Annotated in this window: 51 protein-coding genes and 1 tRNA gene (2 of these 52 only partly in view); 23 read left to right on the top strand and 29 right to left on the bottom strand. The window is 57.7% G+C overall.

The genetic code is table 11. The features are described from left to right. The 3 genes from O3306_RS12555 to O3306_RS12545 all read left to right on the top strand — a co-directional run. Positions 1-191, top strand: partial view of a TrlF family AAA-like ATPase gene (locus tag O3306_RS12555; RefSeq protein WP_272007795.1) — the 3' end only. Its footprint begins 2,455 nt before the window's first position; only the last 191 of its 2,646 coding nucleotides appear in the window; the start codon falls outside the window, past its left edge; its stop codon occupies positions 189-191. Between the two features lie 148 nt (positions 192-339). Beyond that, the gene (locus tag O3306_RS12550) at positions 340-966 is read left to right on the top strand and encodes a hypothetical protein (protein WP_272007791.1); all 627 of its coding nucleotides are present in this window, start codon (positions 340-342) and stop codon (positions 964-966) included. Between the two features lie 142 nt (positions 967-1,108). Beyond that, entirely contained in the window at positions 1,109-1,795 is a 687-nt protein-coding gene (locus tag O3306_RS12545; RefSeq protein WP_272007788.1) for a hypothetical protein, read from the top strand. 153 nt (positions 1,796-1,948) lie between these two features. On the opposite strand, the gene O3306_RS12540 is transcribed toward O3306_RS12545, so the two are convergent. Both O3306_RS12540 and O3306_RS12535 read right to left on the bottom strand, forming a co-directional pair. Next, positions 1,949-2,899 carry a BRCT domain-containing protein gene (locus O3306_RS12540; RefSeq protein WP_272007785.1) on the bottom strand — a complete coding sequence of 317 codons (951 nt, stop codon included), beginning with the start codon at positions 2,897-2,899 and terminating at the stop codon, positions 1,949-1,951. Positions 2,900-3,122: 223 nt separating this feature from the next. Beyond that, the gene (locus O3306_RS12535; RefSeq protein WP_272007783.1) at positions 3,123-3,638 is read right to left on the bottom strand and encodes a hypothetical protein; all 516 of its coding nucleotides are present in this window, start codon (positions 3,636-3,638) and stop codon (positions 3,123-3,125) included. Between the two features lie 228 nt (positions 3,639-3,866). On the opposite strand from O3306_RS12535, the gene O3306_RS12530 reads away from it, so the two are divergent. The 4 genes from O3306_RS12530 (at position 3,867) to O3306_RS12515 (ending at position 7,716) form a co-directional block, all read left to right on the top strand. Continuing rightward, complete coding sequence (locus O3306_RS12530; RefSeq protein ID WP_272007780.1) at positions 3,867-4,802, top strand: hypothetical protein; 936 nt, start codon at positions 3,867-3,869, stop codon at positions 4,800-4,802. Between the two features lie 315 nt (positions 4,803-5,117). Further along, positions 5,118-6,065, top strand: a complete 948-nt coding sequence (locus O3306_RS12525) for a hypothetical protein (RefSeq protein ID WP_272007778.1) — start codon at positions 5,118-5,120, stop codon at positions 6,063-6,065. Positions 6,066-6,453: 388 nt separating this feature from the next. Next, the gene (locus tag O3306_RS12520) at positions 6,454-6,849 is read left to right on the top strand and encodes a hypothetical protein (RefSeq protein ID WP_272007776.1); all 396 of its coding nucleotides are present in this window, start codon (positions 6,454-6,456) and stop codon (positions 6,847-6,849) included. 273 nt (positions 6,850-7,122) lie between these two features. Beyond that, on the top strand, positions 7,123-7,716 hold the full coding sequence (locus tag O3306_RS12515; protein ID WP_272007775.1) for an efflux RND transporter periplasmic adaptor subunit: 594 nt from the start codon (positions 7,123-7,125) through the stop codon (positions 7,714-7,716). A 227-nt stretch (positions 7,717-7,943) separates the two neighbouring features. Here the strand turns inward: O3306_RS12515 and O3306_RS12510 are convergent, their stop codons facing one another. Beyond that, positions 7,944-8,678 carry a pseudouridine synthase gene (locus O3306_RS12510; RefSeq protein WP_272007772.1) on the bottom strand — a complete coding sequence of 245 codons (735 nt, stop codon included), beginning with the start codon at positions 8,676-8,678 and terminating at the stop codon, positions 7,944-7,946. A 903-nt stretch (positions 8,679-9,581) separates the two neighbouring features. On the opposite strand from O3306_RS12510, the gene O3306_RS12505 reads away from it, so the two are divergent. From O3306_RS12505 to O3306_RS12490, 4 genes are all read left to right on the top strand, one after another. Beyond that, positions 9,582-10,706 (top strand): DUF3800 domain-containing protein, encoded by a 1,125-nt coding sequence (locus tag O3306_RS12505; RefSeq protein WP_272007770.1) that lies wholly within the window; start codon positions 9,582-9,584, stop codon positions 10,704-10,706. 299 nt (positions 10,707-11,005) lie between these two features. Continuing rightward, positions 11,006-12,025, top strand: coding sequence for an IS110 family transposase (locus tag O3306_RS12500; RefSeq protein WP_272007767.1), 1,020 nt, complete (start codon positions 11,006-11,008; stop codon positions 12,023-12,025). Positions 12,026-12,616: 591 nt separating this feature from the next. Continuing rightward, entirely contained in the window at positions 12,617-13,057 is a 441-nt protein-coding gene (locus O3306_RS12495) for a DUF6932 family protein (RefSeq protein WP_272007765.1), read from the top strand. Then, entirely contained in the window at positions 13,054-14,472 is a 1,419-nt protein-coding gene (locus O3306_RS12490; protein ID WP_272007763.1) for an XRE family transcriptional regulator, read from the top strand. The genes O3306_RS12495 and O3306_RS12490 overlap by 4 nt, the downstream gene beginning before the upstream one ends. Positions 14,473-14,687: 215 nt before the next feature. Here O3306_RS12490 and O3306_RS12485 read toward each other — a convergent pair whose 3' ends face one another. The 3 genes from O3306_RS12485 to O3306_RS12475 all read right to left on the bottom strand — a co-directional run bounded on the left by O3306_RS12485 (position 14,688) and on the right by O3306_RS12475 (position 16,435). Continuing rightward, positions 14,688-14,954 (bottom strand): hypothetical protein, encoded by a 267-nt coding sequence (locus O3306_RS12485; protein ID WP_272007761.1) that lies wholly within the window; start codon positions 14,952-14,954, stop codon positions 14,688-14,690. 474 nt (positions 14,955-15,428) lie between these two features. Further along, a tRNA-Thr gene (locus tag O3306_RS12480) sits at positions 15,429-15,504 on the bottom strand. A 55-nt stretch (positions 15,505-15,559) separates the two neighbouring features. Further along, a complete protein-coding gene (locus O3306_RS12475; protein WP_272007759.1) occupies positions 15,560-16,435 on the bottom strand; it encodes a hypothetical protein in 876 nt (291 codons plus the stop codon). A gap of 260 nt (positions 16,436-16,695) precedes the next feature. On the opposite strand from O3306_RS12475, the gene uvrB reads away from it, so the two are divergent. Both uvrB and O3306_RS12465 read left to right on the top strand, forming a co-directional pair. After that, positions 16,696-18,906, top strand: coding sequence for an excinuclease ABC subunit UvrB (gene uvrB / locus O3306_RS12470; RefSeq protein WP_272007756.1), 2,211 nt, complete (start codon positions 16,696-16,698; stop codon positions 18,904-18,906). 79 nt (positions 18,907-18,985) lie between these two features. After that, a complete protein-coding gene (locus O3306_RS12465) occupies positions 18,986-20,038 on the top strand; it encodes a helix-turn-helix domain-containing protein (protein ID WP_272007754.1) in 1,053 nt (350 codons plus the stop codon). A gap of 579 nt (positions 20,039-20,617) precedes the next feature. Here O3306_RS12465 and O3306_RS12460 read toward each other — a convergent pair. The 8 genes from O3306_RS12460 to O3306_RS12425 form a co-directional block, all read right to left on the bottom strand. Further along, a complete protein-coding gene (locus O3306_RS12460; protein ID WP_272007752.1) occupies positions 20,618-23,131 on the bottom strand; it encodes a cation:proton antiporter in 2,514 nt (837 codons plus the stop codon). Positions 23,132-23,227: 96 nt separating this feature from the next. Further along, positions 23,228-24,097: a universal stress protein gene (locus O3306_RS12455; RefSeq protein WP_272007750.1), complete on the bottom strand. Its 870-nt coding sequence runs from the start codon at positions 24,095-24,097 to the stop codon at positions 23,228-23,230. A gap of 154 nt (positions 24,098-24,251) precedes the next feature. Further along, entirely contained in the window at positions 24,252-25,091 is an 840-nt protein-coding gene (locus tag O3306_RS12450; RefSeq protein WP_272007747.1) for a VPLPA-CTERM sorting domain-containing protein, read from the bottom strand. 385 nt (positions 25,092-25,476) lie between these two features. After that, positions 25,477-26,796, bottom strand: a complete 1,320-nt coding sequence (locus O3306_RS12445; protein WP_272007744.1) for an aspartate aminotransferase family protein — start codon at positions 26,794-26,796, stop codon at positions 25,477-25,479. Between the two features lie 6 nt (positions 26,797-26,802). Beyond that, positions 26,803-27,915 (bottom strand): phosphotransferase, encoded by a 1,113-nt coding sequence (locus O3306_RS12440; RefSeq protein WP_272007742.1) that lies wholly within the window; start codon positions 27,913-27,915, stop codon positions 26,803-26,805. Between the two features lie 8 nt (positions 27,916-27,923). Next, positions 27,924-29,213, bottom strand: a complete 1,290-nt coding sequence (locus tag O3306_RS12435; protein ID WP_272007739.1) for an ArgE/DapE family deacylase — start codon at positions 29,211-29,213, stop codon at positions 27,924-27,926. Between the two features lie 24 nt (positions 29,214-29,237). Further along, positions 29,238-30,800 carry an acetolactate synthase large subunit gene (locus O3306_RS12430; protein WP_272007737.1) on the bottom strand — a complete coding sequence of 521 codons (1,563 nt, stop codon included), beginning with the start codon at positions 30,798-30,800 and terminating at the stop codon, positions 29,238-29,240. Next, positions 30,797-31,825, bottom strand: a complete 1,029-nt coding sequence (locus tag O3306_RS12425) for a histone deacetylase family protein (protein WP_272007736.1) — start codon at positions 31,823-31,825, stop codon at positions 30,797-30,799. Before O3306_RS12425 ends, O3306_RS12430 begins: the two co-directional genes overlap by 4 nt. A gap of 100 nt (positions 31,826-31,925) precedes the next feature. Here O3306_RS12425 and O3306_RS12420 point away from each other — a divergent pair, with 100 nt between their 5' ends. From O3306_RS12420 to O3306_RS12400, 5 genes are all read left to right on the top strand, one after another. Beyond that, positions 31,926-32,633 (top strand): GntR family transcriptional regulator, encoded by a 708-nt coding sequence (locus O3306_RS12420; protein ID WP_272007733.1) that lies wholly within the window; start codon positions 31,926-31,928, stop codon positions 32,631-32,633. Between the two features lie 105 nt (positions 32,634-32,738). Continuing rightward, complete coding sequence (locus tag O3306_RS12415) at positions 32,739-34,301, top strand: ABC transporter substrate-binding protein (protein ID WP_272007730.1); 1,563 nt, start codon at positions 32,739-32,741, stop codon at positions 34,299-34,301. 75 nt (positions 34,302-34,376) lie between these two features. Further along, positions 34,377-35,348, top strand: a complete 972-nt coding sequence (locus O3306_RS12410) for an ABC transporter permease (protein ID WP_272007727.1) — start codon at positions 34,377-34,379, stop codon at positions 35,346-35,348. Further along, positions 35,345-36,184: an ABC transporter permease gene (locus O3306_RS12405; RefSeq protein ID WP_272007724.1), complete on the top strand. Its 840-nt coding sequence runs from the start codon at positions 35,345-35,347 to the stop codon at positions 36,182-36,184. Before O3306_RS12410 ends, O3306_RS12405 begins: the two co-directional genes overlap by 4 nt. Further along, complete coding sequence (locus tag O3306_RS12400; protein ID WP_272007721.1) at positions 36,181-37,806, top strand: ABC transporter ATP-binding protein; 1,626 nt, start codon at positions 36,181-36,183, stop codon at positions 37,804-37,806. The genes O3306_RS12405 and O3306_RS12400 overlap by 4 nt, the downstream gene beginning before the upstream one ends. A 27-nt stretch (positions 37,807-37,833) precedes the next feature. On the opposite strand, the gene O3306_RS12395 is transcribed toward O3306_RS12400, so the two are convergent. Next, complete coding sequence (locus O3306_RS12395) at positions 37,834-38,727, bottom strand: LysR family transcriptional regulator (protein WP_272007718.1); 894 nt, start codon at positions 38,725-38,727, stop codon at positions 37,834-37,836. Between the two features lie 80 nt (positions 38,728-38,807). Between O3306_RS12395 and O3306_RS12390 the strand changes: the two genes are divergently transcribed. Both O3306_RS12390 and O3306_RS12385 read left to right on the top strand, forming a co-directional pair. Then, positions 38,808-39,983, top strand: a complete 1,176-nt coding sequence (locus O3306_RS12390; protein WP_272007716.1) for a CaiB/BaiF CoA transferase family protein — start codon at positions 38,808-38,810, stop codon at positions 39,981-39,983. Further along, complete coding sequence (locus O3306_RS12385; RefSeq protein ID WP_272007713.1) at positions 39,980-41,116, top strand: acyl-CoA dehydrogenase family protein; 1,137 nt, start codon at positions 39,980-39,982, stop codon at positions 41,114-41,116. Before O3306_RS12390 ends, O3306_RS12385 begins: the two co-directional genes overlap by 4 nt. Positions 41,117-41,140: 24 nt before the next feature. Here O3306_RS12385 and O3306_RS12380 read toward each other — a convergent pair whose 3' ends face one another. After that, positions 41,141-42,004, bottom strand: coding sequence for a hypothetical protein (locus tag O3306_RS12380; protein ID WP_272007710.1), 864 nt, complete (start codon positions 42,002-42,004; stop codon positions 41,141-41,143). A 65-nt stretch (positions 42,005-42,069) separates the two neighbouring features. Then, complete coding sequence (locus O3306_RS12375) at positions 42,070-42,774, bottom strand: hypothetical protein (protein WP_272007707.1); 705 nt, start codon at positions 42,772-42,774, stop codon at positions 42,070-42,072. A gap of 70 nt (positions 42,775-42,844) precedes the next feature. Between O3306_RS12375 and O3306_RS12370 the strand changes: the two genes are divergently transcribed. Beyond that, positions 42,845-43,822, top strand: coding sequence for a hypothetical protein (locus O3306_RS12370; RefSeq protein ID WP_272007705.1), 978 nt, complete (start codon positions 42,845-42,847; stop codon positions 43,820-43,822). 10 nt (positions 43,823-43,832) lie between these two features. Here the strand turns inward: O3306_RS12370 and O3306_RS12365 are convergent, their stop codons facing one another. The 3 genes from O3306_RS12365 to O3306_RS12355 form a co-directional block, all read right to left on the bottom strand. Beyond that, positions 43,833-44,450 carry a hypothetical protein gene (locus O3306_RS12365; RefSeq protein ID WP_272007702.1) on the bottom strand — a complete coding sequence of 206 codons (618 nt, stop codon included), beginning with the start codon at positions 44,448-44,450 and terminating at the stop codon, positions 43,833-43,835. 220 nt (positions 44,451-44,670) lie between these two features. Then, positions 44,671-46,461, bottom strand: a complete 1,791-nt coding sequence (gene ade / locus O3306_RS12360) for an adenine deaminase (RefSeq protein ID WP_272007699.1) — start codon at positions 46,459-46,461, stop codon at positions 44,671-44,673. A gap of 200 nt (positions 46,462-46,661) precedes the next feature. Further along, positions 46,662-47,177: a cell wall hydrolase gene (locus O3306_RS12355; RefSeq protein WP_442969998.1), complete on the bottom strand. Its 516-nt coding sequence runs from the start codon at positions 47,175-47,177 to the stop codon at positions 46,662-46,664. Between the two features lie 235 nt (positions 47,178-47,412). Here O3306_RS12355 and yczE point away from each other — a divergent pair, with 235 nt between their 5' ends. After that, on the top strand, positions 47,413-48,006 hold the full coding sequence (gene yczE, locus O3306_RS12350) for a membrane protein YczE (RefSeq protein ID WP_272007696.1): 594 nt from the start codon (positions 47,413-47,415) through the stop codon (positions 48,004-48,006). Positions 48,007-48,156: 150 nt separating this feature from the next. On the opposite strand, the gene O3306_RS12345 is transcribed toward yczE, so the two are convergent. From O3306_RS12345 to O3306_RS12330, 4 genes are all read right to left on the bottom strand, one after another. After that, positions 48,157-49,374, bottom strand: coding sequence for a Vgb family protein (locus O3306_RS12345; RefSeq protein ID WP_272007693.1), 1,218 nt, complete (start codon positions 49,372-49,374; stop codon positions 48,157-48,159). 271 nt (positions 49,375-49,645) lie between these two features. Further along, positions 49,646-50,395 carry an SDR family NAD(P)-dependent oxidoreductase gene (locus O3306_RS12340; protein WP_272007690.1) on the bottom strand — a complete coding sequence of 250 codons (750 nt, stop codon included), beginning with the start codon at positions 50,393-50,395 and terminating at the stop codon, positions 49,646-49,648. A 24-nt stretch (positions 50,396-50,419) separates the two neighbouring features. Continuing rightward, positions 50,420-51,160, bottom strand: coding sequence for an SDR family oxidoreductase (locus tag O3306_RS12335; RefSeq protein ID WP_272007687.1), 741 nt, complete (start codon positions 51,158-51,160; stop codon positions 50,420-50,422). Between the two features lie 316 nt (positions 51,161-51,476). Continuing rightward, entirely contained in the window at positions 51,477-51,824 is a 348-nt protein-coding gene (locus O3306_RS12330) for a RidA family protein (RefSeq protein WP_272007685.1), read from the bottom strand. Between the two features lie 438 nt (positions 51,825-52,262). Here O3306_RS12330 and O3306_RS12325 point away from each other — a divergent pair, with 438 nt between their 5' ends. Beyond that, positions 52,263-53,036, top strand: a complete 774-nt coding sequence (locus O3306_RS12325) for a FadR/GntR family transcriptional regulator (protein ID WP_272007682.1) — start codon at positions 52,263-52,265, stop codon at positions 53,034-53,036. A 70-nt stretch (positions 53,037-53,106) separates the two neighbouring features. Here O3306_RS12325 and O3306_RS12320 read toward each other — a convergent pair whose 3' ends face one another. From O3306_RS12320 to O3306_RS12300, 5 genes are all read right to left on the bottom strand, one after another. Continuing rightward, entirely contained in the window at positions 53,107-53,856 is a 750-nt protein-coding gene (locus tag O3306_RS12320; protein ID WP_272007680.1) for an amino acid ABC transporter ATP-binding protein, read from the bottom strand. Positions 53,857-53,865: 9 nt separating this feature from the next. Then, positions 53,866-54,942 (bottom strand): amino acid ABC transporter permease, encoded by a 1,077-nt coding sequence (locus O3306_RS12315; protein WP_272007678.1) that lies wholly within the window; start codon positions 54,940-54,942, stop codon positions 53,866-53,868. Positions 54,943-54,953: 11 nt separating this feature from the next. After that, entirely contained in the window at positions 54,954-56,123 is a 1,170-nt protein-coding gene (locus O3306_RS12310; RefSeq protein ID WP_272007675.1) for an amino acid ABC transporter permease, read from the bottom strand. 70 nt (positions 56,124-56,193) lie between these two features. Then, positions 56,194-57,228, bottom strand: coding sequence for an amino acid ABC transporter substrate-binding protein (locus O3306_RS12305; protein WP_272007672.1), 1,035 nt, complete (start codon positions 57,226-57,228; stop codon positions 56,194-56,196). Between the two features lie 71 nt (positions 57,229-57,299). Further along, positions 57,300-57,671: the 3' portion of an NAD(P)/FAD-dependent oxidoreductase gene (locus tag O3306_RS12300; protein ID WP_272007670.1), read on the bottom strand. It continues 846 nt past the right edge of the window; the window shows 372 of its 1,218 coding nt (coding positions 847-1,218); its start codon lies off the right edge, out of view — the gene reads right to left on this strand; it ends in the stop codon at positions 57,300-57,302.

Raw genomic sequence — 57,671 nt, 5'->3', positions numbered from 1 at the left:
ACTTCCCGGTGCTGGGGGATGCGGAGGCCATCACCACGTGCAGCGCCAGTGATGAGGAAATCGTTATATCGGTCGGCAATATTGACGACAAGGCCTGTCAGGCGAGCGTTATCTCCATTATGGAAGGCGGCCCTGAAGCCTTCGAACGGCGCAAAGCAATTTATCAGATCTGGAAAGCACGTGCCGTTTGATAAGAACTTTCTCAAACTGGAAGTGCCCTTGTTTGGGTTTCTGACGTGCCGCAGAACGCCAGAAATAGGACGAGCGTTCGAGTTAACAACTTAATTTCACTTTGGAAGAAAGACGATGTAAATCTGGGCGAGTCTTTTACCATGCCTGATGTCCACGACAGAAGACTTGCGTTATCGAATCTTATCCGAAACATCCGTGAGTAGTATAATGAAGAGTTCAAATGAAAGTATTGGCGGGTTTGCTTGTCTGGGCTGGGGATCGTTGATCTGGGAGCCCGGCAGCTTACCTGTTGCGCAAAAATGGCGAGAAGACGGACCAGTCCTGCGACTCGAATTCGCCCGAAGATCAAACGATGACCGCATAACACTTGTCGTCTGCGAGCAAGGAACTCCATGTCCGACACTCTGGACTACTCTATCATGCAGTTCGCTGAATGAAGCGCGCCAAGCACTCGCCAAGCGCGAAGGCCTCCCGAGCGAACGACACGCCGCTTTTTGTACTAGTACTGAAACATCCGGTCACCATGGCGCAGAACTGGTTCAGGCGTGGGCTAAAAAACGCGGCTTTGCGGGTGTCGTCTGGACTGGTCTTCCTCCCAAATCACCAGCTTCGAATAAAAACAAAGACTATCCATCAATTGATGATGTCATCTCTCACCTCGGCAAGCTCGAAGGAGACTTTGCGAGGCGGGCCGAAGAGTACGTTCGCAAAGCACCGAGGCAGATTGCAACTTCGTACCGCGCCCGGATTGTCGAAGAACTCGGTTGGGATTGATGGACGCTGCGAGGGCTTTCGTTCCAATGTTCACGGTGAGTGCGCTTGAAGGCAACATTGACTGCCAAGCTTAATGTTGCCTATGAGCTCCTTGTAGAGATTGACTTGAGAGGCTACGGCGACCTTGCTGGAAAGTTTATAGATGCTCAAAGAATTTGATGATGCAATGCGAACTGCTGCTGACCTGGTAGCAAACGTTGATAGAGATGTCAGAAAAAAGCTGGTTAAAGTAACTGGTAGGGAGGAACGGTACACAGAGAAGTTTGTTACCCTTCTGGATGAACGGTTGGACGGCTTCTCAGACGGCGGCTTGGTGTGGAGCGTAGCGACCCATGTAAGCGACAAGCAGTCTGGACAAGAAACCGCAACAGGTGCCGATTTGTTTGTAAGTGTAACCATGGATTTTAGAGGCGTGTATGTGCAGAAAGGATTTCAAGCGCAGGCCAAGATTAACAAGAATAAGAAATTTGGCCTCTCTGTAGACTCCAAACCACGTCTTCTTGGGCAGTGCCAGACAATGCTGTCAAATAGCGATAGCTCTTTTGTTTTCGCCTACGGTGAGCAGGACACAAAAATTCTAAGCGCCCGCAGCGTGATAGAGGCAGGCAATAACTCTCTGACGCGCCTAAAAACCCAACGTACAGAAGACTTCTATTATGATTTTTTCGTTTGCCGCACGGGGGATCGAGACCTCTACGCCGAAAACGAGGTGGACCTTCAGTCAATGGTTGAAGAAATGCACTATGGTTCAGCCGCACTAATTTCTGTCTCCGACGCAGAAACGGCTCCCCGCAGTCGACGCCGTACGCGAAAACGCGGATCCGAGTGATCAAATGTCATCTTAGCTGGCTGCACCTGCAGAACTCAGTGGCCTTCTCCAGGGTCGGCTTTGGGCCGATCGCGCTCCCTACCGGAAGAACGGATTGCGACCGTCTCGGTAACTCTGAAAGAAAGCCGGTATTTCCCGTCACGAAAACGGCAATCACTTCCCTCGCCCGCACGACTTAATTGCCTTTTCCAACGCGTGCTCCGCGACGAACCGCAGCTTGTAGCCTTCAACAATCAGCTCTTTCGCGCGCTCAATCTTCGTCCCAAAATGCGTCGCGCGCCAGTTTTTTGAAGCGTTCGAGGACACGACGACGTAGTCCGTGCGGCGCACGACGGTTTTACCCACCTCCCCACCGCAGCGCTCGATCTCCTTTATGATGAAGCTGCGGGTGCCCATCCTCATGGGCCCGGTCAGCACAAAACACTTATCTTCAAACTCGATCAGCGCCGGGTCGGAAACCGGCTCGTCCAGCTGGGCGGTGGTGCCGATGTTCGGAACACCTGTGTCCACGTAACCGTCGCCTACCAGCAATGCGATCCATTGCCGGATCTCTTCCGCCTCATCATCGCTGAGCACACTATCCGCCATCGCGGCCTCGGTCGCACGCCAAAGGTCGCGATACACAGGGGAGGAGGTCAGCGTATCGCTGGCTCTGATCCTTGCGAGGATGGCGTCCGCTTCTTTTAGGAGGATCAGTCCGTCACAGACGACGCCAGCGCAAAATCCGAGGAACTCGTTCACTTCGTCCCGCTCGCTATACGGAGCTTCAGCTTGGATTTCATTCCGCTTGTCTGCAATCACGTCTTCGAGCGCCGCCATCAGATCATTTTGGCCCGAGAAGCATCGCGCCCGGATGTCCTCAGCCAAGTCTAATGCGTCTGGATCGTCGAAAAACTCTACGAACTTATCCGCTTCGGCGAGTATTGCCGCCTCCTCACCGGGCTCGATCCTGTTCGATGAAAGGGCGCCGTCGAGAAAGCCGATCCAGTAGATCACGCGTTTTCTGTCGTTCGCGTTCTTTTGAATACGGTCGATGTCTGCGTCGGTTTTCAGGAGGGACGAAGGTGCTGAAATCTTGGAAAGCGCATTTTCAGAAAGCTTCATGGTCGGACCCCTCGGAATCGAATGACCAAGCGTAGACGCAGAGATTAGACTGGGGCAAACTTTTTCTTGATTTGATGCAAGTCACGTTGCAGCCGCGATCGTCAGAAAAGTTCGCGTGACCGACCAACAGTTGCTGACCGATGCTGCATGTCGGCTCGAACGACCGCTTCAGAGAAACTGCTCCGCGGTGACCGACTGGGGGGTGAGCGACCGGCATGGGCCGTTACTGTTGTTCGGGGAATTTCTCCCAACTGAGCAGTCGATCATTGGCTCGCTGAGCGTCATTTTCCATGGCGGCCTCGGTCAAATCTCTGATGAGCCATCTACTCCTAGACATCCAACTAAACATTTCATCAAGTTGAGACCAAGTCAGGAGACGCGTATCTTCGCCAAGCCGCACTTTGAGATGTGCTTCGGGGGCATCGATATGAAGTTGCGCAGTTATGCTAATCAGCCCGTGACAAACAAGATTTCTAATCACGAGCGCTTCCCTGAGCATTTTGACTAAGCGATCGCATAGGACTGCCCGAAGTGTACTGATATTATCCGTTGGCTTGACTGCCAGCGACCACACATCGATGGATCTAGATATGCCATGAACCGATTTTAGCTTCCTCTCTGCGTGAAGAATTTCAATTGCTTCAGTAAGAGATTGTTCAATACCCGACCAAAGAAACACGAGTGAACCGATAGTACCTTTCATCTGGTCAAAAGTGATGGGTTGGTCAGTATCCGGCATTTCAGTCTCATTTCAAGGTTAGATGGGCATAATTGACGGGTAAGAAGTCACGTAGCCATTCCGTTGTCCACCAGATTGCTGCGCCTTTGATTAATGACTGGTTCCAGGAAGCTGGAGCGCGGCTGCGGATGACACGACGAAAGTCCGGCTCGGGCCAGTTGACCCATTGAACTCAATCGATTTTAGTGTTTGGCAACGGAATAACCTGCGATCAAGAGCGAGATTCTGATGACTCCTATCGAAATTCTTACCGAGCTGAAACGTGACCCAGAATATATTAAGTTTAAAAGCGATTCCGACCACGTAATAGACACATGGCGTCCGATCTTACTTGACCCGGAAAAAGTGACCGCCGACCAGTATCGCGAGTTCCTAAAATTCTCAGTCAACAAACACTGGACTGGCATCCATCGTCAGGGAGGCAAAACAGTTGCAGACATGGGTACGCTCCGGGAGATGCTTAGAATATTGGCCAGCGACACAGACGTTGTTGAACGGTTCAATTACGCTACTGGGCCAAATATTCTGGGCGTGGGACCCGCTGTCGCATCAGGGTTGCTTATTGTCTTGGTGGATGGCTATGGTGTTTGGAATTCGGTCTCAGAAAATGCACTTAGAGATCTGCAACTCTGGCCGAAAGAAGGAAAAACCAAGGGCCATACATATGCGGCAGTAAACGAAGTTTTGTTAGGTCTATCTCGTGAGGTGGGCGTGACGCTCTGGCAGTTGGACTCACTGCTCTATCTCGTTGTCAAGAATGGGCTTCGCGCCGGACAAGTTGCAAAGGTTCTTTCTCGAGAAGACGAACTTGCGAAAGCGTATCAGATGATCGCGGCGGGAGTGCGCTATAATACGCAGTCCGAGGAAAACCGCGCCGTTAAACGAATCCTAGAGGCAAAGTCACTGGCAGACAGTTGCGACATAGATGCTTTGATAAAACGTCTTGGAGAGGAGCAAGGTCACAAATGTGCGATCACAGGTCTCCCATTTGAAACAGAGGGCCACTGTAAGCCATCGCCGGACAGGATCGATAGTGACAACCGGGAGTACAGCAAAGAAAACGTTCAGTTGGTCTGCAAGTGGGTTAATTTTGCAAAAAGCAACATGCCAGACGCGGACTTCCGTTGCTTGATGCAGCGTGCTGCGGCTTCGATGATGTCATAAGTTTTTTCACGTTTAACAAAGTTCTTGTGCAACGTGGTGCAAATGTCTGGTTCAAGGCAGTTGCACTGCAGCAAAACCGGATCTTCTGACGGCAGCTTTGGGCTGTTCCTGCTAAGCAAATATGAGCGTACCATAATGAGTATGACATATCTTCGTTTTTTGGGAGATTCTTCTCGCAGCGGCTGTCCGTGTCAGCAAGAATGGGGCAGTAATATCGATGGAGCGAGATGAATCGAAATGAAAGTCTACGTAGCAAATTTCGGCCGGCAAAACTACGAATGGCCAACTTGTCGGGAGCGTGGAACAGTCGCGACTATGAACGCCATTGACGCCCAAAGATATTGGGAAGCGAATGACCGCGAGGGTTATGTTGCTACCCGAATGGCCAAAGACACCACTGCGGCAGGAAAAAAACCGACCAAGGCAACAGCTTCTCGCTGGTTCAACTTGATGACTACCGTTGCTGAAACTGTAGGCGATATTTGGGTTCACAAGGACGGAGACGAACTTTGGTGGACGGCCTCTCGCAGTGTCGCACCTACTTTCGAAACTAAGAAAGAACCCATTGAGCGAGGGCGTGACGTCGTAACTTGCCATAAGCTCTGTGAGCCATGGTCAAACAGGTCAAAGAAGGGCGTTCCACTGCGGTGGAACGAACTACACCCCAAGGCGAAAGACTTCTTGTCTACTGAGGCTACGCTACAGTCTCTCAGTCCTTTGTACCGAGACTATACATTGGCACTGATTGCCGGAGATGACCTAAGCCAATGGCACGATACTCCACTTTGGGAAAATCGAAGCGAAACCGCCAAGAAAGGGCATGCACCGATCAAGTATGGGTCGCAGGCAGACAAGATTGCGTACCAGCGAGCTTTGGAGCTGTTCGAAGCGGCAGATGCCGCTGAACGCATGGCCCGTACCGCCGTTGCAACCACCAATTCAGCAAATGGTCAGACGGTTGAGCGTGTAGTGAAGAAGAAGGACCTTGGATTCCCGTCAGCAGCAGCTCTTCAGGACTACATCATGGAACTAATGGGTTCACAGGAGTATTCCTGCGAATTAACAAACCTTCCGCTGGACCTGGATGAGGTCAACGGCGATCCTGCGATGTTCGCTTCTTTGGATCGTATCGACAGTAGTGGGCATTATGCACCAGGCAACCTTCAGGTTGTCTGCCGTTTCGCAAACTTCTGGAAAGGTGCCTCTGATAACGTGGAATTTCGACGCTTGATCGAAGCTCTACGGTCATCTGTAAGCATTTAGTTGGAGCGTGACTGCGCGAATGTCCGCACTGCGAACTGCGACCGCAGCATTTCTACCGCTCGGTGAATGGCTGGTTAGGGCCGTACTAAACTGATCGAGCAACCTGACGCTCAGCAGCGTCATTGAAGAGGGTTATACTATGGCGTTGTCGCACCACGATTAGCCTAACCTCGGCGCGCACAGAATGGTCGCAATCAGCTGATTTCCGAACTCAATTGTCGTAAGGTATATCAGGCGGGGGCTTTGCGACAGTTGGTGACAAACGGGGAGGTGCGCTGACAAACGTTCCGGAAGAAAAGGGTCTAACTGTAACTCATAGAGACGCCGCTTCTGGCTTTGAAATGAAACCGCAGGCAATTCATGAGATTGCGCAACGAAAGGATCACTTATGACCCGTCTATCAGGACTTATCGCCGCAACACTTACATTATCTGTTGTCTCGGGAGCTGCATTTGCGGACACACGCACCCGAAATTTCAAAGGTCAGATTGTACAAGAGCAGAGCACAGTCAAAAAGGTTGTCGTGCAAAAGCAGCAACCAAGCGCGCAGACGAAGAAAGTGGTTGTGGTGAAAAAATCGGCACCCAATGTGCAGAAATATGTGTCAAACAACCACCGGCAAAAAGTCGGCCATCAGTTCAGCAAGAATGATGTGGTGGTGATCCAAGACTGGGATCGCAGAGGGTTGCGCAGTCCAGGTAAAAATGAAGTCTATGCTGTGAAAGGTGATGCAATCTATCTATTGGCGGCCTCATCGTTGATCGTTAAGGCGCTCATGAATTAGTCGAGGTTCCAAAAGGTCTGACTTTTGGGTGCGGGAAATTTCTCGTACCCGACTATGGGTCAATAATGGGTTGCGGCCGCAGCAATTTACCCTTCTGTTGTAGTATGCCAAGATAAATACCATTTCCAGTCACTTGGGTGTTGAGCCTATAGGTCCGTTAAAAATTTTGGAAACCATACAGGTTTGAGTTTACGAGCTGGTCTACGCGAACGGCCCAAACCTGCCGTTGACAACGAGTTGTTGCCATAGTTTCCGCCCGAAAGGCCTTCTTTTATGAAAACATTACGCATCCCGATCCCGATTGTGCTGTTGTTGGCCGCGGTTGGTGGCTGGTTCTATTTGGCCCAGAACGAAGCCGAGGCCCCTCCGACGACGGCTCATGTCAGAGTTGGCACCGTTGAAGTGACGGTGTTGGCGTCGGGCACGATGGAGGCCAAGCAATTGGTCAGCGTTGGCGCACGGGTCTCGGGTCAGATCGAAACACTGGCGGTCGCCCTTGGCGACGAGGTCGAGAAGGGTGACCTGATTGCGCAGATCGACAGTCAGGACCAGCAGAATGCCGTGCTGACGGCGAAGGCGAACCTAGCCAATATAAAGGCCCAGATCGCCGCCAAGAATGCCAGTCTGGTCAAGGCCAAACGGACGCTGGACCGGCAGATAAAGTTGGTGACCTCGGACTACGTATCGAAAGAGGATCTTGAAGCAGCTCAGGCCGAAGTTGATGTCTACAAGGCCGAGCTTGACGCGCTGGCCGCACAACAAGACAGCGTTGAGGTCACGGTATCAGCCGCGCAGATCGCGCTTGATCGAACCAAGATCACTGCGCCGATTTCCGGCACGGTTGGAGAAACGCGCGAAAGTTGGTGATGCCCTGAGTGGCGGCATATCATGGCGGTGTTCAGACGCCGTCAATTCTCAGTGACAATTTTAGGGGGCTACCGGGGCAGTTCTCAGTGACATTCAACAGTTACGCATCAGGCAGGCAAAAGTGGCCTTTCAACTAAATCTGTGCAGGTCATCGTTTCAGCGTTGAGCATCAAAGTCAGCACTGCGCATATAGTAACCTTAGCAAAATCACGCATGATCGACTTAAGTTATCGAAAAATAGACAAAATATCTTCCTTGCTGAGATGCCACCATTCACCCACCGCCAAACCATCAGGGAGTTTCAGGCCCCCAACGCGCTCGCGGTGCAATTCCTCAACGTGGTTTCCAGTGGCGGCAAACATGCGGCGGACCTGATGGTATCGGCCTTCGGTAATAGTTAGCAGAGCTTTGGTTGTTGAAATCACTTCCAATTTAGCAGGAGCTAGTGGCTTGTCTTCGTTCTCCAGCATCAAGTGCCCCGAGGCAAATAGGTCGCCTTCGGTGCCCCTCAACGGGCGGGCCAGCTTGACCCGATAGGTTTTTTCAACGCGGCGCTTAGGGCTGGTGACATGGTGCAACAGATCACCGTCATCCGTTAGCAATAACAGGCCAGACGTGTCTTTGTCCAAGCGGCCGACAGTTGAGACCCTGGGATTACGTGACTTCCATCGGCTAGGGAGGATGTCAAACACCAATGCGCCGCCATCCTTGTGAGAGCAGGTCATGCCTACAGGCTTGTTTAATAGGATAATCATAGGCGCGAGAGGATCGAGAGTCTCGCCGCATATCCTCATGCGGGTTGACAGATCTGGAGTGACAGGAATACGTTTGGTGGCGTCCAAGAGTGGGGCAGTGTCGAGAGTGATACCACCAACCTTTGCCATGCGTGCGATGTCTTTGCGCGAGCCGTAGCCCATAGATGAAAGCAGCTTGTCGACCCGGGATGTTGGAACCTTAGCCATGAATTTCGCTCCCTTAATGGAGGTCTGAAAGTTTGGAAGAAAAAATGACCATTTGGAATTTTTGGATTATCTTCTGGGCCATCTGCATTCATCTCTGAGAGGGGGCATATGGCCACATGAGCCCCGAATATTGGTGGCGCTCTCATACGCGAAACGCATGGCCTACAAGGCTGACGGCTGCAGGAATGGTCGCAAGGATTTGTGAACAACGAGCGAAGTGTTTGGGAAGATGCCTGTCGATGGTCGCGTTGTAAGAAGAGGGCGACGCTGAACGTCATTTGTCGCAAGCGATATTATCGCTAGAGGCACGTTTCCGGACTGAAGGAAAACCCCGGAAGGTTACACAGACGCAGACGCGTCTAAACCGCCCGGGGAAGCGGGCGGTTTAGCAAAGGAAACCGAAAATTATTTGCATACACCATCATGGTGATAAGGCTATGCACGCTCCGCTCGATAGTCAATCTCGATAACAAATCTTTAATTTTCTGATGTTTTTGTGATCTTTATGGTCCATAAACTGGCACCTTGAACCGAGCCTGTTGAGCGATTGCCTTATCCGCATACAGTGGTTCGCTTGAGTATTGATTTCGCAAGTTCAGTGAATTTTCAGAATGGCGGGCCGCGCCGAGGCACAAAGTGACAAAAGGTCAATGTTTGAAAGGGGTTGTTCCTGTCGAGCACCTGTCCTCGACATGGTTGGGCGGATAGCGGAAGTTCGCTGCGCTACCGTAATCAACACCCGAAGTTGCTGTAAGCAGTTATTCAGATCAGCAAGCTGGTGTGCTAGGGACATTCCAGCCAATCTGCTTGGAAGAGTTCCTCACGCCTCAAATGAAAAATGGCCTGAAAAGGTTGCCGCTAGCTACGCACAATCAAGTCACGCGCCATACAGGAAACTAAAAATTGTACAGTTACATTGACGAAAGCGGGCACACAGGATCGAATCTTTTCGACCCAAACCAGCCGACGCTCTACTACGGTATTCTTTCAAGCAAGACGAACTTGGATGTGACTGCAGAACCGCTGCTGAAAAAGCTTAGGTCAAAACTCGATGTTGAACGCTTGCATGCAACTGAGCTCGGAGTTGCTCGGCTTTCCGAAGTAGCGCCGCACATAAAGAAATTCTGCGCGAGTCGTGACATTCGGTTCTCGATGGTGAGAGTTCAAAAACCTGACCACGCCATCATGAGCTTCTTTGACCAAGTGTTTGATGCAGGTATCAATAAAGCCGTGTCGTGGTCACATTACTGGACGCCACTGCGCTTCGTCTCATTGCACAAGGTAGCATACCTGTTCGATGAGGGCCTCGCGAAAATGGCTTGGAAAGCCCGTCAAGAACGAAACCCTGCGAAGTGTGCCGCACAGCTCAAGGAGCTGTGCGCACTCCTTTTACGGAGGGTCGGACGTCTCCCGGATGAACGTTCGCGCGACATCATCTCTGGAGCCCTCCATTGGGCATCAGAAAATCCCTTCGAGATCGACTATGGTGTGAGCAACAAAGACAGTGCTCTCCAAATTTCGCCAAACCTAATAGGCTTCCAGTCGGTGATGTTCATGTTGGCGACAATGTCAGACAAGCAATCTCGGAAGATCCGCTCTATAGTCGTGGACCGTCAGACCGAATTCAACCGTGCTCAGGGCGAATTGGCCGATATCTACGTCAGGATGAGAGGTAATGATCTTGCAATTGGTCCAGGTATGCCCAGTTTCGACATGTCGAAAATGCCGGAGGTCCCGCCAACTTTCACAGCGGGCGACGAAAGCGCAGGCCTGGAGTTGGTAGATGGGGTACTTTGGGTAGCGAAGCGCCGCATCGAAGAAAAGCCACTTTCCGCAGAATTGAATGAAATGCTTCGCGTGCTAGGAAAGCGAGGGCTCGCAAACGAAGTGTCTTTGCAAGCTAATATGGATCGCTGGGCCCACCTCGCAGAACTTCCCGAACCAAGTGCTTCAGAGGCGGAAAGAGCAAAGAAAATCATTGATGCTGAGGAGGTCATACGCTTGAAGGCTCTGGAAGGCATATTTTGACGCCTATGACTGCAATGCTTTCCAATTTACGCATCACGAGCGGTGGCGCATCAGAGCTTCGTTCGTACGGAAAAACTGAATGTAGCCACTAGCGGGATTTAGGAACAGCGTCTGCTTCTGGAATGCTGAGATGCGGCGTCGAAGACATCAATCAAGGGCAGCTTCGGGCCGTCCGTGAAGGCCCCCGACCATCAACACCGAGGGCGGATTGCTGATGGGGTGGATGGCTCCTGCTCCAACCGGCGTCGCAATGCGCCATACTGCAGATGTTCATATCTGCTTATAGGAGGAGCCACCCAATGCAAGTTACCACAATCGGCCTTGATCTGGCCAAGAACGTTTTCCAAGTTCACGGGATCACGAAAGACGACGAGGTTGCCTTCAATCGACCTTTGAGACGGGCGCAGTTGTTGTCCTTTTTCTCAAAGCTTGAACCCTGCTTGATTGGTATGGAGGCCTGTAGCAGTGCGCATCATTGGGGACGTGAGCTGACAGAGCTTGGTCATGATGTTCGGCTGATCCCACCGATTTATGTGAAGCCATACGTAAAGCGCGGCAAGTCTGACGCGATTGATGCGGAGGCCATTTGTGAGGCAGTGACCCGTCCCACGATGCGATTTGTGGCCATCAAGACCGTCGAACAACAATCGCTATTGTCGGTCCATCGTGCGCGGAACCTATTGGTTCGCCAACGAACCCAACTGATCAATGGTCAACGCGGAATGGTCGCCGAATTTGGCGTGTATATCGCCAGAGGTCTCGCTCGGGTTATTGGGTTTGCAGAGGACATATTGGCTGGCGAGATTTTGGGCTTGCCTGATATCGCGAACGAAGTGATCCACAATCTCAGCGAACATCTCATGGCACTGCATGCTCGGGTCCGCTGGTACGAAGACCGCCTGAAGCAGGTCGCCAAGGAAGATGCGCGGGTGCGATTGTTGCGCACCATTCCAGGTGTTGGCGCTGTCACGGCGTCGGCGATTATCGCCAGCATTGGTGACGGCCATCAGTTCAGTAATGGCCGGGAATTTGCAGCTTGGCTGGGTTTGACGCCTGCGAACAAGTCCAGCGGTGGCAAAGAGAAGCTTGGGCGAATTACAAAGATGGGTGATCAATACTTACGATCGTTGCTCGTTGTTGGCATGACATCGCTCGTCCGACAAACCAAGTCGCACCCGGAACGCGCAAGTAAATGGCTGACGTCACTCTTGGAACGAAAACCTGCGCGTTTGGCGACTGTTGCGATGGCCAACAAGACAGCACGGATCGTCTGGGCCGTTCTGACCCGCAACGAACCATATACACCGCACACTGCCTGAAGGAGGAAGAACAACGAGGTAGCAAGACCCGCGAGATGATGGTGCATAAGTCTGCCGCCAAAACCAAGACACCCCGTCGAAGGTCCCGGGCGTAGTTGCCCGCTAAGCTGTAAGGGACTTGGTTTGCGGAACCCATCAGGGCCAGCGGTCAAAACCGCGCAAACAGGCCGGACACATGACTGCTTCTGACAAATGCACAAATCTGATCAAATATGTCTTGCTATGCAGGAGCCATCCACACAAGACCTTCGCTGTGCCGAGCATCAATGGCCGAAATGTCGGAGAAACGGCGGCGCGGCCGCAAGCGGCCCTGTGGATCTCGCGCACCGATGGGAGCCCCGATACTTTTGAAAGATACAGTTGCTAGGAATCTGACTTAGGAAGTTAGGCGATCAAACTAGCGACGACCTATGGTTTTCAGGCGCGGCGTAGGCTAACCAGTTTGCATACATGATTGATGCTCCAAGTGAAGCCGAACGGTTCGCTAAATGATGCGTAAGACCGCAGGGATTACCTCGTCAGTTAGACGAATGTTCGTGTACAGGATAGGTCCCGGTTGACAAAATTTCTCAAAACAACATATAAGTTGTCATGGCGTTGAAGTTCGGTGGCGTATCAGGGCGCCTACCCGCAGGCGTACATAAGCTAAGCTGGTCAGAAGCCACGAAACTTCTGGCTTACAACGCTAAAAGAAAGCAGTTGATGGGGGGGCTACTCGATGCTTGTTATAGCTTGCGCGCTGCAGGAGCTACGACGCTCTACCTCGACGGCAGTTTTGTGACCAAGAAAGCAAATCCTAGCGATTGGGACGCTTGCTATTCGTTGGTTGGAATCGATCCTAAAAGCCTAGATCCTGTTTTCTTGGATTTCGACAATGATCGAGCGGCTCAGAAGGCAAAGTATTTCGGCGAGGCATTCCCTGCCGAAGGAAGCGCGACAGCGTTCGGCGAACCGTATCTTTCGTTTTTTCAAAAAACTAAAGACGGAAGAACGAAGGGCATTGTGGCGATAGACCTTGGATCCCTACCATGATTAAGAATCAACTTCAGTATAAGATTGCCAACTCAGAACTAACTAAGTTTGAAGAGGCGATCCAAAAATCGGAAGCAATCCAAGACGTGCCTGAAGGTGTACACCCGGTCATGTGGAAGGCGCAAATTAATGGACTGAAAAGCCAAGCAGAAACACTGCGCCGAGAAATTGCCGAATATGACGAACTCCTCTCTGGAGAGATGAACGAGATTGAAGTGAAATCTCTCGAGGAGCTGCCTATCGGCTTAATAAAGGCGAGGATCGCGAAGAACCTTACGCAAAAAGATCTCGCCAAATTAGCGAACGTAGCCCCGCAGCAGATACAGAGGTGGGAAGAAGATGATTACCACAAGGCCAAATTTGAGCAGCTTATAAAGGTCGCTAAAGCCCTAGATGTATCTGTCAGCGAGAAAATCTCATTCGAGAAAAAAGCTGAAGGAAACGTGCGATCCCTGAAAAAAATCGGGATTGACGCTAAGTTCATTCAGAAGAGGCTTTGCCCTGATGTTGAAAATAGTATTGCTGATCTTCTGGATAAAGCGTCAGCGTTTTTAGAGCGAATCTGGGGCGTCGGGATTGGCGGCGATGGCACGCTGGATACTCGAAACTTTTCTTGCGATGGCCTTCGCTACGCAAGATTCAAGCTTCCAAAGAATGCTGACGAAGATAGAGTGAAGGCGTATGCCCAATATGCATACACTGTCGCGGAAATCGTCGCGGACGCGGCAACTTCGGCAGTAGTTCAACCCTCCGAAAACTGGAAAGATGTAAATGCCGACATTCTCTCAAGAGGAGAGATGAACTTACAGAATTGTCTGGAATATGTCTGGGATCTCGGTATTCCGGTCATCCCGCTCAGCGATTCGATTCGTCTGCACGGTGGGTGCTGGAGGATAAAGGGTAGGAACTCTATTGTTCTCAAGCAATCAAACCGAGAAGAAAGTCGCTGGATGTTCGACTTGATGCATGAACTCTTTCATGCAACTGACGAACGTGGAGAGCAGAACTTTCAGGCGATTGAACTCGACGGAACAGCGCCTGAACGACGGGACGCCGACATTGAACTGAGCGCCAACAATTTTGCAGGGAACGTCCTGCTTAACGGACGAGCTGAAGAGCTATATAATCAGGTTATACTCGCTTCATCTGGCAAGATTCCATTCATTAAAAGAAATGTGAAAATTGTCGCCAAAAACCAAGGCGTAAACCAAGGTGCCTTGGCTAATTACGTCGCGTTCCGCCTCCAAAACGATCGCGGCGTAGCATGGTGGGGAGCTGCCTCCAACCTGCAAAGCGGAAACCAAGATGCATACTCTGTAACACAATCTGTTTTCCGCGAGAAATGCAGTTTCGTGAACATGTCGAACCTAGACAAGCACATTGTAGAACTGGCTACTACCGAGCATGAAGTCTAACCCCACGATCGCGGTGCGAGCCTGAGTAGGCCGGTGGCCTCTCCCACGGCATTCTCCGTTCGAGGATTGCGCTAGGCAATCTTGGTTCCGCGATAGTGGGGCCTAGGGGGGGGGTGGATTTAGCGCTACGCTGCGCCAGGAATGGGCGTCCGCTTTGAGCGCTGGGGACCGGTCATGACATGATCAAGTTCGAATGTCAGCAGAGGGCCGTTCGCCTACTGCTTAAACGGGACGACGTTTGAACCACCGTTGGCGAAAGCGACTGCGCCTTCACTGCGAATGGTGCTGATTGCCTCCTCGAATGCGGCACGGTCGTCTTCAAAGAGATCGTCCCAGACAATGGATGTCCCGTCTTCGGTCACAACTTCCAGCGACCAACCGTTCCCGCCTTCGAGTTTGTAGATGTCCACCTTGAATGGCACCCCATCATCAACGATGCGCTGCGAGCCGCTGGAAATGACAAGGTTGGGTTCGCGTTCCATCTGAATACCTCTTTGATCTGCGGTAGATGATAGAAGCACTGATCACGAAAGCCAATGTCCGCAAAGCGGGATGCGGTCGCAGCATCTTGAGCAAGCGACGAAAGGCCGCTCCGGGCCGGTGATGTCGATCTGAGTGACCGGACACTCGCGATGCATGCCGCGCCGCCGCAGGTCTGAACCGCCCCGGGTTTACCGGAGAGTAAAACACTCAAAGGATGAGCTCTCGACTGACGCGTCTGACCTGCATTGAAGCTTGCATAGGAGATGATTTGTCACTCGCTCGCTTGAACACCGAACTGAAGGCGTTGCTTGCAAATATTTACAGGATTCCGCGCGCTTTCCCTATTGCCCTTGTCGATTCCTGATCTCAGCAGGATCGTATCAAGCACGCCTGAAAAGGTAGGTATTTAGGTGGATAGAGATATTTGCGCCCACGGAATTAATATTTGTTTTTAATAACTTACCAAAATTATATGGTGCCCCCACACGGACTCGAACCGCGGACCTACTGATTACAAATCAGTTGCTCTACCAGCTGAGCTATAGGGGCAACGGGCTCCGATTAGCAGCCGGGAGGGCGCTTGGCAAGATGTCGGTTTCGGGGATCATGGCGCGATCAGGTTGATGCCCGGAATGCGCCCTATGGTGTAGATATCCTCGTCGTAGAGATCCGTGAGTTGTTCGACTGTCTCTTCTGTCCAGCCGGGCAGATCCAGCTCGGCCTCGATAGCGTCTTCCTCGGCGAACTTGTCCAGGAACGCGACGATCACCCGGCGTTTTTGCATCTCGGTCATGTCGGGGTGCTCTTTCAGATAGCTCTCGAACCGCACCATGCCCGGCTTGGACATTATTTCGCGCAGCAGCGCATGTTCGCCGGTCATAGCCACTGTCGGTTCCAGCCCGGCCATTTCGCGCAACAGCTGCCCCCAGATGAGCGGCGTGTCTTCGTTGCACCAGATCGTGATCGGGATATCCGGAGCGGCCTCATGCAGGCGAAGGACCATGTCGGACCAACGCATGTCGGCCGGGTCGGTCCCACCGAGAAAGGACTCGATCGAGTCGAAGCTCGTCTTTTCCAGGATCGCGGGTAGGAATGTCGCCGGGTTGCAGACCCCCATGAACAGTTCGATCTGATCGCCCCGGAATATTTCGCGCAGGACGCCGATGCGCGCTGCGGCCGCCGAATAAAAACTGCCACCCGACGCCGCCATTTTCGGCGTGCCGAAGAAACCGGGGTTCGACAGGATCAGCCGTTCAGGCGCACCATCCAGCGCAAGCGCATCAAGCACGACGCCGCGGGTCTCGTCCGAGATGCCACCCTCCAGGCCGGCATGCAGGATGTCGCGCAGAAGGCGTCGATAGCTGGTGGGGTGCGGCACCTGGATGCCGCGTTCGGCCAGCATGGCCTGATTGCCCGTGAGGCATTTGATCAGTTTGTCTTCGTCGGTGATATGGGCTCCCGCGTGTATGATGACCTGCATGTTGCTCCTGCCAGTGCCTGCGCGGCTCGTTCGACCGCTGCACCCTTACAATAGGGCGTCTTGTCGGAAATCTGAATCACTGATTTTCGCGAATGTGCCAAAGGTGAATTGTGACAGGGCGGCACTCGAACCCTGACAATTTCCGTCAGCAACTGGCAGGAAGGTGCGTCAGAGCACGCGCGCACCTTGAACCGCAGGCGAAAAACATCAAATGTGACACAGCCCCCCGAATTCCCCGCCCGGCCCAGGAGGCCCGCCCGATGTCCTATGTCCATTCCGATAGTCAGCCTGTTCGCCAAGACGCCCCGCTGGCCAATCCCGCACCGGATGTGCGCGCGCGGCCCAAACTCGAGGGTGGCAAGCGGTTCGAACTGGTCACGGAATTTTCGCCCGCAGGTGATCAGCCCACGGCGATTGCGGAGCTTAGCGCCGGCGTGCTGGACGGTGAGCGCGATCAGGTATTGTTGGGCGCGACCGGCACGGGCAAGACCTATACCATGGCCAAGGTGATCGAGCAGACCCAGCGCCCGGCGATCATCCTGGCCCCGAACAAGACGTTGGCGGCGCAGCTTTACGGGGAATTTAAGGGATTTTTCCCCAACAACGCGGTGGAGTATTTCGTCAGCTATTACGATTACTACCAGCCCGAGGCCTACGTGGCCCGCTCAGACACCTATATCGAGAAGGAAAGCCAGATCAACGAGCAGATCGACCGCATGCGCCACTCGGCCACGCGGGCGCTGCTGGAACGCGACGATGTGATCATCGTCGCCTCTGTATCGTGCATCTACGGCATCGGCTCGGTCGAAACTTACGGCGCGATGACGCAGGATCTGAAAGTGGGTAGCGACTACAATCAGCGGCAGGTGATGGCCGATCTGGTGGCGCAACAGTACAAACGCAACGATCAGGCGTTTCAGCGCGGGTCGTTCCGGGTGCGCGGCGATTCGCTCGAAATCTTTCCGGCACACCTTGAGGATCGCGCGTGGCGATTGTCGTTCTTTGGCGAAGAGTTGGAGAGCATCACCGAGTTTGATCCGCTGACCGGGGAAAAGACCGATAGCTTCGACCAGATCCGCGTCTACGCCAACAGCCACTACGTGACGCCCAAGCCGACGATGCAGCAGGCGATCATCGGTATCAAGAAAGAGTTGCGGATGCGGCTCGATCAATTGGTCGGAGAGGGCAAGCTGCTAGAGGCGCAGCGGCTGGAGCAGCGCACCAACTTTGATCTGGAGATGCTGGAGGCCACCGGCGTCTGCAACGGGATCGAGAATTATTCGCGCTACCTGACCGGCCGCGCCCCCGGAGAGCCGCCGCCGACACTGTTTGAGTTTATCCCCGACAATGCGATTGTCTTTGCCGATGAATCCCACGTGTCGATCCCGCAGATCGGCGGCATGTACAAGGGCGACTTCCGGCGCAAGATGACGCTGGCCGAACACGGGTTCCGCCTGCCCAGTTGCATGGACAACCGGCCGCTGAAATTCGAGGAATGGGACGCGATGCGGCCGCAATCGGTGTTCGTATCTGCAACCCCCGCGAAATGGGAGATCGAGCAGACCGGCGGCGTCTTTACCGAACAAGTGATCCGCCCCACCGGGCTGCTGGACCCCATGATTGAAATCCGCCCGGTCGAAACCCAGGTGGATGACCTGCTGGATGAAGTGCGCAAGGTGGCCGCCGACGGTTACCGCACGCTGGTCACGACATTGACCAAGCGCATGGCCGAGGACCTGACCGAATACATGCATGAACAGGGCATTCGCGTGCGCTACATGCACAGTGACATCGACACGATCGAACGGATCGAGATCCTGCGCGACCTGCGGCTGGGGGCGTTCGATGTGCTGATCGGGATCAACCTGCTGCGCGAGGGGCTGGATATTCCCGAATGCGGGCTGGTTGCAATCCTCGACGCGGACAAGGAAGGCTTCCTGCGCTCCGAGACATCGCTGATCCAGACCATCGGGCGCGCGGCGCGCAACGCTGACGGCAGAGTAATTATGTATGCCGACCGCATCACCGGCTCGATGGAGCGCGCCCTGGGCGAAACCGACCGCCGCCGCGCCAAGCAGATCGCCTATAACGAAGAGCACGGCATCACGCCCGCGACGATCCAGAAGAACGTCGAAGATATTCTGCAGGGTCTCTACAAGGGCGACGTGGACATGAACCGCGTCACAGCAAAGGTCGACAAGCCCATGTTCGGCGGCAATCTGGCCGCCCATCTGGACAGTCTGCGCACCGAGATGCGCAAGGCGGCCGAGAACCTGGAGTTCGAAGAGGCCGCCCGCCTGCGCGACGAAGTCAAGCGGCTGGAAGCGGTGGACCTTGCGATCTCGGACGACCCTCTGGCGCGACAATCGGTGGTCGAGGAGGCCGTGGCGACAGCAACAAAGCGCAAAGGACGGTCCACGGCCGGACGTCCGGGGCAGCGTGGCGGCAATGTAAAGCGGCGGGGGCGGTGACGCAGGGGCACCGTTCCATCAGCGCGCCCAGATGCTTTAAGGCTTGCGTGGTCAGATCGTAACGGCCCAATCTGTTTATATGCCCAAAGACGACAAAGTAACGCCGGTACCGAAGACAGTATTCGATACAGACACCTACGCCCCGCAGGACAGGTTCGAGGCGTGGCGTAACAGCATGGGCGTAATATTTGACTGCTCGCTGGACGACCGGACAGACCCATGTCATTTCCACGCCAAGCTCACGGCTGCAATGCTGGGGCCGGTCTTTTGTGGCAGGCTGGTATCTCAGGCCCAGAGATTTGAGCGTCCGCAAAGCAAGATCATGGCCGATGGGCTGGATCATTTGCTGATTCAGGTCTTCAGATCCGGCAGCGGAGAGGTCGAGGTAAGCGGCGCACAAAATTCCGTCCGACCGGGCGATATCTACATCATGGACGCGAGCGCTCCTCTGAAAGCTGTCGATTACGAATTTGATAATGTGACGATGGTTATTCCGAGGGATATCATCGCGGACAGACTGACGCGCCCGGACGAACACCACAAACGGATCATTTCCGGCAGTAACCCGCTGGCCAAGCTTCTCTACGATTACATGCTGTCGCTGGATCAACAGACGGGATCCATGTCGATAGAAGAAGCTGAGCTGGCCATCGAACCCTTCCTCTCGCTGACGGAAAGCCTGCTCAACCATCATGCCCTGGGCCGCCGGGCAGAGGTTGACAAGCTTTCGGTTGACGCCGCGATGCTGGCCTCGATCAAGAGATTTATCGAAGAGAACCTGAGCAACCAAGCGCTGAGCCCGGATATGATCTGCGCCAATCTTGGATTGTCACGCTCGCGGCTTTATCGGTTGTTCGAAACGCTGGGCGGTGTGTCGAACTATATCCGCCATCGTCGGCTGCGCCGCAGTCTTCGGGATGTCGTCGACGAAAACCAACGCACAGTGCTGATCAAGGCGATCGCGCATCGCTGGGGATTTCGGTCGGAAAGTGACTTTTCACGCATCTTCAAGCGCCATTACGGCGTGTCACCGAATGACGCACGCAATGCGCGCATGATCCATAGCCACGCTCCCTCAGACGACCATCAAATCGCCGAATACGAACAATGGCTTCGCAACCTCGCGCGATAAGCATTGCAGGTCTGCAGGGGTTGCCGTGAAGGGCCCAAAGCCCTTTTCGATCCCGGCTACGGAACGCATCGGTGATCATCTAAGCATTACCGCCAAGTGCGTAACGGGTTTGCAATTTCGGTTCGGCCAAAGCAATCTTAACAGGCCAGACTTCAGGCCAATCCTTGACCAAGCGTCCCAGAGACATGGCAATGCGTCCCAAGCGGATTGACCGACAAGAGCGCGATAGCCAGATAACTAGTGGGGCGTTCGAGTAACGAGTGAAAATTTGTTTTCGAGACCATGTTCAACGAGTAGGTCCAATACCTCAGCACTTTTGAAGCGATCACCAGGAACGCTGACAAGGTCATCGCCTCCAACGCGCTGACCATCACACTTGGGATTGGTATGTGTGGGTACTCTCCTGTGACCATTTCCGGGCGGCAAGCTTTGGCAAGCCTACCCGGCGCCCCAGCCTGTTTGGCAATCGACAAATTATGCCTCCGCCCCGCCCGGGACGGAGGCACCTTTGTCGATTGAATAAGGTAGCCTTGTTTGCGGCGGCGATGCTTCCTGCAAAACAGCAGATCGGTCAGCGCATCATCCCGGCGTTTCGATTTTCGCCAGAAGCTGCTCGGTCGGGATCCCGCGCCGGGTGGCGCTTTCACGGACGGCGTCCTGAATGGCCTTGCTGCGTCTGAGAAGCCGCAGAAAACGCTCTTCGTCGAGAACCAGCAGGATTGAGGGGGCGATGGCGCGCACCTCGGTGCGTGGTGGACGGCGCATCAACAGGCCCATCTGACCGAACATATCGCCGCGTCCAAGCCGGGTCGTCTGCCCCGCCACGGCCAGTTCAACCGCGCCGGATGCCACGAAATAGACGTTGCGCGACGGGCTGTCCCGGCGCAGAATCCTTTCACCGGGATTGACGTAGCGGGTCACAAGGGACCGGGCCAGCCGGTTCAGCACGGCTTCATCCATCTCGGAGAACAACGGAAACTGGCGTACCAGCTCGGTCTTCTGCATCGTGAGATCAAGCAGCGGCGCCGCTTCGGCGCGATCACGACGCGCGCCGATATCTCTGGTCAAGGCACTGTGGACTTCTTCCCCGATCAGTCCGTCGCCCAGCAAGGCATCGTATTCCCGTTCTTCCAGCCGCAACGCGGTACGACGGATAAAGCGGCGCTCCATCTCCTCGGCGTAGCCGGGATATTGCAGACGCAACCCTTCCAGCGCCAGCTCGACACGCTCGATACGACGGTCCAGCATACCGTGCAGAAGTTCCGCCACACGACGCCCGTGAATACGGCGAATACGGCCATCGATGAACCCGTGCAGGTCGCGCAGGATCAGTCGCTGCGCCAGCAACAGTCCAAAGCGCGTTGCGGTAAGCCGGGCCAGAGGCATCGAAATCCGTAGTCTGTTGTGCAGGAAAACCGCTGTTCGCAGCCAGCGGTTGAAGCCCAGGCTACGCTCGGACGCCGCCTTGTATCCGGTTCGCCCGCCGAACCGTGCGGCTTCGATCAGCCTGTCCGCCTCTGAAAGCAGCCGTTCCGACAAGGCCGACGAGATTGTGCGATCGCGGAACCGCGCAAGAATGGTATCACGTTCGGCGCTGGCCAGAGCAATCAGCCCGAGCGTGACCCGATCCCGGTCGAGAATATCGATGTTGGCATCGGCGGATTTCACCGCGACCTCAAGCCGTTCACCAAATCGCTTGGCCTCGGCGCGGACGGTTTCCTTGGTCAGGTCATATTTTTCAGTGACATTCGCCAGATCCTCTCGAACGGTCTGCAGGGCGACGGCAATCACCTGATTGTAGAGCGCATTATCGAGTGGCGAGAGCTTGTCGAGGCCCAGCCAACCGATCACCATCCGCAATGTCGTGCCCTGCACCAGCAACGTGAACAGGGTGAACCCGGTTGCCAGGATTGCCACCTGCCGCTTGATCTCGACCGGTACCAGATAGCTCTCGGTCACGGCCAGAGCCAGCGACAGCGTGACCGCGCCGCGCAGGCCGCCCCACATGATCGCAACGCGGTAGGGCCGCTCAACCACTGGCGAAAGCCGCATCAACGTCAGCAGGGGCAGCAATCCATAGAGGATGATCGCCCGCGCTGCGATGGCCGCCACGACGACCACCAAGATCAGCCCCAGATCGCTGATCTGGACCGATTCCAGCATCCGTGGGATCAGCAGCGCCGCGAGGATAAAGATCAACGCCCCGGCCCAATGCGCCAGAAGATCCCAGACATCGCGCAGGTTCTGCCAGGTAGTCGGTGGCAGGCGACCGGGCCCGGCCAGTTGCAGCGTCATCGCCGCCACCACCACCGCGATGACGCCCGATGCACCGACGCTTTGCTCAGCAACAATATAGGCAAGATAGGGCAGCGCGATGGACACGGAAATGACCGCCAGTTCGTAACGACTGAAAACAGTCATGATCCATATCGCGATGCGGGCAGCGAACCAGCCGACCAGCACCCCGCCGACCAGCAGAACAGGGAAACGCGCCAGCGCGCTTTGCACCGAAGGGTCGGGCGCGCCTGCCTTGACAAATTCCATGAACACGGCCGCCAATGCGATAGCAGCCGCGTCATTCAGCAGGCTTTCACCTTCAATGATCCGCGCGAGGCGCCGCGGCGCCGAGATCGATCGGAAGATGCTGACAACGGCAGACGGGTCGGTGGTGGAGACGATGGCCCCGACCAAGAGAGCCGCAGCCAGGCTGAGCGTGCTGACCAACGCCAAAGAATACCCGACGACGAAGGTCGCCACGAAAACGGCCACCACTGCCAACACCAGGATCGGCACCCAATCGTCCGCCATCCGCCGCAGGTTCAGCCCCAGCGTGACCTGAAACACAAGAGTCGGAAGAAAGACATACAGAAAGACATTCGATCTGATCGGAAGCGCCAGAATCGCCTCGGCCACCGGATTGAGGGCATCGGTCAGATCAGTGCGCAGGAAAAATGTCGCGGCGACGCCAATCAGAATACCAAGACACGCAATGATCACCGCATAGGGCAAGCGCAGATAGCTCGCCAACGGCTCTGCGGCGCCTATAAGCAGGAACAAGGACGCGATGATGGTCGTGATTAAGATGATATCCATGTAACTGAAATACCACAATAACGGCGTCGGAACAGTCCCGACCGATCAATTGACCGGCAATATCATCGGATTAGATATTGAGGCTCCGGTCTGGGTTCAGCGTAGCAGGTTGGGCGGTATCACCAAGACGTCGCGATCCGCTCTGCGCAGGACCTCTTCTGAAATGCTGCCCAGAAAGGTCTTGCTCAGTCCGACGCGGCCCTGGCTGGCGACGACGATCAGATCGGCGGCAGTCTTGGACGCCGCCTTCAGGATCGCTGTCGAGATAGCGGCATCATTTCGCTCCGCGATCCGGGTACATCTCTCGAATGGCAGCGTCGCGGCGAATTCTGCCAAAGCCTGCTCTGCCTCGATCTGCGCTTCGACATGGTATCGCAGCATCTGACTTTCTTGCAGGGCATTGTTCATCGCCAGACGTTTTACCGGCGCATCGAAAACATGCAGCAGCGTGTATTGATCCGGCGCGGCCAGGTTGAGTGTCACAAGATGCGCAGCAGCCCTGTGCGACGTCTCCGAAAGGTCGGTGGCCAGCAGGACATTGGCATAGGGTTCTTTGGCGGGCGCGTTGACCATCAGCACAGGCCAGTGCGCCCGCCGGATCGTGCGCTGCGCGGTGGTGCCAACAAACACATCACGCAGCACGCGACGCCGATGCGCGCCGAGCACCAAGAGGTCAGGACCGATTTCATCCGCAGAAATACCGATACCCTCAAACGGATCGCCCAGCACCACGTCGCTTGTGCATTCAAGCCCGTCAATCCGGTTCAGCCGCGCAACCTCTTCTTGCAGAAACTGTCTCGCGATGGCGGTTTCGCCTTCAACGATCCGGGGCTTCTGATCGTCATCGACGACATGCACCAGATGCAATCGGGCGCGCGCTTTTGTGGCGATCATCGTCGCCCGAGCGACAGCCAGATCAGATCGCTCAGAAAAATCAGTCGCAACAAGTATCGTTTCCAACTGCATTCCCTCCGCAAGACTCGCAGCGCCAGCCTACGCTGCAACCGGTTGATTTCATAGATTCCGTTGCGATTGTGCGGACAGAAAAAGGGCCGCAGCATCACTGCTGCGGCCCTTGGCATGAGACCGGAGCGGCCTGCCCCGTCGAATGATGGCCCGTTCAGGCCGACTTGCGCCGCCGCGCGGCAAAGCCCAGCCCGCCAAAGGCGGTCAGCAGCAGCCAAGCCGCAGCAGGCAGCGGAACCGGGGTTGCCGTCACCTGAATATTGATGTCGCTCGACTTATCCCAGCCGTTACCGTTGCTGTCGAATATGCCGCCATAGGTAAGCGACGTATCGGAAGCGCTTCCCGAGAACCAAGCATACTTGTCATCCGCACCGTCGGCCGTCACCCCGCCAAGCGCCGCGTTGGAAGCGTGATTGAAGAAGTTTTCGCTGTCAGGCGATCCCGTCACGCTGAACAGGTAATCGCCCGCTGAGAATTTGCCCAGATTGGTGAAATCAACCTGCCAAATCTGGATGTCGCTCCCAGAACTGCCCTGATAATCCAAGCCGCCGTTGTAGGTGAGAGGCGTGATCGTCACATTCGCCGCACCTGCAGTATTTCCGGTGATCTTGGAATTGGCCACCCGATCAACCGAACTTCCGGTACCGTTGTCGGACCCGAGAAACAAAGAGATTTCACTAAACCGCGAGTCGAGCTGGAAATTGTCCAGCGGATTGGGGCTGCCTGCGATGAACCATGTAGTCAGCTTCTCGATGCGCCAGACCGGCGCGGATACATCCCCCGTCGAGGGCAGTGAGAACGTGTCTCCACTGGCGTATGCGCCCAAAAAATCCCAGGCCACGTTGCTGCGATTGGGGCCCGCGGCGTTGTTCAGGTTCGAGTCGGGCAGACCGCGGTCAACAACGAGGGTCGAGGCTTGCACATCAGTGCTCAGGCCAAACGACATCGCAAGAGCAAGGACGGGTATCGTTCCAGCAAATTTAAACAGTTTCACTTTTTCACTCCTTCACTTTCCAAGCACTTCGTAGAGGGCGCTACACATCCCAGAACAAATTGCGGCAATTTCAAGGCAATCGTATCCAATCCGATTTTTCGCTGCAACTCAAATTCCCGGATAAGCTTTTGGTGAAAGAGAACAAATCGGACAGATTGTCGCTCAAGTATAAACAATCTCTCAAATGTCCCCGGATTGTCTCTCCGTCGCGCACATATCTTCGCACGCTCCTACCCGGGAGAGCCATGTTGTTTTCCAGTGCAGGGATTCGTCGTGCAGCCTTCGGGCCCGTTCGGCACGTGACCGTGGCGCAGTCATCTGATGTTGTTCATAGGCAAGAGCGCGTTTCGCCTTGTTTGCGGAAATACAAGCAAGGCGAAACGCTTTACTGCGGAGCCGACAGGGCCGCGTCTACCGCGTCGAGAAAACGCTCGGCCTCGGGTTGTTGCAGCACAAGAGGCGGGCGAATCTTGAGGATGTTCGCGCCGGGGCCCGTTGCACTGATCAGCACGCCGTTCTGCCGCATGTGATTGACGATATGAGCTGCCCGCGCGCCGTCGGGTGCATTGCTGTCGCGGTCGGTCACGCACTCCACCGCCAGAAACAATCCCGCGCCGCGCACATCGCCGATGTCGTCGCGGCCGGCACTCAGGCTGTTCAGCCCGTCCTTCAGAAACGCGCCTATGCGCCGGGCGTTGTCCTGCAACCCCTCATCCTCGATAACATCCAGCACGGCCATCCCGGCGGCTGCGGCCACCGGATTGCCGCCGAACGTGTTGAAGTAACGCGCCTTGGTGCCGAACTCCTCAACCAGTTCGGGGCGCATGGCGACGCCGGACACCGGAAACCCGTTACCCATCGGCTTGCCCATCGTGACCATGTCCGGGATCACGTCGTGACGCTGAAAGCCCCAGAAATTGTCGCCCGTGCGAGCAAAGCCCGGCTGAACCTCGTCGGCGATGAATATGCCGCCTTCGGCGCGGATCAGATCGACGGCGGGTTTCAGAAAGCCCGCCGGGTCGGGATACAGTCCGTCGCTGGAAAAAATCGTATCGACGATGAAGGCCGCCGGTTCGATCCCATCCTGACGCATCGCCGCTATGGCCTCGGCCAGATCGGCGGCCAGACGCGCGCCCTGTTCGGCGGGCGGCACGGTCAAGGCATTCGGGGCCGGGATCGTCCGCACACGCGGGCCGCGCCCGACAAAATCGCCCAGCGACGGCGACAATTCGGCCACAGCTTCGGTCAGCCCATGATAGGCAAGACGCGTGACGATGATCCCCTGACGCCGCGATTGCGAGCGGATGATACGCAATGCCAGATCGTTGGCCTCGGATCCGGTGCAAGTGAACATGACATGCGCCAGCGCGTCCGGCATTGTCGCCAGCAGCCGTTCGGCATAGTTGACCACGCCATCATGCAGATAACGGGTATGGGTGTTGAGCACGCCCAACTGGCGGCTGATTGCCTCCACAACCCGGGGATGGCAATGCCCCACTGACGCGACGTTATTGTAGGCATCCAGATAGGCCTTGCCGTCCTTGTCCCACAGCCAGACGCCCTCACCGCGCACCAGATGCAAGGGTTCCTGATAGAAAAGGCGATAGGCGGGGCCCAACGCGGCGCGACGGCGCGCGATCAGGGCAGCGTCTTCTGCATCAAGCTGCGTGCTTTGGGCGGCATCGTAGGCATTAACCATCGTCATGTTGGATCACTCCGAAAGGGGGGCGCGCACCGCGGCATGCAGCGCCTTGATCGCTGCTTCGTTGCCGAGCTGCTCCAGCGCATTCAGGCCACGCAGCGATGCGGCACCATTGCGCAGGATATACTCTGCATTGCCGGGATAGCGCTGCGCGCGCCAGGCGCCGATGCTCAGCGTCGTGGCATGGCGCAGGCGGATGAGGTCGGGCAGCAGTTCAAGTTCTTCGTCTTCAAGCGGCAGCATCGCGTTGAAGGCCGCGACCATCTCGGCGATGCGGCACATCGGGTCGGCGCCTTCGGCAATCTGGTAGGAACAGGCGACGGCCAGATCGCAGGCGATGGGGGTATGCACCATATCGCCAAAATCGATGATCCCGGTCAGGCAAGTGGCCTGCGGCGCGTCGACCAGCAGATTGTGAGGATTAAAGTCATTGTGGACTACCTGCGCACGCAGATGCGGCAGGCGCGGCGCGATTTCGGCGTCGAACCTGTCCAGCAGCCGGGTCAACCGGTGGCGCAGGTCGGTGTCCGCGACCGCGTCCAGCATCGGGCGTAACCGGTGCGCCTGCTTGATATCCCATTGCAGGTAATGCCCTGCCGCCGGATGGAAGAACCCGCGAAGCGCGCGGTTCAACCGCGCCTGAAGCGTGCCCAACTCAATGTGCAGACCGGGGCCCGGTGTCGCAGAGCTGAGCACCGTGCCGCGAAGAAACGTCATCAAACGCACGACGTGGGTCTGTCCGTCAGGCCCATTCATGATTTCGCTGGAGCGCCCCGCGAGGCTGGCATGGATGCGCTGGACAGGCAGTGACGGATCAACCGCGGCAAGATGCATCAGCACGGCGGTCTGCATGTCGGTCACGGCGCGGTCTTCGACAGCGTTGGTGATCCTCAGCAGGGCCTCTTCGCCGGTATCGAGGCGAATGTGGAAATTGGCGTCTCTTTCGGCCGAGAGCGGGCGGATTTCGCCCGAAACACCGTAAAGTTCCAGCGCCATGTCCGCAGCTATTTCGAGCGAGATCGCCGGGGCGTCCTGGGCCAGCAAATCGGCCTTGGCCATGTCCACCGGCTCTGGTCCGGCACCAGAGAGGACGGGCGGCAGGCCGCGCGGCAGGGATGACATCGTGCCCATCACCCTTCAATAGCCTCTGTGCCGCACCATTCGGCGATGAACAGCGCCATCGCTTGAGTGATGCGTTTCACCGATGACAGGCTAACGGATTCGTCGATGCCGTGGATGTTGCGTGATTTCGGCCCGTAGCAAAGGGCGGGGATGTTGTTGTATAGCGCATAAACCCGGGTATCGAGATAGCCCGCCGTCATGAAGGATTGCATCGGCGCGCCAATCGCTGCCTCGTGAGCACGGCCCAGTACTGCCTCGGCCTCGCTACCGGGCTCCAGCACATAGCCCTCGGCATAGAAGCCGTTAAAGACAATCTGGGGCGAATTATTCGACAGGAAGGCGTCCTGCTGCGCAAAGGCTGCGATCCGGTCAGTGATTTCGCGAGCGGCTTCTTCGGCGGTGCGACCGGGGTAGATCGACACCCTGCAATCGATGTTGCACCAGCTTGGCACAGATGAGGCCCAATCGCCGCCCTCGATTTTGCCGATGTTCAGGTTGATCGGGTGTACTTCATCCTCGAAATGCGGGTGGTCGGCCTTCTCGGCATTCCAGTCAGCCTCGATCTCGCGCAGAGCGCCGATGATCCGGGTGGCACCGTCGATGGCGTTGGCGCCTTCGCCCATTTCGCGCACATGCACGGGCACGCCGCGCACCTGCACCTGGAACCACAGAACGCCGGTATTGGCGCGCACCAGCATTTCCTCTTCCGGTTCGGGGATCAGCACGGCGTCGGCGGAGTAGCCTTGCAGGTAGGTCTGCAGCGCACCGTTGCCGGTGGATTCCTCCTCGACCACGGATTGCACATAGACCGTGGCGGCAGGTTGCAGGCCAATGCGGCGCAGCGCATCGAGGGCAAAGATATTGGCCGCAGCACCTGCCTTCATGTCACCGGCGCCCCGGCCATACATCCAGTCGCCGTCAATCTTGGCGGAAAACGGCGGATCGCTCCACATATCGTGCAGGCCCTCGGGCACCACGTCGAGATGCGATTGCAGGATCAGCGAGCGCCCCGTTTCGGCCTGCGGTCGGTGGATGCCGACGACGATGGGCGCATCGGAATGCTGCTCGGAAAATTTCGAGCCGCCAGGATGCGCCTCGATCGCCGCGCGATCCATATCAAAGCGATCCATCGCAAATCCGCGCGACCTGAGTTCACGGTAGAGCAGATCCTGAATGGGATGCTCACGCCCGCGCAAAGACGGCATCTGCACCAGTTTTTGCGTAAAGGCGATCTGGTCGTCGAACCCGTCCGAAACGGATTGGAGGATACGGTCGCGCAGAGCGGGGTCGAGAGACATGGAAATGTCCTTTCGGTTGGCAGGTTAAATCATCGCTTCGATCAGGAACGGGCCCGGCTCTGCCGCAGCCTCTTCTATGGCGCGCATCAGGTCCTGCACGTCTTCGACACGGCGCCCCGGCACGCCCATGCCACGGGCAAGTGCGACGAAATCCAGCTCGGGCCGGTCGAGATTGAGCATACTCAGCGCGTCAGGACCGGGTTGGGCCCCGACATTGTGCAACTCGCCCTTGAGGATCTCGTAGGACTGGTTGGCGAGGATGATCGTGGTCACGTTCGACCCTTCGCGCGCCTGCGTCCACAAGCCCTGAATGGTATACATGGCTGACCCGTCGGCCTGCAGGGTGATCACCGGACGGTCGGGACAGGCGATGGCGGCCCCTGTCGATAGCGGGATGCCGATACCGATGGACCCACCCGTGAGCGCCAGCCAGCTGTTCGGTTTGGCAGCGTCACCAGCGGGGAAAGTATCCCCGCCCGAAGACACGGCCTCGTCGATAATGATGGAATCCTCAGGCAAGGCATTGGCGAGAGCCGCGGCGATGTTCTTCATCGTGATCGCACCGGTCTGCGGGCGCGCAGGCATGGTGGTGTCGCGCGCTGTGCCGGGTTTCGCGCCGATGCGATCCGCGAGTGCGGCCAGTGCAGCCGGACCATCACCATCCACGCCGGTCAGTGTGACAGTCTCGCAGGTTTCGGGCAGTAGCAGGCTGGGCCGATCAGGATAGGCAAAGAACGCAACCGGTGGTGTCGTTTCAACCAGAACCGCGCGGCTATAGGGTGCCAGGCAGGCCAGCGCTGCGTTGATCGGATAAGGGATTTTTTCAACGGCAAGGCGTCCTTGGCCGCGCTCCATCCGCCGATTCGACGTAGGGGCGAGAATATGCGCGCCGGTCTTTTCCGCGATGCCCTGCAACAGGGCCACGGCCGCGACGTCCTCCAGCACGGAATTGCCCGCGATGATAACGGTTTTGTCGCCGCTTTCCAGTGCGTGCACGGCATCGTTCAGCGCGTCGTTGTCCTGAGCGGCGGGCCCGTCCGGGGCGATTTCTGCGGCGATTTTGCCGCCTTCGTCCCAGCCGATGTCAGCCGGTGCCACAAGCGAGGCGATACGTCCGGGGCGGCCCTTGGCGACGCGCAGCGCCTCCATCGCGTCAGCGGCAAAGCTGCCTGCGTCACGGCCTGATTTCACCCAATCACTGAAGGGTGCACAGGCGGCCTCGACATCGGCCGAAAGCGGCGCGTCGTATTTCTGATGCCGCAGCGCATGATCACCGACGAGGTTGACCATCGGTACCCGCGCCTTGCGCGCGTTGTGCAGATTAGCGGCGGCATTGGCAAAGCCGGGGGCCAGGTGCAGCAGCGTCACCGCAGGCTTGCCTGCCATCCTCGCATAGCCATCGGCGGCACCGGTCACGACCCCCTCGAACAGGCCCAGAACGCAACGCATCAGCTTGGTGCGGTCCAGCGCATCGACGAATTGCATCTCGGATGTGCCGGGATTGGCAAAGCACACGTTTACACCTGCTGAATGCAGGCTGCGCACGACGCTTTCGGCGCCGTTCATTTCCTTGGGGGGAGTGCTCATGCGGTGGCCTCGCGGAAAGTGGTAAGAAAGGATTTGGCATTGTCGGCCAGCGAGGGGCCTAGGTAGCCGCCCTCTTGCACCAGTGCCGTGGGCAGGTTCAACGTGGCCAGGCGGCGCGCCATTTCGGCGAACCCGTCGGGATAGACCGCGACCGCAGCCAGCGGATCGTCGGCGGCCATGTCAAAGCCCAGCGAGACGACCAGCGCATCGGCGCCAAACGCCTTGATCGCGTCGGTCCCCCGGTCCAGCGCGGCCAGCACATCATCCTGGCTGGCGCCCTGCTCCAGCAGGATGTTCAGCGATTTACCCTCACCTTTGCCTTCGCCCGTCTCATCGGCGTGGCCAAGATAGAAAGTCGGATAGGTCGCCGGATCGGGATGCAGCGAGACGAAAAAGATATCGCCCCGTTCGTACAGGATATCGAGCGAACCATTGCCGGTATGCACATCGATGTCGATCAGCGCGACACGCTTGAATTTCGACGTCAGGTGATGCGCCACAATGCACGCGTTGTTGAAGAAGCAGAACCCATTGGCGCAATCGCGCATGGCGTGATGTCCCGGCGGACGGCAGAGCGCATAGGCAGCGCGCGCCCCACCCAGCACCTCTTCGGCGGTCTCAATGGCAGTCTGGGCCGACCAGTAGGCGGCATCCCATGTGCCCGGGGTCAGCGGCGTGGAAGTGTCGGTCATCCACCAGCCAAGCTGGCCATGAATGTCCTTGGGTTCCTTGCCGCGGCGCAGGCCGGGATGCATCGTCGGGATGGCAAGCGCCTCGGTCCCGGCGCTTTCGACAAAGCGGGCGTGTGCATCAGGCAGGAAATCGACATAATCGGGGTTATGCACGGCCTTGATCGGCGCCAATCCGTGATCGCGCGGAGCAGCGATCTCGAAGCCTTCGCGCGCCAGCATGTCCCGTAGGATCTCGGCTCGCTGTGGCTGCTCCTGATGCGGCATCGCGGCACCGCGACGAAAATAGAACGTTGGCGCATGGCCGAGCTGACGCTCATCAAAGAAGGCTTTCATTGCCGGTCCTTTCACATTCCGGTCATATCGGCGGGACGCGTGAATCCAACCGTGACCAATTTGAACTTCATTGCATTTTCGATTTGCCGCATCAACAATAATGATGCATGATGCATCATTATTCAATGCTGTAATTTGCTTGGGGAGGCGGATGAAAGAAGTCAGTAAAGACCCGCTGGGTCAAGCAATTTACCAACGAATCGGCCAGGATCTGGCAAGCGGCAAACTACGCCCGAATCAGAAAGTCACGATTCGCGGGCTGGCCGAAGCGCTGGGAACCAGCTCCACGCCGGTGCGCGACGCGGTGCAGCGGCTTTTGCAGGACAATGCCCTCGAACAGCGGTCTGTGCGCGATGTTCGCGTTCCGGTGCTGACTGTCGCGCAATATCTGGAGATCGCCGATATTCGCCTCGAGCTGGAAGGCCTGGCCGCTGCGAGAGCAGCAGAAATGGCAAGCCCCAAAGATATTGCGCGGTTGCGGCGACTCGTGGTGCGCAACGAAGAGACGATCGCTGCGGCGCGCTGGCCACAGGCCGCCGAGCTGAACCAACAGTTCCATTTTGCACTGGTCGAAATCGCGGAAATGCCCGTACTGCTGGCGATCCTGACCCGCCTCTGGTTGCAGATGGGGCCACTGATCGCCGACTATTATTCAAGCCCGCAGCAGAATCTGGTGCAACATCATCACGAAATCATCGCGGCCTGCGAACGCCGCGATCCCGAATCGGCCCGCGCCGCGATGCGCGCCGATATCACAGAAGCCAAGGAGGGGATCATAAACTGTATCGCATCGCTTAACGAGAACTGATGAGACGACTGGCATCACCGCCAGGAAATCGGGTGAAATTCGAGACCAGTCGGTTAGACTGACTCGAAAGAAAAACTGAAAAAGATAGAAAACTGGGAGTGAAGAATGCTTCAACATTTCAAAATAGCCGCTACGGCGCTGGCGCTGGCTCTTGCCGGCCCGCTGGCCGCCCAAGACGGCACGCCAAAGTCAGGCGGAACGCTTAACGTCGTCATTCAGCCAGAACCACCGGGATTGATGATCGGCCTGCTGCAAAATGGCCCGACACAGATGGTTGCGGGCGACATCTACGAAAGCCTGCTGCGCTATGACTTCGATCTCAAGGCGCACCCGCAACTGGCGGAATCGTGGGAAATTTCCGAAGACGGCAAGACCTACACGTTCAACCTGCGCAAGGGTGTGAAATTCCACGACGGCGAGGCGTTCACATCCGAGGACGTCAAGTTCTCGATGGACGTTTTCCTGCGCGAGACACATTCGCGCATGCGGACCTACATGGAGCATGTCGAGAGCATCGAAACGCCGGACGATCACACTGTCATCGTCCACCTGAAGCAGCCATTCGGCCCCTTCATCGGCATCTTCGAGCCGGGCACCGCGCCAATGATTCCCAAGCACATCTATGAGGGCACGGAATTCGCCAAGAACCCGGCGAACAACACCCCAATCGGCACCGGCCCCTTCAAGTTCGATGAGTGGGTCAAGGGCAGCTATATCCATCTGGTGAAGAACCCGGATTACTACATGGAGGGCAAACCCTATGTCGATGAGGTCTACTATCACGTGATCCCCGACGCGGCCTCGCGTGCCGTCGCCTACGAAACCGGCCAGGTCGACGTGCTGCCGGGTGGCTCGATCGAAAACTTCGACGTACCGCGCATCCGCGAGTTGGAAAACACCTGCATCACTGACAAGGGTTGGGAATATTTCGGCCCATTGTCGTGGATCTGGATCAACAACAACAACAAGCCTCTGGACGACGTGAACGTGCGCCGGGCGATGATGCACGCACTGGATAGAGAGTTCGCCAAGGACGCGCTGTGGAACGGTCTGGGCAAGGTCGCGACCGGCCCGCTGTCGTCTTCGACACGCTTTTATGCTGGCGACACACCGGACATCTCCTATGACCCGGAAAAAGCCAAGGCACTGCTGGCTGAGTCGAGCTATAACGGAGAAACGATCCGCCTGCTCGGCCTGCCCTACGGTGAGACATGGCAGCGTTGGGCCGAAGCGGTCAAACAGAACCTGACCGAAATCGGCATGAACGTGGATATCGTTCCCTCCGATGTGGCTGGCTGGAACCAGAAGACCAGCGACCGCGATTTCGACCTCGCGTTCACCTACCTCTACCAGTACGGCGATCCAGCCTTGGGCGTTTCGCGGAGCTATATGGGTGACAACGCAAAGCCGGGCTCGCCCTGGAACAACGTCGCGAACTACCAGAACCCCGAGACGGACAAGATGTTCGCCGAGGCTGCTCTGATGGCCAACCCCGAAGACCGTCGCGCGGCCTACAAGGCGATTCAGGACAAGATCGTGTCGGACGTGCCGAATCTTTGGTTGCTTGAGCTGGGCTTCCCGACGATTTATCGCTGCAACATCAAGAACCCGGTCAACACTGCCTTTGGCGTGAATGACGGTTTCCGCGATGTCTGGATCGACAAGTAAACAGGGCATTCGCCCATTGGTGCGGGCCGCTGCGGCGGCCCGTCCCCTACGAACAACAAAGACAGGACCAACAGCGTGATACGTTTCATTCTGGGCAGGCTGGTCAAGGCGGTGTTTATCCTGCTTGCCATCCTTGTCTTCAACTTTCTGCTGATTCATGCCGCACCGGGTGATCCCGCCGCCGTCATGGCAGGCGAGGCAGGTGCTGCGGACGAGAAGTTTCTCGCCGACCTGCGCACGCGCTTTGGCCTTGATCAGCCGCTTTATGTTCAGCTTTTGATCTACCTCAAAGGGGCGGTGCAACTGGACCTGGGATTCTCCTTTCGCCAGCAGATGCCGGTGGCCGAGCTGATCGGTGACCGCCTGCCGGCCACCTTGCTGCTGACCGGCGTCGCCTTCGTGCTGTCGCTGGTGCTGGGCGTGATCGCCGGCGTCGCCGCCTCGGCACGTCAGGGCAGCTGGGGTGATACGATCATTTCCACCCTGGCGCTGCTGTTCTATGCCACGCCCCTGTTCTGGGTGGCGCTGATGGCCGCACTGGTGTTCTCGGTCTGGCTGGGCTGGCTGCCCGGCTTTGGCTACTCGACCATCGGCGCAGGCTATACCGGCTTTGCCCATGCACTGGACGTGGCCAAGCACCTGGTGCTGCCCGCCACGACGCTCGGCCTCTTTTTCATGGCGATCTACATGCGGATGACGCGCGCCTCGATGCTGGAAGTGTCGCGGCTCGATTTCGTCAAGACCGCCCGCGCCAAGGGGCTGAAGCGGAGCGTGATCCAGCGCCGCCATATCCTGCGCAACGCGCTCTTGCCGGTCATCACGCTGGCCGGGCTGCAGGCGGGCCAGATATTTGGCGGGGCGATCCTGACCGAGACGGTGTTCGCCTGGCCCGGCATCGGGCGGCTGATGTTCGAGGCGATCAATCAACGCGATTACAACGTGATCCTCGGCGTCTTTTATATCTCGGCGGCGATGGTGCTGCTGTTCAACCTCATTACCGATGTCGTCTACGTCATCATTGACCCGCGCATAAGGCTGACAGGATGAAGGATTTCTGGAAACGATTTCGCTATAACCGCGGCGCCGTGATCGGGCTGGTCATTCTGACCATCGTGGTCGCAACTGCCATCGCAGCACCATTCGTCTTTCCACAAAGCCCGTGGAAGATGGTGCAGCGTCCCTTCCTGCCGCCCTTCACGCAGGATGGGCTGATGCTGGGCACGGACGCGCTGGGGCGCAACGTGCTGTCCGGTCTGGTGCACGGGGCCTATGTCAGCCTGCTGGTCGGGCTCGTGTCGACCATCGTGGCGCTGGCCATCGGCGTGCCGGTCGGGGCCTGTGCCGGCTATTTCGCCGGGCGCACGGATGATGCGCTGATGCGCTTTACCGAGTTCTTCCAGACGATCCCCAGCTTTGCCCTGGCCATCGTGCTGCTGGCGATCTTCCAGCCCAGCCTGACCTTTGTCATCATTGCCATCGCGATCGTGTCATGGCCGCCCGTCGCGCGCCTGGTCCGCGGCGAGGTTCTGAGCTTGCGCACCCGCGAGTTCGTCGAGGCGGCAACGCTGTCGGGCCTGGGCAACACGCAGATCATCCTGCGCCATATCCTGCCCAACGCGCTGCCGCCGATCATCGTGCTGGCCTCGCTGATGGTGGCCCAGGCGATCCTGCTGGAAAGCTCGCTGTCCTTTCTGGGCCTTGGTGACCCGAACATCATGTCATGGGGTTACATGATCGGCTCTGCGCGGACCGTGATCCGCACCGCGTGGTGGCTGTCATTCCTGCCGGGCATGGCAATCCTGCTGACCGTGCTGGCGCTGAACCTGATCGGCGAAGGCCTGAACGACGCGCTGAACCCGCGCCTGACGAGGAAATCCGAATGAGCCTGCTTAGCATCCGCGACCTGTCGATCGGCCTGCCCGAGGGGGCCGACCGCAAATATGCCGCGAAAGATATCAACTTCGAGCTGGATCGCGGCGAGATCCTGTGCATCGTCGGCGAAAGCGGCTCGGGGAAATCCATGTCGGCCAACGCGGTGATGGGGCTGCTCCCGCAAGGCGTCAAACCCGTCGCCGGCACCATCACCTTTGACGGGCGCGAGATTCTGGGCCTGTCGGAGAAAGAGATGCTGAAGCTGCGCGGCAGCCGCATCTCGATGATCTTCCAGGAGCCTCTGAGTGCGCTCAACCCGCTGATGCGGGTCGGTGCCCAGATCGCCGAGGTGTTCGAGGCGCATGGCGTGCTGTCGGGGCCAGAGCGGCGGGCGCGGGCGCTGAAGCTGCTGGACGAGGTCGGAATCCCCGATCCGCAGGCGGCCATCCGGGCCTATCCGTTCCAGCTGTCGGGCGGGCAGCGCCAGCGCGTGATGATCGCCATGGCCCTGGCGCTGGAGCCTGACATCCTGATCGCGGACGAGCCGACGACGGCACTGGATGTGACCACGCAGGCGCAGATTCTGAAACTGATCGAGGATCTGCGCAAATCGCGCGGCATGGCGGTGATCTTCATCACCCATGATTTCGGCGTTGTCGCGGATATCGCCGACCGCGTCATCGTCATGCAGACCGGTGAGATCGTCGAGGCCGGTACAGCGGACGAGGTGCTGTTGAAGCCTCAGCACCCCTATACCCGCGCCCTGATCGACGCGATCCCCCGCCTGACCCAGCGCAAGGACGCGGCGGAACAGACACGCGAACCGATCCTGACCGTCGAGGGCCTGACCAAGACGTTCTCAACCGGCTCCGGTACGCTCTTTGGCAAGCGCCGCGTGGTCAAGGCGGTGCAGGACGTCAATTTCCAGCTCTATGCTGGCGAGACCATCGGCATTGTCGGCGAGAGTGGGTCGGGCAAATCGACCGTGGGTCGCTGCCTTGTGCGGCTGCTTGATCCGGATGGGGGCCGCGTCATGGTGGGCGGCGCGGACATCGCGCATCTGTCCGGCGCCGCGCTGCGCGATCAGCGGCGCAAGCTGCAGATGATCTTCCAGGATCCGTATTCGTCGCTCAATCCGCGGGCGCGGGTGTCTCGCATCCTGACCGAGGGGTTGATCGCCTATGGCACGCCCAAGGACGAGGCGCGCGAGCGCGCCCGCGACTTGCTGGACCTGGTCGGCCTGGATGCCTCGGCGATGAACCGCTTCCCGCACGAATTCTCGGGCGGGCAACGTCAACGCATCGGCATCGCGCGGGCGCTGGCGCTGGAGCCTGAGATCATCATCGCGGACGAGGCGGTATCGGCACTCGATGTGTCGATCCAGGCACAGGTGCTGGACCTGCTGGCCGAACTCAAGGCGCGGCTCAACCTGTCGATGCTGTTCATCACTCACGACCTGCGCGTGGCCGCCCGGATCTGCGACCGCATCATCGTCATGCAAAAGGGCCGCATCGTCGAGGCCGGCCCCGCCGGCAAGGTCCTGCATGACCCCGACACCGACTATACCCGCAGCCTCCTCGCCGCGATCCCGGGGCAAGAGTACGAACGGGCGTTGGAGGCTTCCGGCGCATAACGCGCCGGAAGCTGTCGGGCGCGCCGCTCACTCTTCAAAGGAGCGGGCAGCAAAAAAGCAGAACTGATCCGCCGCGGCACTGGACGGCAATCGCCCCGATCTGGCCAGCGCAATGCGGTGCGGTGCCAGGTCCCCCTCCAGCGGGATCCGTATAACGGCATGCCCGTCATAGGCGGTATCATGCGGTATGTCGGTCGCCAGCAGGCCGACACCGAGCCCATTTGCGACCATCGCCCGCAGCATTTCAACCGATCCGGTTTCATGGGCAATCCTCGGGCTGACCCCGTGCATTTGCGCCAGTGTCAGGAAATAGCCTCGACTGTGCGGCAGGCTCATCAGGATCAGCGGATCCTGCAACAGTTCGGCCATGTCGACGGTGTTGTGAGCCGCCAGACGGTGCCCCGCTGGCACCAGTCCGTAGGGGCGCACATCGGCGAGCGGCGTGATGTCGAAATTCGACGGCAGGCCGAATTCATAGGTCAGCGCCACGTCGATCTGGCCAGTCTCCAACCAACCCGACAGGGTTTCCAGATCGGCCTCGCGCAGGTGGACCCGCGTCTGTGGATGCGCGTCCTGAAACCTGCGGACCAGCGACGGTGCATAACGCGGGCCGAGGGTCGAGAAGACACCGAGGTTCAGAACCGCCTGTTCCGAGCCCTGAGCATCGAGGACTTGCCCCGCCTGCCTGCGCAACGCTCGGAATTCACCCAGCTTCTGCTGTCCGTAAGATGTGGGAACGACCCCTTGCCCGGAGGTGCGGGCAAATAGCGGGCGACCCAGATGCTCTTCGACCTTGGAAATGGCCAGCGATACAGACGGCTGTGAAACGTTCAGTATGCGCGCGGCGGCAGCTGTGCTGCCCCCGTCGGCGGTGGCGATCACGTAGTCGATCTGACGAAGGGATATGGCTATAGGTTTCATTAATTAACGTATGAGGTTTCTGTATTTCATACTATATCATGACTTGCGGTAGTCTCCAGCAACTCAAGCCGGAGAAACACATGCAGCACCCGTCACCCTCCCCAGCCGCAAAGCCGCTCGATGGCGTGCGCGTTCTGGATTTCACCCGCGTTCTGGCGGGCCCCTATTGCACCGCGCTGATGGCCGATCTGGGGGCAGACGTGATCAAAGTCGAGGCAGCCCACGGTGACGACTATCGCCACATCGGGCCGTTCGATCGGGGCGAAAGCCTGCTGTTTCAGGCCATGAACCGGGGCAAGCGGTCAATCGTCCTGAACCTGAAAGCGGCTGAGGACATTGCCACAATCAAGACGCTGTTGCGCGATACCGATGTGCTGGTCGAGAATTTCCGACCCGGTGTGATGGAAAAGCTCGGGCTGGGTGCCGATACCCTGCGGGCTGAGTTTCCTGCGCTGGTCTACGTGTCGGTTTCGGGCTTTGGCCAGACGGGCGCAAATGCAGCCAAACCGGCCTATGACATCATCATTCAGGCGATGAGCGGGTTGATGGACGTCACCGGCGAACCGGACGGATCGCCCACCATGATCGGCGAGGCCTTGGGCGATGTGGCCGGTGGCCTGTTTGCCGCATGGGGCACGATGGTCGCCCTGTTTGACCGCAGTCGCACCGGCCAAGGGCGGTATGTGGATGTCGCGCTCTTTGATGCGCTGACCTCGATGATGCCGCTGCTGGCCTGCCGCACCCTGATGGGGGGCGATGCGCCCACGCGCACCGGCAACCGCCATTCGCTCTCCGCGCCGTTCGGCACCTACCCAGCGGCCGATGGTCACTTTGCGGTGGCGGTTCTGAATGACCGGCTGTTTGCCACCTTCTGTGAGGTGATTGGGCAGCCAGAACTAGCGGGTGATCCGCGCTTTACCTCCGATCCCCTGCGCCGCGAAAACGAGCCGGCGCTCGCCGAGCGGATCGCGGCTTGGGCCGGGGCGCGCAGTGTCACCGATATCGTGGCGAGACTGTCAGAAGCCGGTATCCCGGCCTCTGAAATCCAGTCCGTCGCGCAGGCCTGGGCCTCGTCGCAAGCGATCGAGCGAGGCCTGGCCTCCGAAGTCGTGCATCCGGTCCTTGGCCATATGAACGTGCCGGAACAACCGGTGCATTTCGACCGTGCGGCGCGCGGCGGGCGCAAGGCCGCGCCGGGATTGAATGCGGATGCAGATGATATTCTGGCCGAACTGGCCAAAGGAGAGACGCAATGAACTATCCGGTTTCAGACGAAGAGCGCGCTGTCATTGATCAGATCGAACGGTTCTCTGCCGACGTGTTGGCCCCACAGGCGGCACGGCTGGACGAAGAGGCGATCTTTGCCACTTTGCATCTGCCTGAGATGGCGCAAATGGGTCTGATGGGGATGAACCTGCCCGAAGAGATGGGCGGGCTCGGCCTGTCGGGGCCTGCGTTATATGCGGCGGTAGAGGCTGTTGCCGGGGCCTGCGGATCGACCGCCTCGATGCTGACCGCGCATTTTCTGGCGACGGATTCGATCCTTCTGGGCGGGGATGCGCAGCTACAGACGCGCTTTCTGCCTAACGCAGCGGCGGGGGAAATACTGGGCGCCTTCGCCCTGACCGAACCACAGGCTGGTTCCAACCCGGCAGACATGAGCACCTACGCGATCCGAGAGGGCGACGGGTATCGGATCAAGGGCGCCAAATGCTTCATCTCGAACGCCGGGGCGGCAGATTTCATCGTCGTTTACGCGAAAACCGACCGGGCCGCCGGGGCAAGGGGCGTCAGCGCCTTTATCGTCGAGCCCAAGAACACCCAAGGCGTGGATATCGCCCCCAATGAGCGCACGATGGGGTTGAAGGGCGGGCATGTATTCGGCATCAATTTCGACTGCTGGGTACCGCAAGCGAACCGTTTAGGCGACGAGGGCACGGGCTTTCGCACCGCGATGAAGGTGTTGGACAACGGCCGGATCGAAGTCGCAGCCCAAGCAACAGGCATCGCGGCTGCCGCATTGCAGGCGGCGATTTCCTACGCCAAGGAACGCAAGGTGGGCGGCCACCCGATCGGCGAATTTCAGGGGCTGCAATTCATGCTGGCCGATTGCGCCACGGAACTGGCCGCCGCGCGGGCACTGTCGATGCAGGCCGCAGTGAAACGCGGCACCGGCGAGCGCTATTCGACCGAATCCGCCTTCGCCAAGCTCTATGCCACCGAAGCGGCGTGGCGTATTGCCGACCGGGCACTGCAGATCCACGGCGGCTATGGTTACACCCGCGATTTTCCACTGGAACGCTACCTGCGTGACCTGCGCATTTTCCGCATCTACGAAGGATCGTCAGAAATCCAGCGCACCATCATCGCGCGCGGATTGCTGAGCTGAGCACGGACTGCCCCCGCCCGCGCCCTATTCGCTGTCGCTGTCCTGTTCCTGTTGTCCCGGCACCGCCAGAACCAGCCCCACGATACCGGCAATCAGCGACAGCAACGCTGCCAATGCCACCAGCAGGGTGCTGGAAGAGATCGTGTCGATCCAGTCCGGCTTGAATATCGCTGGTTCCTGCAGACCGTAGTAGCTGACTCTCAGCGCGATCGGAGCCCGTTCCGTGAGGAGTGCGACCTCAATGCCGGTGGCAGACTCGTCGGGCGGCGTCAGGTGGCCAAAGCTGATCACGTTGCCCTCGGACTTTATGAAATCAACAGTGGACCCGCGAACAAGCGTGCCGCTTTTCACCACTTCCGTGATGTCGCGCACCAAGGAGGTCGCCAGACCTGTCTGCAACGCTTCCCAATGGCCAGAAAGAAGATAATCGGTGCTGCCAGTTGCCATTTCGCCGCCCAATTGGACAGCTCCCTGAAAAGCGAGTGCACCGTGATCGGCCCATGCGGCCTGCGGGATGATCAACAACGACCCCGGTGGCATATCTGCTCTGCTGTCCGAGTCCAGACGGATCTGTAGCCCGCCCGATGGGTGAGAGCGGAACTGGATCCTTTCAGCGTCACGCCATGACACGACTATGTCGCTCAGATGTTCCACCTTGAACAACGCGTTGTCACACAGCTCTTCGCGCGCTTCACCAGATATACGGAAATCCGGGCTGGCCCGCATGGTGCAGCGGATCACCTCGCTGAACTGCCAATCGTTTTGTTGACCGTTAAAGGTAATCTCGCCGCCCAAGGTCGTGGCGACCAGGCTGAACGTTCTTTCCCGCGCCATGGTGCCAAAGCCGATTGCCAGGCAAATCAACACAATGAAGATGACAAACGCCAAGCGCGCCCAGATACGATGGGTTCCAATTTTTGCCAGCGCATTCTGCAGAGGGGCCACGACCTGCATCAGCGGATCGCGGGGAACCAGAGGTCGAATTCCGTCGGCTGAGAAGGTTTGCCGCCGGTGATCCGATAGATCCCGATCTTTGTCGCCCCATGGATGTCGCGCGCGTCTATGCTGCATTTGCTGTCAAACGCAATCCGGCTTTCGGTATTGATCTTCTGACAGCGCACTGGCTGGGGGCGATCAGCGATGTAGGCAAAAACATCATCCGCGCGAAAGGAATTCACCATCACGTCAATGGTCTCCAGACTGGTCGAATTCCAAAGCGCGACGGTACTCGCGCCCTGTTGTCCGCCGCAATCACCCTGAGAGACCAGGGCGCCGACACCGTCCGCGGGCAAGGCGCGCAACTGATCCTGATATTTCGTCGGAAACTCCAGCGGGGTTGTTCCGCCGGGCCAATCATCGGGGACCAGATAGGGACCATAAGCCTCGTACCGGCCATCGACAGAGACGACCTGGGCGCAAATAGTGCTGCCTTTCCAAGCCTGCGGAATGTAACCCATAAGGGATGGGCCATCCGGCGCGGCCGTTTGAACCTGCACGCCGACCACCACGGCACCGGAAATATCCGCTCCTTTTCGGAGAAATTCCTTGAAATCGGATTTTTGCAGTGCAACCTCGGTAGCGCCCTCTGCCTGACCAACCTGCGCCTGACAAAGCAACAGGGAAAGCGCCAAAGTGACTAGTAGGATCGGAACTTTCATGCTGAAGCCTTTGGCGTTTATACTCTTGGCATTATCCTATCCGACGAATGCCTTCGCACAAACGATTTCGGTGCAAAACGGTTTGGGTGAACACGGCTTTGGCTGGATGTTCGGCCGGGGCGGGACATGCTATATCGTGATGCCAAAGCATGTGGCAGGTCCTTTTCCACGCGTCACCGTGTCGACGGCGGCACCGGTTGACAGCGCCACGGCCACGGTCATCTCTCCATTCTGGGACAGCATTGATCTGTCGATCGGCATAGCGCGCGGCGGTCTGGTTGACCGCTGTGACGCGAAGATCGAAGATCTGGAAGAATCCCCGAAAGCCGCGGCAGCCTACCGGGCAGACCTATTGCGACTGTCCCCCAGCGGTGAGTTGACACGCCGCGGCCTGACCATCGCAGAGCGATCCTATCTAACGTTCACGGGCACGTTGGAGGATGGCACAGATGATATCGCGCAGGGAACTTCGGGGGCCTTCGCATTCGTCAACGGCATGCCAATCGGCATGGCGATCACGTCGGATGACCCGACACGCGCGCGGTTCATGCGCTCGGGCGAGATCTTGATACATTTGCGCCGGTTCCTGGATGAACAGGCCGGCGTTTATGTCCCCGTAGACGAGGCTGCGAGCACGCCGGATATTGCCGAGCCGAATGCGCTGCCCCTGCGCTTTTTTCGAAGCACGATGCCCCCGACCAATCCGCAGTTTGCCCCGGAAAACCTGGTAACGGATGGGCAGTTCATCTTTGCGCCGCAACACAGGATGAGCTTTACCATCACGCTCGATGAAATAACGCCAGTCTCGCGCCTGATGATCCGGGCCTCGCCCACTGCCACTCAAACGTCGCCTAAATCACTGATCGTGCAATGGTCAGTGGACAAGAACGGGCAGCGTTTTCGCGAGTGGACCCGCGCCGAGATGGGTCCCGACGGCGTGTTCGACACCGGGGTGTTGGCCCCCAGAAACCTGCGCTACCTGAAGGTGATCATTCTGGACACATGGGGCAGCGGTGATGTCGTCATCGACAGCGTCACCGCTTACTGACGCGCCCGCATCAGTCGATCAACTGGACCGAAAAGGGGATCGCATCACCCACGTTGGTCAGCGTTCCGGTCCCTTCCAAAGCGCCCGCTTCAGTGATGATCGCCCGCGCATTCATCGCCCGGGGTGTCAGAAAGACACCATCACTATTGACGGTAATGAAGCAATCACTTGTATAGGTGGTGTTCGAAAAGCATTTCTGTTCCGGCAAATAGGGCCCCACCGGGATGCGCCAGTACCCGATTCCGTCGCTTTGCGTTCCATTCCAGTAGCCCGTCACAGTGCGGGAAAAATAGGCGTCCTTCAAATTCGTTCCGTCAAACCGAATTGACAGGATAGGCCCGGACTTTAGCCACGCCTCAAACGCCGTTCTCTTGACGGTCGGGTTGGGCGACAGCAGCCCGAACTCCAGCGCCATGCGCATCAGTTCCGGATCGCCGCTCTCCAGCATGATTTCCATGGCAAGGCGCCCACGTTCGGGATCGGCATCATTCAGCAGCGCCTGATACGGGTTCAGGTTGCTGACTTTCTTGTCAATCATCGCCGCGATCTCTTCTGGAGTCAGCGATTGAGCTGCGACAGGGCTGGTCACAGGCAGAAAACACGCAATCAGGGCAATCAGGAATTTCATCAAACGTGTTCCATTCTAATGGTGTCTACGCACGCATCAGAAGACCGTGCAGATTACCTTGAGTCAAGCCCGGGCCTCACCGCCCCGGGCCGAGCGCGGAAAGGATTTCGTTCGCAATATCGACCGCTTTCGCAGTCTGGGGGGCGGCGCTTTGGATCGCGGCGGATACGGACGCAGAGTTATTCGGAGAACCGATGGAAACAACATCTGCGCGCAGAAATCACACGAACAGATCGACCTTTTCGAACTTCGTCACATCAATGATCCCAAGATCGGATATCCGGATTTCCGGAATCACCACCAGCGCCAGCAGCGAGTGCTGCATGTAGGCATTGTTCAATGTGCATCCGCAGTCTTTCATTGCGTCGACCAACGCAGAGGCTTTCTTCGCGACGGTTTCCGCGCGCTCGTCCGACATCAATCCCGCGATGGTCAACTCGACGGTTGCCAGCTCTTTCCCACCGGAAAAAACAGTTATGCCGCCGCCGATCTTGCCAAGGTGATTGGCCGCTGCTGCCATATCTGATTTGGACGTGCCCACCACGATCATGTGATGGCTGTCATGGGCGACGGTCGAGGCGACGGCGCAGGGTCTGTCGTAACCGAAACCAGATACGAACCCGTTCGTGACACCGCCCGTTCCACGATGCCGCTCGACCAGCGCGATCTGGCAAACATCGTTGCGCTCATCCATCTGCACAACGCCATCGCGAACGGCCAGATCAGCTTCCAGTGCCTTGGTTGGAGCCTGGTTCTCGATCACACCAATAACTCTGGCGCGCACCTCTTCGGCGCCTGCCGGGGCCGGAATATCGAAATCTCTTGCAGCCAGCGTTTTTCCCAGATGAACCGTGTTCTTGGCGAAGTCGGGGTAAGATGCCGCAGGAATATCCATTGTCAGAACGCCGTTTTCGGCGATCACCTCCCCTTGGGCGATGACCAGCTCCACCGGCAGCGACGGCAGATCTGAAGTCAGGATGATGTCGGCACGGCGTCCGGGTGAAATGGACCCGATATCGCGCTCCATCCCAAAATGCTGGGCGGTGTTCAGCGTTGCCATTTGGATCGCCGTCATAGGCTTCAGGCCCTGGGCAATTGCATGACGCACGACCCGGTTCATGTGCCCCTCATGGACGAGCGTTCCGGAATGGCTGTCATCGGTGCACAGGATGAAGTTGCGGGAATCCATCCCGTCTTCGGTGATCGCCTTGACCTGTTCGGCCACGTCATACCATGCCGAACCGAGACGGAGCATCGCCCGCATGCCCTGACGGACACGCGCAATCGCGTCTTCCTTGCGGGTGCCTTCGTGGTCGTCGGCAGGACCACCAGCAACATAACCGTGGAACATGAGCCCCAGATCCGGCGAGGCGAAATGCCCGCCGACGGTCTTGCCTGCCTGTTGTGTCGCGCCGATCTCGCCAATCATCTTGGGATCGTTCATCGCCACGCCGGGAAAGTTCATCATCTCACCCAAGCCACAAACCTGTGGCCAGGCCAATGCCTCGATGACATCCTCGATACTGAATTCCGCGCCGGCATTCTCCAACCCTGGCGCCGAAGGCACACAGGACGGCACCTGAACCTGAATATTGATGGGCAGGCTTGCCGCATCATCATGCATCAGACGCACGCCCTGCAACCCCAGAACATTGGCGATTTCGTGCGGGTCGATAAACATCGACGTGGTGCCATGCGGAATTACTGCACGAGCAAATTCGGTAACGGTCACCATGCCGCTCTCTACATGCATATGCGCATCGCAAAGGCCCGGCACCATGTAACGCCCGTTTGCCTCGATCACCTTGGTCTGATCGCCGATGGTATGGCTTGCATCATTCCCGACATAGGCGATGCGACCGGCTACGATGGCAATGTCGATGCCGGGAATGATCTCACCAGAATAGACGTTGACCCATTTGCCGCCGCGGACAACGCTGTCAGCCGGCGCTCTTCCCATCGCGACATCAATCAGCTTGGGGGCGGATTCGGACCATGTTGGAATAGGCATAGGAACTCCGTTTTTTCTAATGTCTGCGATAGGGGGCAGCAAGTCTTGCTGGTTGGCCCGAGCGGCAGCGGATCATCACCAGCTAGAGCATGGAGGCAACGCAAGGCGCCATCAAGAGGAACTGGCATTGTGGCCTGCCGCCGGCCGGTACCGAAGCATCCAGAAATGACCGTCCAAATCCGGTTTGGACCGGAACCGTCTTATTGCCCCGTCAATCCTTCAGTCGGCGGCAAGGGTCTCGGGACAGACACTTTTTCCGGTCGCCGTTTTTCATAAAAGGCGTTTCCGCCCGCCGTCAGGACATAGTGCATGTTGTTGTAATTCGCTTGATACCCGGCAGCGTGAAAAAATTTGGCGTTTGCAATATGTGGGTGTCGCTCTCCATGGTAGACCGCCCTTGCGGCATCTCGAGCGAGGGCGGCTGACCTACCGTCCATTTTCCGGGACATGACGCCGGGCGCGAACTGGTTTTTCTGGCTGACGACACCGCAGATGGTGTTGGGGAATAGGTCGGATTGAACACGGTTCATGACGACGCTCCCGACCGCGATCATCCCGTCCCGGCTGGACCGGTTCGATTCAAAATACATCGCGCGCGCCAAACAGTCGTGGGCAGCAGCAGGAGGAGTCGGCCGGGATGACTTGCCGCACCCCGCCAAAACAGAAAGGCCGATCAGTACCGCAGAGAGCGGATGCTTGGTGATAGATCGCGTCAATCTCGCGTCCTTCCTGACGTCTCTTGTACTGATTGTGCTTGAACCGGATTAATTCATCAAGATCTGAGACGTGCAAGGACTATGCGCACCTGCTCACCAAATGTCGGGCTTGCCGTATACTCTCCAAGCTGGCACAAGTTTTGATCACTTAACGCTTTTCCCGGGTGTCGCCTTGAGCTTTCTTTCGGTTACTTCAGTTCCAAAGCTCAGCTGGAGTTCGCCAAAGGCCTTCACCATGAAGCCGCCTCTGGCGTCGGTCGTGTTTCTCGCAATTGGCCTAGTGGTCTTCGGTCTGGGAGAAGCGCTTCTGGTCACCGCTGGCGTTGGCGTGAGCCCCTGGACCGTGTTCGCCGAAGGCGTGACCAATGTCACAGGATGGAGTCTGGGATTCGCGACTTTTGTCATCAGCGTATCCGTCCTGATCCTGTGGATTCCACTCAGGCAGATACCCGGTATCGGAACGATCCTCAACGCGATCATAATTGCGCTGGTACTGGAATTCTTGCTGCCCTATTTGCCCCGGTTTGAAACCTACCTTGCGAATGCCGCGCTGGCTCTGGTCGGTGTGCTCGTGACCGGCTTCGGCGGTGCGATCTACTTGGTCGCGAACCTCGGCCCGGGCCCCAGAGATGGCCTCATGACCGGACTTCAGCGCGTCACACGCCTGCCCATCGCACTGGTGCGCACGTTGATCGAATTGTCGGTCATCGCGATCGGCTGGACCTTGGGCGGTACGCTTGGCCTCGGCACGGTTTTCTTTGCCTTGGGTATTGGGCCAGCAATGGCGATCGGGATGCAAATTCTACAGTCCCGCAGCACCGCGAGGTGATATCAGCCGGGCCATCGCGGAGTTTCACCGCAAACTGGCTGTGGGAACACCTACCTCGCCCAATCCCCCAGCATATAGGAAACACCATCTACGTCACCGCCATGCCGGTGTTCTGTACCGCCTGACAAGATCCGGGAGGCAGATCCCTCGCTAGTCAGACAATGCATCCCGACGCAGCCGGACGCGCATTATAGTGTTCGTTGCGCTCTGGTGGATCAAAAGAGCAGACCTGTCCCGAGTGACCCGCATATGTCGAAGGATCCCGGCATGGATGTCGCCGGAGGGAATCGGCCAGCTCTGGAAGCTTTCGGCAATGGGATCGAAGCGGACCAGCATATCCGGCCGCATGCCGGATTCATTGTACCACACCGCGTTGTCGAACCAGGCGATGGCATAGGGATGCGAATTCGGCCCGCTCGGGCTGGGCCACTCGCGTAGTTCGTCGGTTTCAGGGTCGAGATATCCTATGCGGCCACGGCCCGAATTGACATACCAGACCTTGCCGTCCGGTGCGATGTCGAGTCGTCTGACATGGCTATCGGCATCCGGGATCTCATGGCTGGTAATTTCAAGGGTCTCGGGATCGAGACTGAACAAATGGTTCGATCCGTTCGCCCCCACCCAAATCGTGCCGTCCCGGGCCTGCTTGATGCCGTAGGGGCGCGCGCGCTGCACCGGCATGGTCACGAGATCGACAACACCTGATACGGGATTGAGCCGGCCGACCATGTTGCCGCGCTGCACGGTGAAATAGACCCGCCCATCCGGCGCGACGATGGCCGAATGCGGATCGCCTGCAGCCGGGTCGGGCATCGGGTATTCCGTAATCTCGCCCGTTTCCGGATCGAGCCGGCCCATCGTGCCGTTACCGTTGCCCGTATACCAGATCATGCCGTCTTCGGCGGCCGTCACCGTATGCGCCCGCGCCCCTGCGGGAAGGTCGAATTCGCGCATCTCCCCGGTTTCCGGATCCAGTCGTGTCACCAGATCAGCCCACTGCCCGGTCCACCAGATTAAGCCATCCGGGGCCTCGACCGGGTCCCGCGCCCGTTGGCCAAGGATCGGCCCCGACCAGCTCTCAAAGGTGATCTGCACCGGACCGTCAACCCGAACCGGGGCGCGCGCGTCATTGGGTGGGAAATGCGCGGCCAGGTAGGCGGCGATAACGTCCATATCCGGCGCCCCGTCGAGATCGACCATCGTCGATGCAAGTGTCTTCCACCCTGCGGCGGTGTATCCAAGCGACTGATAGATGTTGCGGGTCCCATGGCAGCCCGCGCAAGTAGACATAACGAGATCACGTCCCTCGCCCGGCGGCAGGTCCTGCGCCGAAAGCTGAACCGGCATCAACATCAGGGTTGTGGTCATCGTCCGAAGAAAGCCTCGCATCACCATCCTGCCTTTCACCGGGCATGATTGCCCAACTGACAGCCACAACGATATCATCTTTCCCGAGTCGTCAGAAGCAAGGTTAGCCCCCTTCAGCACAGCCAGACGCGCGACCGGATGAGGATCGCCATCTTGGCCTGCCGCGAGCTTGCCCATGAGCGTCGCGTTTCGAGGAACGCGTAAACCCAAACCGGTCGGCGCCCTCAGGCACTACCAGATTATGGCGCGCCTGAGGGAAACAAATGCGATGTCAGGCGTAGACGTAGCCGCCTGACACAATGATCTGTTCGCCGGTCATGTAAGTGTTTCGGTTCGAGGCGGCAATTAGCACCCATTCGGCAATCTCGCGCGGCTCGGCAGCCCGGCCAAGCGGATTGGCAGCCGCCAACTCTTGCAGAAATCCGAGTGAGCGAGCTTTCTCAGTCGCCATCCCTGCCGGTGCGACCGAATTGACGAGAATCTGATCAGCAGCGACATTCGCCGCGAATGACCGCGTCAAACTGACGACCGCGGCCTTTGTCGCGGCATAATGCGCATTCTGCGGATGCGCTTTGAAGGCATCAACCGAGGTAATATTGACGATCCGACCCGCGATATCCTTGCCATTCGCACGGGTTTTCATATGCATGATCGCTGCCACGCACATATGATACGTGCCCTTGATGTTGATGGCGTTTTCGAGATCCCACTGCTCATCCGTGATCTCCAGCAGCGGCGCGCGCGGATAGACAGCCGCGCAATTGATAAGGCTGTCCACCCGCCCCATGGCCGCAACAGCCTGGTCAAAGCCATCATGCGCACGTTCCTTCGTCGCGATATCTGCCTCGATCGCGTGGGCAGTGCCGCCCGCTTTCTCGACCAGCGCCACGGTCTCGTTGGCACCATCGACATTGTTGTCGATGATCGCCAGCGCCTCTACACCCTGAGCCACCATCATCAGCGCGATTTCGCGTCCAAATCCTGAACCGCCACCGACTATGGCGACATTCAACCCCTGCATTTCCACCTTGGTATCTCCTGAATTTTACGAAGTTTGTTTCATTTCCGATTTTTTGATTGTGCGTCCGCCGCCTGCAACCTGACCTATGGGCATGATCTCGATGCGAGAAACATCGACATGGTCCGGCACATTCAGCGCATAAGCGATGGCATCCGCCACATCAGAGGGCTCGAGCGGTTCATACTCGTCGTAAAGCTGGCCAGATGCGCCTGCGCCGATCGCCTCGCGATAAAGATCCGAGCGCGTGCGGCCCGGCGCCACCTCGGTCACGCGGATGCGCCATTCGGCCAGTTCGGCGCGCAACGCATCGGCAAAAAGTGACGTTGCCGCCTTTGTTGCGCCATAGACCGTGGCGCCGGGATGGGGAAACAGCCCAGCGCTTGAGCCGACAAAGACAATGTGGCCCCTGCCCTTCTTCTGCATCTGGCGCAACGCGCCTTGCGTCAGGTGCATTACAGCGCGGAAGTTCACGTCGATCATGGTGTTGATCGCCTCAGGCGGCAGATCGGCAAATCCCGAACTGGAGGGCAGAGCGCCGGCGTTATTCACCAGAACGTCGATATCGCGCCCTTCGGTCAGATTGCGGCAGGCCACCGAATCTGACAGGTCGCAACTGACAGCTTCAACCACGTTGGGAATTTGCGACAGCGCCTTCAACGCGTCCGCGTTGCGGCCAATGCAAATGACCTCATCCGTCCGGGCCAATTTTTCGACCAATGCGCGCCCAATTCCGCTCGTCGCCCCAGTCACGAGAATTCTGCGCATAATGCTTTCCTCAACTTTTTCAGTTGTCAGACATCATATGAATATTTGTGGCCGATGCAAGCTTTGCAATGGCCCGGCGCATACATTTTCAGACCCGCTTGAATCGCACGCGACGGCTACGCGTGCCGCGCGCGTTTCAAGCGTGGGATGCATGTGATGTTTGGGCAATCTGCTGATTGGGATCAAACCAGAGCGGCGGCTGTTTCGATGCGACTCTTGTTCTTCGTCGCGGCCGGTTGTTGCGCACGTCATGGAGCCGTGCCAGTCGGGAGCACGGCTCGTTAAGTTTCGACGCTGATAGCAATCGCTAGATCTGTTAGATCGCGGCCGTTACGATCATTTCGATCAACATGCCGGGCTTGGCCATGCGTCCTTGCCCCGAGGAACGGGCAGGAGCATGTTCCATAGGCATCCATGCGTCATAAACGACGTTGACCTCATCAAAGTCACGCACATCATCCAACCACATCTGGATGTGCAAGATCTTGGTTTTGTCAGTGCCAGCCTGTGCCAGAAGATCATCGATCTTGGCTAAAACTTCGCGGGTTTGGTCCGCTGCCGATTGGCCAGGCTCGGCGACCTGGCCGGTCAGGTAGACAGTGCCATTATGAATCACGCCATGATGCACGCGGGTGTCAAAAGCGTAGCGGTTAATTTCGGTCATTCTGGTTCCTTTCAAAATGCGCTCCGGGGAAAAACCGGGAAGCGGTTCGGGGTTAGTGAGGTGGATGAAAACTCTCGGGATTGTCCGCGCTTTGATTGCATCAAGCTTGGGAAATGCCGCGAAGACCAGGACACCAGCGGTCCTTTCCTGCCTGCCGGTTCCGAGCCAATTTTCGATGTGGTGTCATCGCCTCGGGCGAGATCGACAAGTGCCGCAATGTTCCGCAACTCCGAGGCTTGAATTTGTAATACATCATATGACATAATAGTGGTTGTGCAACACGTTGTCCGCATTTGTTGGGTGGCGTAATAAATGAAGTGCGTCGTGACGCTGAACCGCGCAGCCTGCAGCGCAATTGCTGTGCCGCTTTCAGTTTATAGAAATTCTGATATCCGCAGATCGCGTGACCGAACCGAAGCATACCAAGAGGAGCGAACTATGGCGCGGCGCAAGACTCTGACAGCAATCGTGGCCGAAGATCTGTCGAAACGCGTGTTCGACGGCTCTCTGAAGCCGGGCGAGCAACTGCCCACCGAAACAGAGCTGTGCGAGCAGTTCGAGGTCAGCCGTACAGTGGTGCGTGAGGCTGTCGCGCAGCTGCGTTCGGACGGGATACTGGTATCGCGTCAGGGGCGCGGCATGTTCGTCTCCAAATACCCCTTCTCGTCCAAGTTCGAGCTAAACTCGGACGCGCTGAACACCTTGCCCGAAACCATTGCCATCCTGGAACTGCGCCTTGCCATCGAGGTGGAATCCGCCGGGCTTTGCGCCGAACGGCGCTCGGACGAGGACGCGCGCAATATTCGCCGCGTGATGGAGGAGGTAGACGCGCGCCATAGTGATCCCGACATCGTCGAAGTGCATTACGATTTCGAGTTTCACCTGGCCATCGCGCAGGGCACACAGAATCCCTACTTCCACCGCTTCCTGAAATTCCTTGAGCCGACGTTTGCGCGACGGTTCCAACTTAGCACGCTGGTTTCGCAGGATTTCAAAGAACAATATTACGAAGAGATCCACACCGAGCACAATTCTATCGTCGTGGCCATTGAAGAGCAGGATCCGCAAGCAGCGCACAACGCGATGCGGGTTCATCTACTGAACAGCCTCGGGCGTTTGCGCGCCTTGTCGCGCAAAGTGGTTGCCAAGGACCGGATGGACGGCAGAGAAACCTCGTTCATGGACTTTCTTAAGGACGTCGATACGGTTTGACGCCCAAATATATGGTGATATCGCGCGCTTTACGGTTTCAGGTTGCCTACCAGCTCGGACCAGAAGCGCCTTAATGTCCCAAAATCTGCGACAGGAATTTCTGGGTCCGTTCGTTCTGTGGATTGCCAAAGAATTCCTCGGGCGGATTCTGTTCGATGATCTCGCCCTGATCCATAAAGATCACCCGATCAGCCACCTGTCGTGCGAACCCCATCTCATGCGTCACGCAGAGCATCGTCATGCCGTCTTTCGCCAGCGCCACCATGACATCCAGCACCTCCGAGATCATTTCCGGATCCAGCGCCGATGTGGGCTCGTCAAACAGCAGCACTTTGGGCTGCATACTGAGCGAGCGGGCGATTGCGACGCGCTGTTGCTGCCCACCTGACAATTGGCCAGGAAATTTTTCGGCCTGCTCGGGAATCTTGACCTTTTCCAGGTATTGCATTGCCAGTTCTTCAGCCTTGGCGCGGGGCCATTTGCGCACCAGCATCGGAGCCAGCACGCAGTTTTCCAGAACAGTCATATGCGGGAAGAGATTGAAATGCTGAAATACCATGCCCACGTCGCGACGGATTTCGTCGATGTGGAGAATGTTATTGTCCAGCGCTTTGCCCAGAACGGTGATGTTACCGCTCTGATGTGCCTCAAGATGATTGATACAGCGGATCAGGGTCGACTTCCCCGACCCGGATGGACCACAGATCACGATCCGCTCACCGTGCTGGACGGTCAAATCGATGTTCTTCAGCGCATGAAAACTGCCGTAGAACTTGTTCATGCTGCGGATGGTGATGGCCGGTTCGGCTGTTTTTGTCATGAGTGTGTCCTAATGGTCGCCAACGTCCATCCGCCGCTCAAGAAACGCGCCATAGCGCGACAGCGAAAAGACGAAGACAAAGTAAATCATGGCGATGAAGGCGTAGACTTCAACAAAGGCGAAGGTCCAGTTGCCGGTGCCATAGGCCGCGTTGCCCGAGGCAAGGATTTCGAAAAAGCCGATGATGATGAACAGCGACGTTTCCTTGAAGGTGATGACAAACTGGTTGATCGTTGCAGGCAGGGCATTCTTGAACGCTTGCGGCAAAAGGATGCGCTGAATGCGGTGACGATAGCGGATGCCAAGAGATTTCGCCGCTTCCTCTTGCCCCGTCGGCACGCCTTGCATGCCACCGCGGATGATCTCGGCCTGGTAGGCAGCAAAGAACAGCGCCGAGCCAAAGATCGCGCGGTACAGCTTGTCCCCCGATGCCCAGTCAGGCAGCAAGAATGGCAGCACGACCGCGAAGGCAAAGAGGATCGTCAGCAGCGGAAGCGAGCGCACGCTATCGATGACAATACCGGTCAGAGCCGAAATCCAAGGCAGCTCGGAGCGGCGCAGAAGAGCTAGCAGGATGGACAGCGGCGTGCCCACCAGCACGGTCGTCACGAAGATGAACACAGTTAGCGAAAGCCCACCCCAGCTCTGCTCATCCACCACGGGCATCCCAAGAATGCCCCCCTTCATCAGAAAGTAAAAAGCGAGGAAACCGCCGATCCAGATGACGGAAATGGACCGCCCGTTCCAGAAGTAGGGCAGGCAACTCAGGACAGTCATCACCACCACGACACCGCAGGCCAACGCCGAACGCCAGTGTTCCTCGTGCGGATAAAGACCGAAGAGGATCAACCGCCAGCGCGCGTCGATCACGGCCCAACAGGCACCATCGGTTGCCTTGCACGCCTCGGGGCCATTCGCGGCCGAAAACACCGCTGACAGGATCGCCCAATCGAAAAACTTCCAGACGATCAGCGCCAGTATGGAAAAGCAGATGATCGACAACGCGGCGTTGCCCAGCGAAGAGAAGTACTTCTCTCGCAGGGTCGCCAATAGGCCCAGTCGCCCCATCTCGCCTGTCATGGCCATCGCAATCCCCCTCAGCTTCTCAGTTGATTGCCCTTGAGGGCGATGGCGCGGTTGATCCTGTTCAGGATCGCCGCAAGCGAGAAATTGATGACCAGGAAGCCGCCCATCAGGATCCCCAGCAGCTCCAGCGTCTGGCCCGACTGGTTAATCGCAGTCGACACGACCATAAAGAAATCCGCAAACCCGATGGCGATACCCATAGTTGTCGCCTTGATAAGCCACACATATTGGTTCGTCAGGATTGGCAGCATCGCACGAAGAGCCAGCGGAAACCGCACTCGGCTGAAGACTTGCCACTTTGTCAGTCCGACGGATTTCGCCGCCTCGATCTGGCCACGCCCAACCGAATTGAACCCGCCGCGCACGATCTCGGCGATATAGGCACCGCCATATATTGCGATCGAAATCGCCATCGCCGACAGCTCGGTCGAGATGCGGATACCGCCGCGAAAGTTCAACCCCTTGAGGGCGGGCATACTGACCAACGAGGTGTCAGGAATGCGCCCAATCCAGAAAATGACCAAGCTGACGATGAACGCCCCCAAAAGGATCAGCCAGCGCAGGCGCGTCTTGCGCGCGGGATCCATACGGCGAAACCTTTGGGCGGCACTGATCCAGATGATCACGCCCAGCCCTGCCAGGAAGGCAACAATACCCAGGAACGCCGACAGACCGGTGATGTTCAGCCCCGGCCCGTAAAGGCCCCGACTGGACAGAAAAAAGCTGTCGGCCAGGTTGATTGCCTGACGTGGCCCCGGAAAACGGGTGACGATGGCATACCAGAAAAACACCTGCACGATGAGCGGGATGTTACGAAAGACCTCGACATAGATGGCCCCCAAAAGACGTGCGAGGTCGTTTTCGGTGGTGCGCGCCATACCAATGATGACGCCAATCACCGTGGCCAGCACAAGGCCGATCGTCCCCAAGAACAACGTGTTGAGGATACCCACCACCAGCACCAGCCAGTAAGGATCGCGCGCAGAGAAATCGATCAACGAAAAGTTGACATCCCAGCCAGTCGATTTCCACAGGAAATCAAAACCCGAGATGATCCCCTGCGCTTGCAGGTTTGTGCGCCCCATCACGATCAGCGTTGCGATCACCGCGACGAAACCGCCGACATAGATGATCTGCAACATCGCGTTGCGCAGCTTTATATTGTTCCAGGCAGACAGCATTTTCGTATCCGGCCATTGGGATAATCATGCGGCCCCGACCGCTCGGGATCAGGGCCGCATTCAGTATGGATCAGTCGAAAACCATCGGGTAGTGGATGCCGCCTTCGTTCCACAGGTTGTTCAGGCCCCGTGGCATACCGTAATCGGATTTCTCACCGATATTGCGGTCAAAGATCTCACCGTAGTTGCCGACGGTCTTGATGACATTGTAAGCCCAATCATCCGACAGCCCCAACGGCCCGCCGACGCCCGGCGTCACTCCCAGAAGTTTGCCGACCTCGGTCGTCGCCGGATTGGCCTTCATCTCGTCCACATTGCCAGAGTTGATCCCCTCCTGCTCGGCGAACCAAAGCGCGGAAAAGACCCAGTTGATCACATCGACCCACTGGTCGTCGCCCTGGCGCATGATTGCAACTTCAGGCTCCAGCGCCAGCACATCATCAAGGATCACATGCCCGTCTGGATTGTCCGATACCGAGCGCGCGATGCCAACGGTCGGACCCCACTGCGCATAAGCATCGCAGCGTTTCGAGAAATACGCCTCGCGCAGTTCCTCGGTCTTCTCGAAGGTTACAGCCTCCAGTTTGATTCCAGTACGGTCAGCATAGGCCGCGACCTGACGTTCGATCGTGGTGCCGGCAGGAATGCAGACAGAACCGCCATCAAGGTCGGTGAATTGCTCCACGCCCAAATCCTTGTGAACCATGACCACGGTCGTCCCCAGATAATAGGGGCGTGAGAATTGCAGACCCAATTCGGTGTCTCGGCTGAACGTACCGCCCGACGCCTTGATGACCACATCGATGTCACCCGACTGCAACGATGGCCAACGTTGGGCCCAACTGACCGGCACAATGTTGAGCGACTCGTCATCGCCGAAAATCGCGACCGCTACTGCCCGGCACAAATCGATGTCGAGACCTCTCCAGTTGCCATTGTCGTCCACCTCGGCAAACCCAAGGAAAGACCCGTTGTGGCCGGTGCAATTCAGCGTTCCGCGCTCTTGCACTTCTTTCAAGGTCGGTCCGGCATCTGCCAGCGCTGGCCCGGTAAATGCCGCTGCTGCCAGCGCACCCGCACCCAGAACTCCCATTATCTTCTTCATTTATTTCTCCTCCTCTGCTTCTCTCTTAAAGTCATCATATATCATACATATTACGACCAAACTGGCAATCATCATATGACTGCTTCTTCCAGGAATGGCTCCCCTTTTTCGACCCGCTCATAGGACAGCGGGCCGAGGTCCAGCGTCTGATACGAACCATGGACAATCAGCTCGGCCACTCCGCGCCCCACCGCAGGGGATTGTTGCAATCCGTGGCCTGAAAATCCGTTCGCAAACATGAAATTCGAGACGATCGGATGAAACCCGATAATTGCATTATGATCCAACGTGTTATACGCGTAATGGCCGGTCCAGAATTGCCGCACCTTCAGCGCATCAAACTGGGGGATGCGATTATAGAGCGCGGGCCAGATGTAGTCCTCGAATTCGTCATGTTTCGTCTCGAAATCCTCGGTGTCGGCGGGGCCATCCGGCGTTGGCGT

Origin of the sequence: Roseovarius sp. ZX-A-9 (assembly GCF_028369135.1) — a bacterium.
Lineage (GTDB): Bacteria > Pseudomonadota > Alphaproteobacteria > Rhodobacterales > Rhodobacteraceae > Roseovarius.
Note: the sequence above shows the minus strand (reverse complement) of the source record. Positions and strands in the feature narration are given on the sequence as shown.

Excerpts from the sequence above, each read along its gene's own strand:
- O3306_RS12495 (WP_272007765.1), top strand. The coding sequence starts at position 12,617 with ATGGCGTTGAAGTTCGGTGGCGTATCAGGGCGCCTACCCGCAGGCGTA.
- O3306_RS12345 (WP_272007693.1), bottom strand. The coding sequence starts at position 49,374 with ATGACCACAACCCTGATGTTGATGCCGGTTCAGCTTTCGGCGCAGGAC.
- yczE (WP_272007696.1), top strand. The coding sequence starts at position 47,413 with ATGAAGCCGCCTCTGGCGTCGGTCGTGTTTCTCGCAATTGGCCTAGTG.
- O3306_RS12320 (WP_272007680.1), bottom strand. The coding sequence starts at position 53,856 with ATGACAAAAACAGCCGAACCGGCCATCACCATCCGCAGCATGAACAAG.
- O3306_RS12430 (WP_272007737.1), bottom strand. The coding sequence starts at position 30,800 with ATGAGCACTCCCCCCAAGGAAATGAACGGCGCCGAAAGCGTCGTGCGC.
- O3306_RS12375 (WP_272007707.1), bottom strand. The coding sequence starts at position 42,774 with ATGAAAGTTCCGATCCTACTAGTCACTTTGGCGCTTTCCCTGTTGCTT.
- O3306_RS12405 (WP_272007724.1), top strand. The coding sequence starts at position 35,345 with ATGAAGGATTTCTGGAAACGATTTCGCTATAACCGCGGCGCCGTGATC.
- O3306_RS12500 (WP_272007767.1), top strand. The coding sequence starts at position 11,006 with ATGCAAGTTACCACAATCGGCCTTGATCTGGCCAAGAACGTTTTCCAA.
- O3306_RS12545 (WP_272007788.1), top strand. The coding sequence starts at position 1,109 with ATGCTCAAAGAATTTGATGATGCAATGCGAACTGCTGCTGACCTGGTA.
- O3306_RS12425 (WP_272007736.1), bottom strand. The coding sequence starts at position 31,825 with ATGAAAGCCTTCTTTGATGAGCGTCAGCTCGGCCATGCGCCAACGTTC.
- O3306_RS12535 (WP_272007783.1), bottom strand. The coding sequence starts at position 3,638 with ATGCCGGATACTGACCAACCCATCACTTTTGACCAGATGAAAGGTACT.
- O3306_RS12400 (WP_272007721.1), top strand. The coding sequence starts at position 36,181 with ATGAGCCTGCTTAGCATCCGCGACCTGTCGATCGGCCTGCCCGAGGGG.
- O3306_RS12330 (WP_272007685.1), bottom strand. The coding sequence starts at position 51,824 with ATGACCGAAATTAACCGCTACGCTTTTGACACCCGCGTGCATCATGGC.
- O3306_RS12440 (WP_272007742.1), bottom strand. The coding sequence starts at position 27,915 with ATGTCATCCCTGCCGCGCGGCCTGCCGCCCGTCCTCTCTGGTGCCGGA.
- O3306_RS12465 (WP_272007754.1), top strand. The coding sequence starts at position 18,986 with ATGCCCAAAGACGACAAAGTAACGCCGGTACCGAAGACAGTATTCGAT.
- O3306_RS12510 (WP_272007772.1), bottom strand. The coding sequence starts at position 8,678 with ATGGCTAAGGTTCCAACATCCCGGGTCGACAAGCTGCTTTCATCTATG.
- O3306_RS12305 (WP_272007672.1), bottom strand. The coding sequence starts at position 57,228 with ATGAAGAAGATAATGGGAGTTCTGGGTGCGGGTGCGCTGGCAGCAGCG.
- O3306_RS12475 (WP_272007759.1), bottom strand. The coding sequence starts at position 16,435 with ATGCAGGTCATCATACACGCGGGAGCCCATATCACCGACGAAGACAAA.
- O3306_RS12520 (WP_272007776.1), top strand. The coding sequence starts at position 6,454 with ATGACCCGTCTATCAGGACTTATCGCCGCAACACTTACATTATCTGTT.
- O3306_RS12310 (WP_272007675.1), bottom strand. The coding sequence starts at position 56,123 with ATGCTGTCTGCCTGGAACAATATAAAGCTGCGCAACGCGATGTTGCAG.
- O3306_RS12390 (WP_272007716.1), top strand. The coding sequence starts at position 38,808 with ATGCAGCACCCGTCACCCTCCCCAGCCGCAAAGCCGCTCGATGGCGTG.
- O3306_RS12415 (WP_272007730.1), top strand. The coding sequence starts at position 32,739 with ATGCTTCAACATTTCAAAATAGCCGCTACGGCGCTGGCGCTGGCTCTT.
- O3306_RS12395 (WP_272007718.1), bottom strand. The coding sequence starts at position 38,727 with ATGAAACCTATAGCCATATCCCTTCGTCAGATCGACTACGTGATCGCC.
- O3306_RS12515 (WP_272007775.1), top strand. The coding sequence starts at position 7,123 with ATGAAAACATTACGCATCCCGATCCCGATTGTGCTGTTGTTGGCCGCG.
- ade (WP_272007699.1), bottom strand. The coding sequence starts at position 46,461 with ATGCCTATTCCAACATGGTCCGAATCCGCCCCCAAGCTGATTGATGTC.
- O3306_RS12455 (WP_272007750.1), bottom strand. The coding sequence starts at position 24,097 with ATGCAGTTGGAAACGATACTTGTTGCGACTGATTTTTCTGAGCGATCT.
- O3306_RS12490 (WP_272007763.1), top strand. The coding sequence starts at position 13,054 with ATGATTAAGAATCAACTTCAGTATAAGATTGCCAACTCAGAACTAACT.
- O3306_RS12335 (WP_272007687.1), bottom strand. The coding sequence starts at position 51,160 with ATGCGCAGAATTCTCGTGACTGGGGCGACGAGCGGAATTGGGCGCGCA.
- O3306_RS12540 (WP_272007785.1), bottom strand. The coding sequence starts at position 2,899 with ATGAAGCTTTCTGAAAATGCGCTTTCCAAGATTTCAGCACCTTCGTCC.
- O3306_RS12325 (WP_272007682.1), top strand. The coding sequence starts at position 52,263 with ATGGCGCGGCGCAAGACTCTGACAGCAATCGTGGCCGAAGATCTGTCG.
- O3306_RS12460 (WP_272007752.1), bottom strand. The coding sequence starts at position 23,131 with ATGGATATCATCTTAATCACGACCATCATCGCGTCCTTGTTCCTGCTT.
- uvrB (WP_272007756.1), top strand. The coding sequence starts at position 16,696 with ATGTCCTATGTCCATTCCGATAGTCAGCCTGTTCGCCAAGACGCCCCG.
- O3306_RS12385 (WP_272007713.1), top strand. The coding sequence starts at position 39,980 with ATGAACTATCCGGTTTCAGACGAAGAGCGCGCTGTCATTGATCAGATC.
- O3306_RS12315 (WP_272007678.1), bottom strand. The coding sequence starts at position 54,942 with ATGGCCATGACAGGCGAGATGGGGCGACTGGGCCTATTGGCGACCCTG.
- O3306_RS12445 (WP_272007744.1), bottom strand. The coding sequence starts at position 26,796 with ATGACGATGGTTAATGCCTACGATGCCGCCCAAAGCACGCAGCTTGAT.
- O3306_RS12435 (WP_272007739.1), bottom strand. The coding sequence starts at position 29,213 with ATGTCTCTCGACCCCGCTCTGCGCGACCGTATCCTCCAATCCGTTTCG.
- O3306_RS12530 (WP_272007780.1), top strand. The coding sequence starts at position 3,867 with ATGACTCCTATCGAAATTCTTACCGAGCTGAAACGTGACCCAGAATAT.
- O3306_RS12420 (WP_272007733.1), top strand. The coding sequence starts at position 31,926 with ATGATGCATGATGCATCATTATTCAATGCTGTAATTTGCTTGGGGAGG.
- O3306_RS12485 (WP_272007761.1), bottom strand. The coding sequence starts at position 14,954 with ATGGAACGCGAACCCAACCTTGTCATTTCCAGCGGCTCGCAGCGCATC.
- O3306_RS12525 (WP_272007778.1), top strand. The coding sequence starts at position 5,118 with ATGAACGCCATTGACGCCCAAAGATATTGGGAAGCGAATGACCGCGAG.
- O3306_RS12340 (WP_272007690.1), bottom strand. The coding sequence starts at position 50,395 with ATGCAGGGGTTGAATGTCGCCATAGTCGGTGGCGGTTCAGGATTTGGA.
- O3306_RS12550 (WP_272007791.1), top strand. The coding sequence starts at position 340 with ATGTCCACGACAGAAGACTTGCGTTATCGAATCTTATCCGAAACATCC.
- O3306_RS12365 (WP_272007702.1), bottom strand. The coding sequence starts at position 44,450 with ATGAAATTCCTGATTGCCCTGATTGCGTGTTTTCTGCCTGTGACCAGC.